Annotated in this window: 51 protein-coding genes (2 of these 51 only partly in view); 4 read left to right on the top strand and 47 right to left on the bottom strand. The window is 44.9% G+C overall.

Features of this window, described 5'->3' with window-relative positions:
• The 3 genes from N8M93_RS11380 to N8M93_RS11370 form a co-directional block, all read right to left on the bottom strand.
• Positions 1-147, bottom strand: partial view of a flavin reductase family protein gene (locus tag N8M93_RS11380; protein ID WP_261131879.1) — the beginning only. The gene continues 336 nt to the left of window position 1, outside the view; only the first 147 of its 483 coding nucleotides appear in the window; it begins with the start codon at positions 145-147; its stop codon lies beyond the left edge, outside the window.
• A gap of 268 nt (positions 148-415) precedes the next feature.
• The gene (locus N8M93_RS11375; RefSeq protein WP_261131877.1) at positions 416-763 is read right to left on the bottom strand and encodes a CsbA family protein; all 348 of its coding nucleotides are present in this window, start codon (positions 761-763) and stop codon (positions 416-418) included.
• Between the two features lie 3 nt (positions 764-766).
• Positions 767-1189, bottom strand: a complete 423-nt coding sequence (locus N8M93_RS11370; protein WP_261131875.1) for a hypothetical protein — start codon at positions 1187-1189, stop codon at positions 767-769.
• 145 nt (positions 1190-1334) lie between these two features.
• Here N8M93_RS11370 and N8M93_RS11365 point away from each other — a divergent pair, with 145 nt between their 5' ends.
• On the top strand, positions 1335-2141 hold the full coding sequence (locus N8M93_RS11365; protein WP_261131873.1) for a nuclease-related domain-containing protein: 807 nt from the start codon (positions 1335-1337) through the stop codon (positions 2139-2141).
• Positions 2142-2356: 215 nt separating this feature from the next.
• Here the strand turns inward: N8M93_RS11365 and N8M93_RS11360 are convergent, their stop codons facing one another.
• Positions 2357-2737 (bottom strand): hypothetical protein, encoded by a 381-nt coding sequence (locus N8M93_RS11360; RefSeq protein WP_261131872.1) that lies wholly within the window; start codon positions 2735-2737, stop codon positions 2357-2359.
• A 250-nt stretch (positions 2738-2987) separates the two neighbouring features.
• On the opposite strand from N8M93_RS11360, the gene tnpB reads away from it, so the two are divergent.
• Positions 2988-4106, top strand: coding sequence for an IS200/IS605 family element RNA-guided endonuclease TnpB (gene tnpB / locus N8M93_RS11355; RefSeq protein WP_261131870.1), 1119 nt, complete (start codon positions 2988-2990; stop codon positions 4104-4106).
• A gap of 80 nt (positions 4107-4186) precedes the next feature.
• Here the strand turns inward: tnpB and N8M93_RS11350 are convergent, their stop codons facing one another.
• The 23 genes from N8M93_RS11350 to N8M93_RS11240 all read right to left on the bottom strand — a co-directional run bounded on the left by N8M93_RS11350 (position 4187) and on the right by N8M93_RS11240 (position 34885).
• Positions 4187-4441, bottom strand: a complete 255-nt coding sequence (locus tag N8M93_RS11350) for a type B 50S ribosomal protein L31 (protein ID WP_261131868.1) — start codon at positions 4439-4441, stop codon at positions 4187-4189.
• 35 nt (positions 4442-4476) lie between these two features.
• Complete coding sequence (locus N8M93_RS11345) at positions 4477-5646, bottom strand: FAD/NAD(P)-binding protein (protein WP_261131866.1); 1170 nt, start codon at positions 5644-5646, stop codon at positions 4477-4479.
• A gap of 22 nt (positions 5647-5668) precedes the next feature.
• Complete coding sequence (gene rpsN / locus N8M93_RS11340) at positions 5669-5938, bottom strand: 30S ribosomal protein S14 (protein WP_261131865.1); 270 nt, start codon at positions 5936-5938, stop codon at positions 5669-5671.
• A 341-nt stretch (positions 5939-6279) separates the two neighbouring features.
• Positions 6280-7476, bottom strand: coding sequence for a PDZ domain-containing protein (locus N8M93_RS11335; protein WP_261131864.1), 1197 nt, complete (start codon positions 7474-7476; stop codon positions 6280-6282).
• A 422-nt stretch (positions 7477-7898) separates the two neighbouring features.
• Positions 7899-9359, bottom strand: coding sequence for a S41 family peptidase (locus tag N8M93_RS11330; protein WP_261132004.1), 1461 nt, complete (start codon positions 9357-9359; stop codon positions 7899-7901).
• A gap of 258 nt (positions 9360-9617) precedes the next feature.
• Positions 9618-10598: an LCP family protein gene (locus tag N8M93_RS11325; protein WP_261131863.1), complete on the bottom strand. Its 981-nt coding sequence runs from the start codon at positions 10596-10598 to the stop codon at positions 9618-9620.
• Positions 10599-10920: 322 nt separating this feature from the next.
• A complete protein-coding gene (locus N8M93_RS11320; protein WP_261131862.1) occupies positions 10921-11892 on the bottom strand; it encodes a cation diffusion facilitator family transporter in 972 nt (323 codons plus the stop codon).
• 57 nt (positions 11893-11949) lie between these two features.
• Positions 11950-13095, bottom strand: coding sequence for a mannitol-1-phosphate 5-dehydrogenase (locus N8M93_RS11315; protein WP_261131861.1), 1146 nt, complete (start codon positions 13093-13095; stop codon positions 11950-11952).
• 1 nt (position 13096) lies between these two features.
• Entirely contained in the window at positions 13097-13534 is a 438-nt protein-coding gene (locus tag N8M93_RS11310) for a PTS sugar transporter subunit IIA (RefSeq protein ID WP_261131859.1), read from the bottom strand.
• Entirely contained in the window at positions 13534-15645 is a 2112-nt protein-coding gene (locus tag N8M93_RS11305) for a BglG family transcription antiterminator (RefSeq protein ID WP_261131857.1), read from the bottom strand. Before N8M93_RS11305 ends, N8M93_RS11310 begins: the two co-directional genes overlap by 1 nt.
• A gap of 271 nt (positions 15646-15916) precedes the next feature.
• Complete coding sequence (locus N8M93_RS11300; protein ID WP_261131855.1) at positions 15917-17389, bottom strand: PTS mannitol transporter subunit IICB; 1473 nt, start codon at positions 17387-17389, stop codon at positions 15917-15919.
• Positions 17390-18066: 677 nt separating this feature from the next.
• A complete protein-coding gene (locus N8M93_RS11295) occupies positions 18067-19275 on the bottom strand; it encodes a murein hydrolase activator EnvC (protein ID WP_261131853.1) in 1209 nt (402 codons plus the stop codon).
• Between the two features lie 94 nt (positions 19276-19369).
• Positions 19370-20263 (bottom strand): permease-like cell division protein FtsX, encoded by an 894-nt coding sequence (gene ftsX / locus N8M93_RS11290; protein ID WP_261132002.1) that lies wholly within the window; start codon positions 20261-20263, stop codon positions 19370-19372.
• Positions 20232-20942 carry a cell division ATP-binding protein FtsE gene (gene ftsE / locus N8M93_RS11285; protein WP_261131852.1) on the bottom strand — a complete coding sequence of 237 codons (711 nt, stop codon included), beginning with the start codon at positions 20940-20942 and terminating at the stop codon, positions 20232-20234. Before ftsE ends, ftsX begins: the two co-directional genes overlap by 32 nt.
• 1482 nt (positions 20943-22424) lie before the next feature.
• Positions 22425-23141, bottom strand: coding sequence for a lactate utilization protein C (locus tag N8M93_RS11280; protein WP_261131850.1), 717 nt, complete (start codon positions 23139-23141; stop codon positions 22425-22427).
• Entirely contained in the window at positions 23098-24567 is a 1470-nt protein-coding gene (locus tag N8M93_RS11275) for a LutB/LldF family L-lactate oxidation iron-sulfur protein (protein ID WP_261131847.1), read from the bottom strand. The genes N8M93_RS11280 and N8M93_RS11275 overlap by 44 nt, the downstream gene beginning before the upstream one ends.
• Positions 24557-25300, bottom strand: a complete 744-nt coding sequence (locus N8M93_RS11270) for a (Fe-S)-binding protein (RefSeq protein WP_261131846.1) — start codon at positions 25298-25300, stop codon at positions 24557-24559. Before N8M93_RS11270 ends, N8M93_RS11275 begins: the two co-directional genes overlap by 11 nt.
• 267 nt (positions 25301-25567) lie before the next feature.
• On the bottom strand, positions 25568-27355 hold the full coding sequence (locus tag N8M93_RS11265; protein WP_261131844.1) for an L-lactate permease: 1788 nt from the start codon (positions 27353-27355) through the stop codon (positions 25568-25570).
• Between the two features lie 55 nt (positions 27356-27410).
• Positions 27411-28187, bottom strand: coding sequence for a fumarylacetoacetate hydrolase family protein (locus N8M93_RS11260; RefSeq protein WP_261131841.1), 777 nt, complete (start codon positions 28185-28187; stop codon positions 27411-27413).
• 22 nt (positions 28188-28209) lie between these two features.
• Positions 28210-29655, bottom strand: a complete 1446-nt coding sequence (locus N8M93_RS11255; RefSeq protein WP_261131839.1) for an FAD-binding oxidoreductase — start codon at positions 29653-29655, stop codon at positions 28210-28212.
• A 6-nt stretch (positions 29656-29661) separates the two neighbouring features.
• Entirely contained in the window at positions 29662-31065 is a 1404-nt protein-coding gene (locus N8M93_RS11250) for a (Fe-S)-binding protein (RefSeq protein WP_261131838.1), read from the bottom strand.
• A gap of 1 nt (position 31066) precedes the next feature.
• Complete coding sequence (locus N8M93_RS11245; RefSeq protein ID WP_261131837.1) at positions 31067-32359, bottom strand: FAD-binding oxidoreductase; 1293 nt, start codon at positions 32357-32359, stop codon at positions 31067-31069.
• 348 nt (positions 32360-32707) lie between these two features.
• The gene (locus N8M93_RS11240; protein WP_261131835.1) at positions 32708-34885 is read right to left on the bottom strand and encodes a malate synthase G; all 2178 of its coding nucleotides are present in this window, start codon (positions 34883-34885) and stop codon (positions 32708-32710) included.
• 274 nt (positions 34886-35159) lie between these two features.
• Here N8M93_RS11240 and N8M93_RS11235 point away from each other — a divergent pair, with 274 nt between their 5' ends.
• Positions 35160-36041: a LysR family transcriptional regulator gene (locus tag N8M93_RS11235; protein WP_261131834.1), complete on the top strand. Its 882-nt coding sequence runs from the start codon at positions 35160-35162 to the stop codon at positions 36039-36041.
• 2 nt (positions 36042-36043) lie between these two features.
• Here N8M93_RS11235 and N8M93_RS11230 read toward each other — a convergent pair whose 3' ends face one another.
• The 19 genes from N8M93_RS11230 to N8M93_RS11140 all read right to left on the bottom strand — a co-directional run bounded on the left by N8M93_RS11230 (position 36044) and on the right by N8M93_RS11140 (position 55988).
• Positions 36044-37711, bottom strand: coding sequence for a YndJ family protein (locus N8M93_RS11230; RefSeq protein WP_261131833.1), 1668 nt, complete (start codon positions 37709-37711; stop codon positions 36044-36046).
• A 9-nt stretch (positions 37712-37720) separates the two neighbouring features.
• A complete protein-coding gene (locus N8M93_RS11225) occupies positions 37721-38401 on the bottom strand; it encodes a DUF4166 domain-containing protein (RefSeq protein WP_261131832.1) in 681 nt (226 codons plus the stop codon).
• The gene (locus N8M93_RS11220; protein WP_261131831.1) at positions 38398-39318 is read right to left on the bottom strand and encodes a DoxX-like family protein; all 921 of its coding nucleotides are present in this window, start codon (positions 39316-39318) and stop codon (positions 38398-38400) included. Before N8M93_RS11220 ends, N8M93_RS11225 begins: the two co-directional genes overlap by 4 nt.
• A 21-nt stretch (positions 39319-39339) precedes the next feature.
• Positions 39340-39732, bottom strand: coding sequence for a thiol-disulfide oxidoreductase DCC family protein (locus N8M93_RS11215; RefSeq protein WP_261131830.1), 393 nt, complete (start codon positions 39730-39732; stop codon positions 39340-39342).
• Between the two features lie 261 nt (positions 39733-39993).
• A complete protein-coding gene (locus tag N8M93_RS11210; RefSeq protein ID WP_261132001.1) occupies positions 39994-40854 on the bottom strand; it encodes a YitT family protein in 861 nt (286 codons plus the stop codon).
• Between the two features lie 534 nt (positions 40855-41388).
• Positions 41389-42490, bottom strand: a protein-coding gene (gene prfB, locus N8M93_RS11205) for a peptide chain release factor 2 (protein WP_261131829.1) whose coding sequence is annotated in 2 segments (ribosomal slippage) — positions 41389-42417 and positions 42419-42490 — 1101 coding nt in all. Because the reading frame shifts where the segments join, the coding sequence is not laid out codon by codon here.
• A 260-nt stretch (positions 42491-42750) separates the two neighbouring features.
• On the bottom strand, positions 42751-45258 hold the full coding sequence (secA, locus tag N8M93_RS11200) for a preprotein translocase subunit SecA (RefSeq protein WP_261131826.1): 2508 nt from the start codon (positions 45256-45258) through the stop codon (positions 42751-42753).
• Positions 45259-45605: 347 nt separating this feature from the next.
• Positions 45606-46181 carry a ribosome hibernation-promoting factor, HPF/YfiA family gene (gene hpf / locus N8M93_RS11195; RefSeq protein ID WP_261131825.1) on the bottom strand — a complete coding sequence of 192 codons (576 nt, stop codon included), beginning with the start codon at positions 46179-46181 and terminating at the stop codon, positions 45606-45608.
• Between the two features lie 382 nt (positions 46182-46563).
• Positions 46564-46761: a cold-shock protein CspD gene (gene cspD / locus N8M93_RS11190; protein ID WP_221566951.1), complete on the bottom strand. Its 198-nt coding sequence runs from the start codon at positions 46759-46761 to the stop codon at positions 46564-46566.
• A gap of 178 nt (positions 46762-46939) precedes the next feature.
• Positions 46940-47542 carry a pyroglutamyl-peptidase I gene (gene pcp / locus N8M93_RS11185; RefSeq protein ID WP_261131822.1) on the bottom strand — a complete coding sequence of 201 codons (603 nt, stop codon included), beginning with the start codon at positions 47540-47542 and terminating at the stop codon, positions 46940-46942.
• Positions 47543-47570: 28 nt separating this feature from the next.
• Positions 47571-47939, bottom strand: a complete 369-nt coding sequence (locus N8M93_RS11180; RefSeq protein ID WP_261131820.1) for a DUF3899 domain-containing protein — start codon at positions 47937-47939, stop codon at positions 47571-47573.
• A gap of 89 nt (positions 47940-48028) precedes the next feature.
• Positions 48029-49633 (bottom strand): peptide ABC transporter substrate-binding protein, encoded by a 1605-nt coding sequence (locus N8M93_RS11175; RefSeq protein WP_261131819.1) that lies wholly within the window; start codon positions 49631-49633, stop codon positions 48029-48031.
• A 16-nt stretch (positions 49634-49649) separates the two neighbouring features.
• Positions 49650-50609 (bottom strand): ABC transporter ATP-binding protein, encoded by a 960-nt coding sequence (locus tag N8M93_RS11170; RefSeq protein WP_261131818.1) that lies wholly within the window; start codon positions 50607-50609, stop codon positions 49650-49652.
• Positions 50606-51625, bottom strand: coding sequence for an ABC transporter ATP-binding protein (locus N8M93_RS11165; RefSeq protein ID WP_261131817.1), 1020 nt, complete (start codon positions 51623-51625; stop codon positions 50606-50608). Before N8M93_RS11165 ends, N8M93_RS11170 begins: the two co-directional genes overlap by 4 nt.
• An 11-nt stretch (positions 51626-51636) precedes the next feature.
• Positions 51637-52578, bottom strand: coding sequence for an ABC transporter permease (locus tag N8M93_RS11160; RefSeq protein ID WP_261131815.1), 942 nt, complete (start codon positions 52576-52578; stop codon positions 51637-51639).
• A gap of 2 nt (positions 52579-52580) precedes the next feature.
• Complete coding sequence (locus N8M93_RS11155; protein ID WP_261131814.1) at positions 52581-53507, bottom strand: ABC transporter permease; 927 nt, start codon at positions 53505-53507, stop codon at positions 52581-52583.
• Between the two features lie 26 nt (positions 53508-53533).
• Entirely contained in the window at positions 53534-54382 is an 849-nt protein-coding gene (locus N8M93_RS11150; RefSeq protein WP_261131813.1) for a M55 family metallopeptidase, read from the bottom strand.
• Positions 54383-54397: 15 nt separating this feature from the next.
• Positions 54398-55459, bottom strand: coding sequence for a M42 family metallopeptidase (locus tag N8M93_RS11145; RefSeq protein ID WP_261131812.1), 1062 nt, complete (start codon positions 55457-55459; stop codon positions 54398-54400).
• 67 nt (positions 55460-55526) lie between these two features.
• Positions 55527-55988, bottom strand: a complete 462-nt coding sequence (locus N8M93_RS11140; RefSeq protein WP_261131811.1) for an Lrp/AsnC family transcriptional regulator — start codon at positions 55986-55988, stop codon at positions 55527-55529.
• Between the two features lie 200 nt (positions 55989-56188).
• On the opposite strand from N8M93_RS11140, the gene N8M93_RS11135 reads away from it, so the two are divergent.
• Entirely contained in the window at positions 56189-57334 is a 1146-nt protein-coding gene (locus N8M93_RS11135) for an amidohydrolase (protein WP_261131810.1), read from the top strand.
• A 102-nt stretch (positions 57335-57436) separates the two neighbouring features.
• Here N8M93_RS11135 and N8M93_RS11130 read toward each other — a convergent pair whose 3' ends face one another.
• Positions 57437-57671, bottom strand: partial view of a hypothetical protein gene (locus N8M93_RS11130; protein WP_261131809.1) — the 3' portion only. 281 nt of this gene lie beyond the right edge of the window; 235 of the gene's 516 nt are visible here — the last part of the coding sequence; its start codon lies beyond the right edge, outside the window — the gene reads right to left on this strand; its stop codon occupies positions 57437-57439.

Genomic DNA, 57671 nt, shown 5'->3' with positions numbered 1-57671 from the left:
AACGAGCACAAGCGGTGGATCCAATGAAACAGACGTAAAAGAATTGACGGTAATGCCATGCTTCACCTTATCTTCCCCCGCCCACGTCACAACCGTCACCCCGGTTGCAAATCGACCGAAACAATTCCGTAACTCACGTGTATCCACTCAGTCACCTCCATAAAAAGTAAAATCTGTCATTACTATAAAGGGAATGACAATATCGAACAATCGAGTTATTTCACATTATGAAATTTAATCAGATTTTTTCGAAAAATCTGATTAATTTTTGCAGGGAGATGTTTATTCGACAAAGAAAACCTGGCAAACCAAAATCTTGGCGTTGGCTTTGTATTAGTTCCCCTGATACTGAAGCTAAGTATTTTATTCTTTCTTTAGTGCAAAAAAGAGCGTCTATCCCATGATGAAATAGACGCTAGCTCCACTTTTTATCCACTTTTTTACCGACACGGAATGATAAATATCCGCCGATCAACGTGCCGATCACCCCAGTCACGATGGTCCAATAAGATTCGAACTCCATGAAAACGAAGATCATGATAACGATGCTGAGGCCGATCGCAACCCAGCGGTTATACGTAACCCGCACAAGAAATGGTATGAGTATGATAGGCAAAATAAGTGCCCCGAGAATTTCAATCATTATGTAATAAGACGCCTCCTTGAAACTCCTGACTTCGGCATATAATTCATTATACGCCTTAAGAGCTGTGCAATTCAATCTAATCAGATCAAAACCGCCCATCAGGACGGTTTTTGTCATATATTACGCGTTCCCGATCGCCATACCCGTATAGGTAACTGGACCGATTACAGCCCCCTGGTTCAGAAGCCCCAGAGAGTTGGTCAATTCAATCGTTATCGAATAGGCTTGTGGGCCCGCAGGTACGTTGAAATCTACTGCATTGAATGAAACAGTCCGATTGTTTTCTACAGAAATATCGATCTGGGATGTTGTGGTAAAGATGATCTGTGAACCACGGAAAAGTTTAATTAATACGATTGGGTTACCTAGAGTCGCTTCCCATCCTACTGATCCAGTCAGTTCAACATGATTTGTATTGGTGGGAATCGAAAGGCCGAATTCTGCCAGTTTAATCGTTGACGGAGATGCGGGGATGGCACGATTTAAAGCGCCGTTACTTGAAGCAGGTGCACTCACATTATAATCTTGTATTTGTTTAGCCATTTTTTCACCTCCTCTTATAATCTATGATTTTGATGGGGAAAGGTTTGGACAAGTGTTCAAGTCTTGTAAGTAAATACTAGATTAATAGAAGGAGGAGGAACGTTTTTAGCGAAAACATTCTTCATCAATAAAAGGAGTTGATGCAATGATCATGAAGGAACGAACAGAGCCGAGAAAGATCGATAAGTTAGAAGCCCAATTACGACGGCTCTCCTACCTACATCCGCAATACCCGCTGATCGAAAAAGAGCTGGCTATGTGTAAAGCAGGTTACCGAGGTGAACAGGCACTGGATTATCATTTAGAGTACCTCCCCGAAAAAGACTACTACATTTTCCACGACCTTCGACTCTTCGACACACGTTACTATTTTCAAATCGATACGTTGATCGTCACCCCTTATTTCATGCTGATTGTCGAGGTGAAAAATATCGCAGGGAAGATCCGATTCGACGAATTCAACCAGATGGTCCGTACAAGGGATGGAACGGAAGAAGGTTTGCCAGACCCATTTCTGCAGCTGCAATGGCTATCTAGAAAATTGGCCGAATGGCTGAAGATCAACAATCTCCCCTCTCTCCCGATCGATCACATCGTCGTCATCAGCCGATCATCCACTATCGTCGAAGTTTCAGAATATACTCCTGAAAAATTGACCCTAAGCGCAAATCTCCCTTTTAAGATCGAAGCACTCAGAAAAACCTTCCCAAGAGAGGTGTACAGTAAAAAACAACTCAGGAAGCTCTCCAAACTTTTAGTGAAAAAGCATACTCCGCAGGATCCAGATGTAATGAAGCAGTTCAAGATAGAGCCAGTAGAATTGCTGACAGGCGTCTATTGCGCGGAATGTAAAACAATGACGATGGAACGAAATCACGGCCGCTGGATTTGTTCGAACTGTTCACATATCTGTAATGACGCAAAAGGGAGACGGTACAAGATAACATTTTAGAAATCACCGATATATTTCGTGTTTGCACCGATATTTTTAAAATTTGCATCGATAAATCCAGAGTTTGCACCGATATCTCACATCAGGTACTTTCTTAGACCTTTCCCCGATATGGTTCCGCTGCTCTGCATAGTCCAATTCAATCAAAACTGCCTAATCCAGCTCCAAAATTCATTCTAAAAAGGAAAAACCGCCCTACTGGACGGTTTTCAACATCATTCATTTTTATATTGGATCTTTTGCGTATCCATGTACAGCAAATAAGCTGATTTTTTATCGTCATTCTTTCTTCTTCTCATCAAGTCACTGCAGTCTACCCAATTGATCAGTTGCAGCTTCAACGCCAGCTCTGCATCGATCTCCTTTTCGGTCTCTTTCATTAATCTATTGGTTTCTCTCACAGAACGTTTGAAATATGTTGCTGCCTGGTGAAGGGGAGAATGCTTTTTTAGTAGATCCAAAAACTGATCAGTTGTATCAGATTGCTCAGCTAAAGAATCTTCCAGAGCAACTATGAATTTATATAGATCCCGCTTATGATCGGGGAGAGCCTCAATGATTTCCCTCGCCAACATTTCAGACAAATAATCGTTCATCTAGATCTCTCCTTATGTGTGATGATTTTTATCAAGGAGGCGAGTAGACCCCACCCTCAAGGAATGGGAAGGGCATAGCCCAATGATTAGGGTGGGGATGAATCGCTTTCGGACAAGGGATGGATCTTACCATCTCAATTGTCCGACTCTTGATTTGTCTCATTTTATTGAAATCGTTCCTTTTTTCATGTCTAAAATGAAATCTTATGATATAATAAGAACAAACGTTTGGTTTTGGGAGGTGGAATCCATGTTGGTTCATAGAGCCTATAAATTTCGACTCTATCCAACCAAAGAACAAGAAATTCGAATCGCGAAGACAATCGGATGCAGTCGTTTTGTATTCAATCACTTTTTGGCACGATGGAATACCACCTACCAGGAAAAAGGGAAAGGATTGACCTATACGACTTGTTCGAAGCAATTAACGCAACTGAAAAAGGAATTACGATGGCTGAACGACGTAGACAGTGTTGCCCTTCAATCTTCATTGAGGAACCTTGCCGATTCCTTTTCACGATTCTTCAAGAAACAAAACAACCCCCCACGATTCAAGTCTAAAAAGAATAAGGTCCAATCCTATACCACCAAATATACAAACGGAAATATTGCGATTGTTGGAAACAAAATCAAATTGCCCAAACTGGGACTCGTCAAATTGGCCAAGAGTCGTGAGGTTGAAGGACGGATCCTCAATGCCACCATCAGACGAAACCCAAGTGGGAACTATTATGTGTCCATTTTGGTTGAAACAGAAGTAGGCGATAGGCCTAAAACCCACTCGTCAGTGGGGATTGATGTCGGACTAAAGGACTTTGCCATATTGTCAGACGGAACGGTGTATGGGAACCCTGCGTTTTTTCGAACCTTAGAAAAGAAACTGGTGAAAGCACAGCAAGTCCTGTCCAGACGTCAGAAAGGCTCTTCGAATTGGCATAAGCAACGGATTAAAATTGCCCGAATGCACGAGAAAATTGCAAATGCGCGAAACGATTACTTGCATAAAATCTCTACCCATATTGTCAAAAACCACGACCTTATTGGTATGGAAGATTTGCAGGTATCCCATATGCTTAAGAACCACAACCTCGCCAAAGCCATAAGTGAAGTGAGTTGGTCAACCTTCCGTTCTATGCTTGAATACAAAGCAAAGTGGTACGGCAAACAGATCGTGGTGGTATCCAAAACGTTTCCTTCCAGTCAACTTTGTTCCCATTGTGGCTACCGTCATAAAGACGTTAAGAATCTTGCATTACGTGAATGGGACTGCCCAAAATGCACGACACATCATGATCGAGATCTTAACGCAAGTAGGAATCTTCGTAAGGAAGCATTACGATTAACCGCAGGAACTGCGGGGATCGCCTAATCCATAACCGGCGGGTACGCTGGTGTTCTTAGGAATCCCCCACTTCAAGCCACTCGCAAGAGGGCTAAGTGGCGGGTAGTTCAATTGCCTGTCTTCATATTGTATTTTTTCAAGAACCGTTCTGCACGCCCTCCACGGTCAGAAAACTTCTGTCTTCCTGTATAAAATGGATGCGTATCTGAGCTGACTTCTACTTTGATCAGAGGATAGGTGTTCCCATCCTCCCATTCGATTGTTTCAGGTGAATCCATTGTGGAACCGCTCAGAAATTTAAAACCACTGTTCGTATCCATAAAAACCACTCGTCGATATTCTGGATGTATTTCTTTTTTCACTTGTACCTCTCCTTATCTTTATGATTTTTCACCCTTTAATGAAGAGCTGCTAGTCTTTCAGCAATTCTCCTGGCTCCGGAAATGTTTCTTGATACTGGACCTATTTCAAGTTCCGCTAAAGCTCCTGCAACATGTAATCCCTTGCCCCATTCAAGTTCTGGAGACACGATCGGGAACCCGCAATTTGAACATTTGAGTCCATGTTTTTCGATGGTTTCATCTAACCACTCTTTACCGGGCAGGGAACCTTCTACCCCCGTTGCAAGAATGATACGGGATGCTTCCAGACGATCTCCATTTTCCAACTGTAATTGGAGCCGGGAACATTCATCTAGTGAACACTTCATCACTTCTCCTATAATTGTTTTTAAATGACCTTTCCGTTCTAAATGTTTTTGCTTATGAAAGAGTTGCTGTGTGATCGAGCCTTTATGCCGGGCTTGTGTAATGATCTGTCTACGTTCTTCAAAATCTTCTATCCTATGAAATTTCCGCATGTTTTTTGGTCCCATCCAACCCGGATCGCTATCGAATTCATGAACGCGACATGGATGCCGTTTAACCTGTATAACCTGAAAGTTTCCATATCCACATAATTTATTTACCAGGTGAGCAGCAGTGATTCCACCACCGATTATAATCACTGGCAATGTTTCACTTTCCATAGAAGGGAGTTGGTTGTCAAAAATATGGAAGACCTTTTTAGGATGACGTTTATTTAATTCTTCGGCCCATTCTGGATACAAAGGCTGATCATTCACACCCATAGCCAAAACGACTCTCTTTGAGTAAAGAGATTCACCATCAGTAGTCCGGACCCTCCAATGATCATTCTGATAATCCAATCCATTCACATAAGGCGTCGTCCACGCGTTACGCAATTGAACTTCGTCAAACACGTGGTGACAATGATGGTTGAACAAGTCTAGATTGGGTTTCTGATAGTATCCATAAAACGCATCGTTGAAGTTGGTCTTTTTTGCGTATTGTTCAAGGCTGGATGGATGCGTATCAACATGATGGACAACTGGAGATCGAAGGTAGTGCATACCGATCCTCGAGGTAAGCTGTTTCCACCTATGCATCGGTACTGGTGATGGATCAATGATCTGAAGTTGATCAACCTCTACATTCCTGTTTTTCAGTAAAAACGTAGCTATCGTACAACCATGTATACCTCCACCGATAATCAACCACTCTTTCATCTAAGGCTCTCCTTTAGTGGTTTTACCAGCTTGATTTTTTGACGCCAGGAATTTGACCTTTGTACGCAAACTCTCTAAGTGCGATTCGAGACATCTTGAACTTTCTTAAGTATCCTCTAGGTCTACCAGTTACCTGGCATCTATTGTTCAAGCGCGTAGGCGAAGAATCCCTGGGCAGCTTTCTTAGTGCCTCGTAATCCCCTTCTTCCTTCAGCTTTTTTCGAATCTCCGCATATTTCTCAACAAGTTCTTGTCTTTTTCTTTCTTTTGCAACTTTAGATTTTTTAGCCATTTTCGAGTCTCCTTTCAATAAAAAACACTAATAGTAATCATTACGATTTAGAGTCGATAGCGCTGCCTTTTCTCTCGAAACTGTCATCCTATGTGAAATTATTAAAAATCAATAACACAAATCGTAACGGTTACGATTTGTGTTATCCCATTATATCTGCTTTTTATTGTATTGTAAACCCTCATGAATGCGTTAAAGAAAACTTGGCAAAGCCAAGCCTTTGGCAAATGCTGAGCTTTAGTTGTGCCTATATTGAAGAAAGTAGATAATACTTTCTTGAAATGTAAAAGCGCCCCCTTAATTGGAGACGCCATTATGTTGGTATTCAATTCTACTCAACCTCAGCCAACTACTTTCCTGCGTTTTGCATTTTCAGGCTGGGCGAACAACAAACCTAGTTCGTGGTGTTCATTTTCATAAAGAGAGCGCTGGACGAAGCGGACTTCACCATTGAAGTTCAGAACCTCCAGTTTTACGAAGGACGCACTGCTCTGCACCGCCCCATAAAAGTCTTCGACCCGCTCCATCTTTCTTCCGTTCACTTTGATGATTCGCTCCCCGATCGAGACATTCATTTTCGATGCCGGTGAGCCAGGGATGATTCCGAGGACCCGTAAACCCTCATTCATCGCACTGAAGTATGGTGCACGCTTGATCTCCAGCTTTCGGTAGTACAGAATCAGAGCGTTACGCCCGATAACTGCCAGCCCGACGATGACGATGCTGAGCATTTCCAGATCGAAGGTGATCAACAGTACCGCTCCAACAAGCAAGATAAGACCGAGCAAAAAGAAACGGCTGCCGATATTTTTCACGACTGGTTCTGGCATTGACTGTGATACGACGTGGTGGAAGCCGATCGCAAACGGCACAAGTGCAAACCCGACACTTGCCTCACCGATCTGAAGCAACGGGAACCAGTCTGACGTCGCCACGACCGATCCGGGTACGAGGACGAACAAAGGGACAAACCAGATTCGGCTGATAACGTGGGCACCGATTCCTTTGCCTCTTTTACCACGCAAAAGGATCGGCGACGTGTTTTTCCCACCGATCGATATGATCAGTATGCCTTCGGCGACAAGCAATGCGGCAACCAAAAGTGCGATCATACCAAGGGACGCGTCCTGCAGATCGACGAGCCATCCGTCCACGATCCGGACTCCTGTTTCAACCGGCGGCATGTAAGAAGCTGCTAAATAGGTCAACGTACCGGCAAACACCGGGTTGAAGTAGTTTTTACGCAACGTCAAACCGAGCACGATGTAAAAAACAGACATGACGGCGATCACACCGAATGACAGATACAACCCGGCGAACACGCTCAGTACTGAGATAATCAAACCGATCACGAGTCCAGGTACGATTCCGTTCACAAAGTCATCCATCGTGTCATATACCCTGACGCGGAAGTCACTTCGCTCCCGCTTCACACGAGTGACAGCATGGAATCCAATCAATAATAATATGACGTAAAAAAGAGGATTGAGAAAAAACCAACCCATCGCTTTAAGTATATTGAATAATATATCTTGCATATTTCAGCCCCCAACAATCTATCGTTTCTCTTGATCTATTCTGTTGCCCATATATGTAATCACAAAAATAGGCCCTGAGATCATCCCGATCAACATTAAAAACGCAAGCATCTATAAAGAAAACTTTGGAAATCTAAACCTTAGCGTAGCCTTTGCCTTAGTTCCCTTATATTGAAGAAAGTATTTCATACTTTCTTAAAATGGAACAAAACATCCCCTATGAACATCTCCAAAACCTTCCTCCTATAACATTCGAAAATGAATACATAAAGTAAACTTGGCAAAGCCAAGCCATAGCGCTGGCTGAGCCTTAGTTGCACTTATATTGAAGAAAGTATTTATACTTTCTTTAAATGAAATAAAATCCGTAGAAGGGCATCTTCTACGGATATATTCGACAGTCAAACCGTTTCATCCTGCTTTTACTTTTCGAATAAAACTTCGATGGCCGTCTGCAGCTGCTGATCATTTTTTCCGCTGTCGATCTTTTCAAGCAGCTTCTGTTCCATGAGTGAAGCAGTCTCTTCGTCCACTTTTCCGGTCGCCTTCACTTTATTAGCGTTCTGGAATGCACGTACCGCTGTTTCTGTTTTATTATCGTAATATCCATCATCGCGTCCAGGATTGAAGCCCAATCCTTTCAAGATCGTCTGGACATTTTTCACCTGTTCACCCGTCATGTCGTAGGTCAGCGGTTTTTCGATCGTAATCGGGTTTGCACGGTAGAAAGCAGGCTGCTCTTTTTCAATCGTTGGCTCGACACCTTTCTTATGGATCCAATTTCCATCCGGCGTCAACCATTTGAACATTGTCAATTTAAGACTGCTGCCATCTTCCATTTCAACTGCTTGCTGCACTGTTCCTTTACCGAACGATTTTTCACCGACTACTTCGTAACCGCCAGCTTCTTTCAGGGCTGCTGCCAAAATCTCAGATGCCGATGCACTTCCCTTGTCGATCAAGCCGACTATCGGGTAACTTTTTTTCTTGCTCGTGTCTGAGAAGAACCGTTGCTTGTCACCGTTCCGTGATTCAATCTGGACAATCGGATCATCCTTCGTGATGAAGAGCTGTGCGATATCCTGTACAGCATTCAAGAAACCACCCGGATTACCCCTGACGTCTATGACAAGTCCGTCGATTCCTTTGCCTTCAAGATCCTTCAGCTGCTTTTCAAAATCGGAAGCTGTGTCTTCAGAGAACGACGTGATCTTCATATGTCCGATTTTCTTTCCATCATTTTCAATGATATCGGAGTACACTGTTTCTATCGGAATTTCATCACGTTTCACATCGATCGTCAATGGATCACTGACGCCTGCACGTTTGATTTCAAGCTTTACGGTCGTGCCTTTTTTACCGCGGATCTTCAATACTGCATCGTATAGGTCAAGCCCTTTCGTACTTTTCCCGTCAATGGAAATGATCTGATCGTGCGGTTTCAAACCTGCCTTTTCAGCCGGTGAATCTTCGAAAGGAGCAACGATCGTCACATACCCATCCATCATCGTAACTTCTGCACCGATCCCTTCAAAAGAAGATTCGAGCGTGTCGTTGAATTGTTCAGCCGTTTTGGCATCCATATAGACGGAGTATGGATCATCAAGCGTATTGACCATCCCCTGGATGGCACCTTCCAGAAGTTTTTCCTGGTCGACATCATCAACATATTTTTCCGAAATCAATTCATATGTCTTTTCAATCTTCTCGAAGTCTTCCGCAGAACCAGAACTTCCTATTTTCCGTTCTGTACCGTTTTCAACTGCTTTTTCTAAAAGGGAAGGACTCTCATCATCAGAGAGCAACGTCATTCCGGCATATGTACCACCAGCTCCGACAGCAAGTGAGCCCGCCACTAATAATGCAACCACTTTACCTTTCACATTCATTTCATCATCACCCCATCGTGTTTGCAGGAAAAGGCACCACACCATCAAGATGCGATGCCTTCTCACATGAGTAAGGTCCCCCTAAGTCCGTGCCATTCACTTACTCGGTATTACTATATGAACAGCTTGTATCCTTTATGTGTGAAAAAAACCTATCTTGTATTCTTGTAAACGTTGAAGCTAGCTCCATACTACTACAGAAGCCAGAATCTAACAAGGAAATCGGATTATTTTTAACGAGAAAACGAGTATTCAGCTCGTAAACTGTCCATTCTCTCCTTCTTCCAACTCCAATTCCTTTTTCAGTTGAGACCGGATTTCATCCAATTGTTGCTCATCAAGTTGCAGATAATAAGTTGAGCCCGGTTGGTAATCGTACCCTGTCAATTGAAGTTTATCGATTTCTTTCACTTTCGTCATATAAGGAACATAAGAAAGGACTTCCTTGAAAGAAAGGTTCAAAGAAAGATTGCCTTCAAGGCTCTCTAGTAGTCCATCATACTTGGATACAGATGAAAAAGACTTCATTCTTCCAATACTTGATTGGATGATCTGCATCTGCCTTTCACCTCTCATCAAGTCAGAATCCGCTTTTCGCGTTCGGGCATAGGCCAAAGCTTCTTCCCCGTCCAACTGCTGCTTTCCTGTATCCAATACGACTTTTCCATGTGTTTCTTCCGCTATCTGATCAACGACATATTGATCTTCTATATCGATTTCAATGCCGCCTAATTCATCAATCGCTGTCTTAAAGGCTTGAAAATTGCCACGTACGACATAATCCAACGGGATATCAAGCAGTTCTTCAGTCGTCTGAACAGTCTTTTCCAAACCGCCTACTAGATGCGCATGGTTGATTTTATCCATCCCATGACCTGGAATATTCACATACGAATCCCTAGGAATGCTTAACAACGTCACCGTATCGTCGGTTTTGTTGAAAGTTGCGACCATCAACGCATCTGAAAGACTTCCCTTAGCCTCTCCATCCCTGCTGTCTATGCCGACAAACAGGATTGAGAAGTTATCTTTTTCCGGATCGATCGTTTCTTCCCTTTTATCCGATTTTTTTCCCCTGTCTAAGGAAACCTGTGCATTTTCCGTAACATCCGAGGCTTTTGTAAAGAGGTAAGCCGTATAAGAGATGGGTAAAAGCACCAATACAAGGAGGGTGATGATCGTATACCTGAGCCATTTTCGTTTCTTCTTCCGTCTGTCAAATCTTGATTCCATCAAAACCACCTTTCCGATACTATTACTGAGAATTGAGCGTATAGATTTGCAGCATCATTTCCCTCATTGACGCTTAGAGAACGATTCTTCACGCATAAAGAAAACTTGGCTAAGCCAATCTTCAGTACAGGCTGAGCCTTAGATCCTCGAAAAAGCAATCGCTTTTCCTTCGTGTGTGTATTGTTCGGAAGCTACTAACTTGTGCGCTTATATTGAAGAAAGTATTCATACTTTCTTAGAATGCAAAAACACTCTCTAACTATTGTATAAGAGAGTGTTCGTTCGCCTGAACCCTTTTTTGATAATAAATCTGAAAAGTTTGTTACTTTTGATCTTGAGAGGTAATTTCCCAGCTTTGCTTTTCATCCGCTTCAATGATTCCAAGTGTCACATCATCTACGTCTGGGTCAGCAAGAACTTGATCCCTTACACGGAACTTGATATCGTCAGCCTCAGCTAAAGAGAATCCCTTCTTCAATTCAATGTAGCTTTCCACATGATACTTTCTGCCCTCTTGTAAAATCCGCATTTTATAGATGTCGACCACATCCGGTTGTGAAAGGATCAGACGAGCAATCCGATCCTCTACCGTTTTCGGAGCAGCCACACCAATCAGACCGATTGTGTTCTCATAACCGATCTTTAATGCAATACCGATTAATAAGAGACCTATAAGCAGAGTGCCTATACCATCCAACAAATAGAAGCCTGTAAAATGGGAAAGCACTACGGCTGACAGCGCAAGCAACGCACCGAACGTAGCAATGATATCTTCGTAAAAAACCAGTCTTGTAGGCGGTGCTGCTAATGAGACATTCTTCAGCGCGGATGAGATGAGACCACCACCAGTTCCTTCAGCCCTTGTTTCTTTGAGAATTTCTTTCATCGCTTTAATTAAAACAATACCATCAATGATGACAGCTACCGCTAGAATTCCGATATTCAGCCATATATTTGTAGAGGGCTTAGGGTGCTGGATCAGCTCCCAACCCTTCCGGACGGTTTCGTATGCCATGATTGAAACAACCACCACTGCTATGAGGACAAATAGGTTGACCACTCTTCCGAACCCTGCAGGAAAACGTTTTGTCGGTTCTTTTTCAGCTAAAGCGCTGCCTATGAAAACGAACCCTTGATTGGTCGCATCAGCCACCGAATGAAGCGTGGTTGCCAACATCGTGCCGCTCCCACTTACAAAAGCAGCGATTCCTTTGATGATAGCCAGAAAAGCATTTCCAACTGCAGCTATACCCGATGATTTGTTCCCTTTTTTCAATAGATTGATAAATGCCATTGCTCGTCCACCTGCTTAGTTTGAAGTTACTTTCATTATCAACCTGGAGGTGAAACTCTATTCATCCTTTAATTGCTCCTGGACAATCGTAAGCAAGCGGCTGTTCTCATCCAATCCGGCAACATTTTTGAAAGTTTCCAAGAATCCATGCTCTCGTATGGACGCTTGAAGATCCATCGCTTCTTCGTCATCAGGATGATCGTAAGTCAAAGCCGCCGCAATGACTTTCCCAAGAGAAACCGGATCTTTCCCGAAGGTATCCAAGTAATCGACAGCAGGTGCGACCAGCCGATCTTTAGCTCCTAACTTACGTTTTGGGGCTCTGGCAACCCGCGTCACTTCATCAGAAATATGCGGGTTCAAGAAACGGCCGATGATTTTTTCAATATAAGCCTGATGTTCTTCAACACTAAATGGATATTTTTTGACTAAGACTTCTCCAGATTCCTGTAAAGCGGAACGAACATCATTCTGGAGTGCGTTGTCTTCCATCGCTTCTTTTATCGTATGATATCCCTTTTGATAACCTAAATAGGCCGCTGCAGCATGACCGGTATTCACAGTGAACAACTTCCGTCCGATATAGGGAGTCAAATCATCGACGAAAGTGACCCCGTTTATACACGGATTCTCACCCTTCATACCTTTCGTTTCCACTACCCACTCATAATATGGTTCTACTTTTACGAGCAATGGGTCCTCGTTGGATTGGAGCGGCACGATGCGATCGACAGCCGCATCAGGAAAACCGATCATATCGTCTAATGACAACTTCATATCCGGATCGATCTTGTTGTACACATAGTCTTTCAAAACGGTGCTGCCGCCGATCATATTTTCACAGGCGATCACATTCAACGGTCCGCCACCGCCCTGAGCCAACCGTTTTTGCAACCCCTTTGCCAACAGTTCAGATATGATAGGCAGGATGTTCGGCCCAACAGCTGTTGTGACGAGATCAGCTTCAGCAATTGAATCAATGACCGCTTCCGGATCCTCCAAACTATTGAGACCACTAACCCCGTGCACTTCAATCGTTTCATCACTTCCCACTAGTTCGATCGTGTAAAAACCCCGCCGGTTCAATTCATCGAGCAATTCAGCATTTACATCGACAAAGACCGTGCGGAAGCCTGATTCCTCTAATAATGCACCGATGAACCCACGTCCGATGTTACCTGCACCGAAATGGACCGCTAACATATCAGTTCACCTCATTGAAAATAGAAATGACTTCTTCGGCAGTTTCAGCTTGAAGGATATGATCGATATTCTCTTCTTCTGAGCAGACAATTGCGATTTTCGATAAGATTTCCAGGTGCTCATTCCCTTTTCCGGCAATACCGATCAACAATTTTACAGTATTCCCGTCACCGAAGTCCACTCCATCGGGAACGGTGACAATACTCAAACCCGTTTCCTTCACAGACTTTTTCGCGTCATCTGTTCCGTGTGGGATTGCCACAGAGTTTCCCATAAAAGTAGATGTGATCTCTTCCCTTTTCAACATTTCCTCAATATATTCACGTTCTACATATCCTTGATCATAAAGGATTCCGCCGACAAAACGAATGGCTTCTTCCTTGTTCGATAGTTTTGTATTTAAAACGATATTATCAGCCGTTAAAATAGCATCGGACATTATTCATTTCCCCTTTTTGTTAATTTTCCTTCTAAAAAGCGATGCAGCTGATTCGCTACATAATGATCAATTTTTCCAGCATTTTTTGATTGCAGGATCTCGACACATTCAGAACTCTCTACAATCAACGAACTAAGAAAACTTAATACTTCCAAACCTTCTCTATGGATATCTACAGGTGCAAGCATGAGTAAAATCGTATGGATTTCCATAGGGGTCTGATCCATCCCTTGAATGGTAATGGGCTCAGGCAGTATTTGTACAGTAAAGATCGGTTGTCTGATTTGTCCATGTCTCGCGTGAAAAAGAGCAAGATTCGTCCCAGTGATTCCAAGTCCGCCTAGTTTTTCACGTTTCACGAGGGCTTCCATGACAGAATGTGCATCACCGATATATCCATCCGTTTCAAAACACTGACACGTTTGCGTCAAGACTTCTTCATAGGTCCCCTTTTCATGATGGGTGACCTTCATGGTGGTCAACAATTGATCGACAACTTCCACATATTTATGGATAGCCTCAACAGAGACACGGATTTCCTTCAGTGATCGATTGGATAGTGATCTTTCTACTTGATTGAGAGAATTTACTTTAATCGATTCAGATATCCGCTTTTTCCGCAATACATGCTCAATTTTATGGACATCTGAAGTAGGAAGCATCGGATTGACCTGAATGTACTGGTCAACTTCTGACAAAGCAATCGTTGAAACAATCAAATCGTATTGAGTAGGATCCAACTCCTCCAGCTCGAAAAAAGAGCGATGTTCGATTTTCTCAATTTCTTTGAATTGCCGGGCTAGTTTTGCCGCTAATATTTTTGAAGTACCGATCCCGCTTGAACAAATGACTAGTACTTTAAGTCCTCGTGTGCCTTCCATATTCAAAAGAGCAGAGGCGAAATGCATGACAAGGAAGGCAGTTTCCGTCTTTGGAAAACGATATGGAAAAACCTCCTGAGCGGATCCCTCTACAATTTGAAAAAGCTCTCGATAATCACGTTCAATTTGGTCTGTTAACGGATTCTTGATTTCCTTGTTTTCTTGAAGCCGATATATACTTGGTTTCAAATGGCTGACCAGATCATTCAGAAGGTGATCGGACTGATGGAAGTCTATCTTGATTCTCTCGGAAACAAGCTCGATCAGCTGTTTTACTTTGAAGCCCAACATCAAATCAGTCTCTTCTGAAAAATCCTCACCATTCCGGACTTTCGCTCCTAACAGATGGGTCGTGATATACCCCGTTTCTGCCTCAGGAATCATGATTTCAAAAACATCCTCCAACTGCTTGATCAACTTTTCTGCAACAGCAAACTCTTTAGTAGCCTTGAGTTTTTCCAGCTGTTCAGATGGCATACTGATCGTCTCTCCTTGTTGGATCCGTTCCATTGCCAATGAAAGGTGGATGACTAAACCAATATATTCACTATCCACTAGTTGATTTTGTAAGGAATGACGGATGTCGTCGACACTCTGTTCAATAGCCTTCAATTTTTCTTTATTGATAAGGTCCAACAGCTGTTCAGACAGTGTGTTGGCAGAAGACGGAGCTGGCTTCACGATTTTTTCACGTAAAATCGATAACAAAGCCGTCTCATCCGTGTGCTGTAAGATCAATTGACCTATCGCTTCCCTGATATGTGTTTCATCTCCTTGTATTTCGACGCCATATCCACGCTTGCGAACCAAAGATAAATGAAAACTTTCCAACGAATCTTCAATTTTGTCCAAATCATGACTGATCGTCGCAACCGTCACACCCAGTTCATCAGCAAGAGCGAATAATTTAACAGGTTCACGGGCTTCCAATAATCTTGAAAGAATCAATGTCTGCCTCTCCTCAGGTGTATAATCTGACTGTACTTGTTGATGGATGACAGATAAAAGAGAATTTCGATCACTTACCGAAGCTTTCAATTTCAACCCGGTTCCGGCTTTTTTATCAATTGAGATTCCATGCGGCTTCAATAAACGTTCCAATTCTTTGATGTCCCTGTGGATGGTTCTTGAACTGACACCTATCTGATCGGCAATCTCCTTTATTGGAATTTCACTTTTTGTGCGCAATAATACATCCAATATTTTTCGTTCCCTGGCTGTAATATACATCAGTCAATCACCTCCTTCAGTTGACAAAATTCAAGTTATTCAAGCATTACTCAATTCAAATTTTACGCAGTAAACCCTTCATCTATCAACAAAAACTAAATATAATCTCGTCTGTCCTAATGTTGACAAAATTTAATTGGTGTATGTGGCAAAAGATTTGTCATCCTTCATTTTCAAACGAATTCCACTCCCTTTCCAGAGCCATTTTTCCAAACTGTAAAAACAGCTAAAGAAAAAGAGTCTGATCATGCAGACCCTTTTCTTGTATTCTTCAATCTTTTTTCAATTCTTCGACTAACTCATCGTACTTAGGGCTGTTCAAGAAATTATCGACAGAGATATGATGGGCATCAGGAACCTTTTGGATCGCTCTTTCTGTCAGGTCCTTATGAGTGATGACAATATCCACATCTGATGGGAGATCATTGATCGCCATATTGGTTACATTGATCTCAATTCCTGCTTTTTTGAACTTGTTTTTCAATAATGATGATCCCATCGCACTGGACCCCATTCCAGCATCACAAGCGAAGATGATTTTATCGATATTATCCTGATTGACACTCGGCACTTCACTTGTATCCCTATCGATAGCTGTATCTGTATCGGCTTCTTCCCCATCCATCTTGGAAACCAATTGATCAGAAACCTGGCTCTTCTTTCCTTTCATTGTTTCCATCCGTGTAGTCGCCTCTGTCAGACCCTCTTCGTTCTGCTTACTCGTTTTTAAAATGACAGAAGCAACGATGAAAGATACTGATGCGGCAACCAGTACACCTAAAATGACGCCAGCAAAGTTCCCTTTCGGTGTCAAAGCCAACAGCGCAAAAATACTTCCAGGAGAAGGAGTTGACGTAAGACCTGCCCCAAAAGCCGCAAATGTTGCTGTTCCACTTACGCCTCCAGCTATGACAGCAAGGATCAATGTCGGCTTTGATAAGATGTAAGGAAAATAGATTTCATGTATTCCACCAAGGAAGTGGATGACTGCGGCACCAGGTGCTGTTTGTTTGGATATTCCTTTACCAAAGACCATGAAAGCAATCAGGACACCTAACCCTGGTCCTGGGTTTGTTTCAAGCAAGAATAAGATCGACTTACCGACTTGCTGTGCCTGATCGACTGCAAGCGGACTTAAGATTCCATGGTTGATTGCGTTATTTAAAAACAAGATTTTTGCTGGTTCGATGAAAAGGTTGACCAATGGAAGCAGTCCAGCATTGATCATCGCTTCAACACCAGCACCTAGTGCTTTAGTGATCCCACTTACCACTGGACCGATACCGAGATAAGCGATGATTGTCAAAATAGCCCCTGTAATACCTGCTGAGAAATTGTTGACAAGCATTTCGAATCCAGAACGGATACGGTTTTCAAACAATTTGTCGACTTGTTTGATCGCATAACCACCAAGCGGTCCCATAATCATCGCACCAAGGAACATTGGAATGTCAGCACCAACAATGACACCCATCGTTGCAGTTGCCCCCACGACACCACCGCGCAGATCATAGACAATACGCCCACCACTGAATCCGATCAATAATGGAAGTAAATACGTGATCATCGGTCCCACGAGTTCTGCAAGGCTTTCGTTCGGCAGCCAGCCTGTTTCGATGAATAGGGCCGTTATGATCCCCCAAGCGATGAAGGCTGCTATGTTCGGCATGATCATTCCGCTTAAGAAGCTTCCAAATCGTTGGATTTTCGCTCTTATGCCAGATTGCTGTTTATTTTCAACCATATTTAATCCCCCTCATTTTAACAACTTTACGATTACCTTAATCATAAAGCGTTTACAAGAGCGCTATCAATACAATGAAAATGCATCTTTGGCAAAGGTAATGTTGACAATATTTAAATAGGATAAAGGTTTGTTGTTATTGGAGGATGGAAAGGAAGATGCTGAATGCTTATGGCAGTGGAAATATGCAAGACCCTGCGGGAGAATTAAGAACCCTCGACTACACAACCCCCACATCTCTGCCTGCGGTTACTCAGCGCCACACGACAAGGATGAAATGGAAATCTTGGTCTTGTGGTGGACGTCGAAACCAGCACACCCTATGCAAGTGAGCTTAGGAGCTTGTGTTGACCCATCGGCTCCTTTTTCTCTCCAAAAATCGATACTTTCATCTGATTATGGATGAAAACTTTTAAGCCCCCTTATTCATTTAGACACCATAATGAGTTCAAAGTAAACTTGAGATCGACTATAAATAAGGGAAATTCTTGGTCAACTTATAGGAATATCTGATTTATCTACAAAAAACAGATGGTTAATTACAAAAATTTGAAATTATCTACAAAAGTGGGGATTTAACTACAAAAATCCAAATTTATCTACAAAAACAAGATTTTATCTACAAAAAACACACCCCGGTCCGGTTCGGTTACCAGGGTGTGATCTGTATCCATCGTTTAGAAGTAATTATTCGGGTTGACTGCATTGGACTTGCTTTGGTTCCAATCACCTTTGTGGATTTCAAAGTGTAAGTGCTGACCAGTCGATCTACCAGTGCTTCCCATATTACCGATCTGTTGGCCTTTCTTAACAGAAGCCCCATTACCGACCAAACGATTTCTCATATGTGCATAGACTGTTGTATATTTTTGACCATTGATATAATGTGCGATGAACACAACATTTCCGTAACTGCTTGAATAGTAAGACTTGATGACTGTACCTGAAGCTGATGCAACAATAGGTACTGTGCCGCCTTTGGCCAGGTCTATTCCAGCGTGCTGTTCACCCCAACGCGATCCAAACCCTGAAGTTTGCGGCGCGTTAGCAGGTTTCATGAACATACCGCCTCCGACCGCTGGCGTTGATGACGATCCACTGTTCTTAGCCTTCTTAGCCGCTTGTTGACGCTTCATCTCTTTTTCAAACGCTGCTTGCTGCTTATTCAACAGATCAGATTCGTCTTCTAATTTACCCATTTCGGCATGCTTGTGTTCCTCTTCCTTTTGAAGCTCGCTCAACAATTCATTTTTAAGTTTGGCCTGGGCTTTCAAATCAGACTTCAAAGCTTCTAGCTCTTTCATTTGATCTTTTAGCTCTTTAAGTTGTTGTTCAACTTCTGCCATCATTTCTTCAAGCGCTTTTTTATCAGCTTTGTGTGCCTCAAGAATTTCTTTATCCTGCTTCGAAATTTCGTTCAAAGCAAATACGCGGTCAAGGAAATCTCCAAAGCTTTTCGATCCAAGCAATACCTCTAAGTATTGAACAGAACCACCATTTTCGTACATTGCTGTTACACGATCTTTCAACATTTCATCACGTTCAGCGATACGTTCTTTCGTCTCAGCGATTTCCGCTTTAAGCTTCTCGATTTCTTCTTTCGTATTTGCAATTTCTTTTTCTTTACCAGCAATTTCATTTTCCGTATCAGCGACCTGCTTATCTAGCTTTTTGATTTCAGCATCTAACAGGTCTTGATTATGCTTGATCTTTTCGATCTCTTTTTCAATTTCTTTTTGTTTTGAAGAGTTCGTGCTCTGCTTTTCTTTTACACTTTTGATCTTATCTTTCAGAGACTCGGCATGAGCCTCATTCCCACCGACAAAATTGAATCCACTGAATATTAAACTGATCGAGGCTGCGACTGCTATGAACTTCCTTTTCAATCTCTTATCCCCCATTCAAGTTTTAAGTATGTAAGTAGTTGGTGACCGCCTGAACGGCAGCCCCAACCTATTTTTTTAGCTTCATTTTGCGAAATCAGACTTTCAAGAACTTGCGGACTGATGTCATGCTTCCCCATACGCCTATGAACGCACCGATGACGATAAGTAATCCAGCTAGCTGGAACATCAGCGGATAGACTGGAAGCAGTTGAATGAAAACAGTCTTCAAATCTACACTTACAGCTTCATAGATGAATTGATAAGCAAGGATCAATAACCCGATTGGTACAAGCGCTCCAAGGACACCTAACAGGAATCCTTCTACGAAGAACGGCCATCGGATGAATCCGTTCGTTGCACCTACCAACTTCATGATTTCGATTTCTCTACCACGTGAAACGATCGTGATCTTGATCGTATTGGCAATCAAGAACATCGCTGTAAACAAGAGTCCGACAATAAGGACCAAGCCAACGTTGCGAGCCGTGTCTGTCACCTTGAAGAGCTTTTCGACGGTACCTTTGCCGTATTCGACTTTGGTCACGTTCTCAATCCCTTCGATTTTCTTGGCGACAACAGGTGTATCCTGTGGCTTTTCCGTTTTTACAGCAAACGCATCAGGCAGCGGATTTTCATTTTCAAGAGATGCGAATACTTCACCCTCATCTCCCAAACTATCAATCAACTCTTTCAAACCTTGTTCTTTCGGGACGAATCGTACATCATTGACCCGATCGATTCCATTCAGATCTTTTTCAATCTGTTCCTGTCTATCAGTTTTTATCGTTTTATCCAGATACACACGGATTTCAACATCATCTTCTATTTGAGATGCTATTGCATTGATGTTAAGCAATAGAATCAGAAATACACCGACAAGTAAAAGGGTCACGGTTACGGCACTGACAGATGCGAATGACATCCACCCGTTCCGTCCCAGGTTTTTAAATCCTTCTTTAATGTGTCGAGAGAGGGTCCGGGGTTTCATCATAACCGTATACACCTCTTTTCTCGTCACGTACGATACGACCACCTTCGATGGCGATCACCCGTTTTTTGATCGTGTTTACAATCTCTTTGTTGTGGGTAGCCATAACTACAGTGGTCCCTCTATTCGAAATTTCTTCAAACACTTCCATAATGCCCCAGGCTGTTTCGGGGTCCAGGTTTCCTGTAGGCTCGTCCGCAATCACGACATGCGGTCTATTGACGATGGATCGAGCAATCGATACACGCTGCTGTTCACCGCCAGAGAGCTCATCAGGTAAAAACCGCGCTTTGTTCTTGAGACCTACGAGTTCAAGTGTTTCCATCACTTGTTTACGTATGACCTTTGGTGACTCCTCGATGACCTCGAGAGCAAACGCGACATTTTCGTATACCGTCAATTTCGGCAGGAGCTTAAAGTCCTGGAAGACGATACCGATTTGTCTTCTTAAGTATGGGATATGACGCTCTTTCACCTTTGTGAGGCTTTTCCCGTTTATTATGATATTGCCTTTCGTCGGTTTTTCCTGGCGGTACATACATTTGATGAATGTTGACTTCCCTGCACCACTCGAACCAACGACGTAGACAAATTCCCCTTTATCTATATGGACATCTATCCCGTTCAGTGCCATTACACCGTTAGGATAGGTTTTCCAGACATCGATCATTTCGATCAATTTTCATCACACCTTGTATTTTCTCTTGTTGTCAATTCTAATCGAAGTAAATATCTTGTTATTTTATAACAGAGTATAATAGTAGATTTAGTTTGAAATTGACTTTTAGCAACAACTATTATAACATCTCGATTCGCCAAAATAACCCAAAATAGTATTACATTTTTGTTTCATTTTCTTTTTAAATATGACGAAACCTAGGTATAATGCCACTTTTCAGCTTCGATAAGATTCGACAAGATTTTTATTTTCGCGAGTACCCTACTACATTAACCCATTTATTCCTGCTACGAAATAGTATATTCGTATAAAAATTCTAATTCTAGGTCCTGATTAGAATGTACCAAGTATCTCTTCAACGCGTTGCAGTGATAGCGTGGGTCGTGGGAAATTCTATCATTCCTCTTATCGGCTGCAGATAACGGATATTTAATCGGTTAGTAGTAATAGTACTTCGAACTTGTTATGATTCTCTGTCCTTAGATAAAGAAAACTTGGCTAAGCCAAGCGCAGGCTCTTAGCCTTAGTTGCATTTATATAGAAGAAAGTATTTATACTTTCTTTAAATGTGCAAAGAAAAAAGCCGGTCCTATAGGAAGTCGGCTCATTTTTGAACAATGTTTGAATGTCTATTTTTTGTTGTTCCATTTTGTGTAACTTTCCCGCCGACGATCTGGTGCCCCTTCTCTTTCGGCTCACTGAGGGGATCGCATAGTTTGCTGTGATTGGGTGTTGTGAAGATCTGAATTCGGACAGTTTTACGCTTTATCTCCGGTTCCTGTCCAAAGTTGCCTCAGGTTAGAACAGCTCCGCTGCCTTTTCTTGTTGCTGTCCCAATACGCGTTGTTTCGGGACAGCTCCTCGGTTTTTTCTCCGCCTCCTGTCTCGTAACGCCCCGTTTCGGGACAGCTCCTCGGTTGTTTCTCCGCCTCCTGTCCCGTAACGCCTCGTCTCGGGACAGCTCCTCGGTTTTTTCTCCGCCTCCTGTCTCGTAACGCCTCGTTTCGGGACAAATCTTCGGTTTTTTCTCCGCCTCCTGTCCCGTAACGCCTCGTCTCGGGACAGCTCCTCGGTTTTTTCTCCGCCTCCTGTCCCGTAACGCCTCGTCTCGGGACAGCTCTTCGCTTTTTTCTCCGGCTCCTGTCCCGTAACGCCTTGTTTCGGGACAAATCTTCGGTTTTTTCTCCGCCTCCTGTCCCGTAACGCCTCGTCTCGGGACAGCTCCTCGGTTTTTTCTCCGCCTCCTGTCTCGTAACGCCCCGTTTCGGGACAGCTCCTCGGTTGTTTCTCCGCCTCCTGTCCCGTAACGCCTCGTCTCGGGACAGCTCTTCGCTTTTTTCTCCGGCTCCTGTCTCGTAACGCCCCGTTTCGGGACAGCTCCTCGGTTTATTCTCCGCCTCCTGTCCCGTAACGCCTCGTCTTGGGACAGTTTGCTGCTCAAAACTACTGCTCCTGGCCAAATCAAGACCCGCTTTCCACCGCTTACCGGTCCGTCACAACGATATACGTCGCTTTGATCGGGCCGTGGACGCCAACAACGAGGCTCATTTCGATATCGGCACTATTGCTCGGTCCAGAAATGAAGTTAATACAAGTGGGGAAGCGCTCTCCGCTCTCCGCTTTTTCATGAATCAGGCGTGTGGCCTGCGACATCCGTGGAACGATGGTACTTTTCGGTACAATCGCGATATAGGCGGTTGGGAGCAGACTCACTGCCCTTCCTTTCCCTTCGTCACTGAACAGGACGACTGTACCGGATTCAGCGAGGGTCACATCGCTGAACGTGATTCCGAGATCTGCTTGCTCAGCCAGATCGATGTTTTTCCGCCCCGCTTCGGTATTCCACTCATGAAAACTGAAAGGAACATCCTCCCGATTCAAATAGCCATCCAAACCGTATTCCTTGAAACGGGGATCATCCCACGAAATGATCGATTTACTTCCGTATTGTTCGACGACATCGGCAAGCGCAGTTGATAGATTGGCAATAGTGGTTTCGACAAGGTCTGTATGGATCTTCGTGCATTGGACCTTCATCACCTCAAGAAGGTCATCCTGATTAAAGGAGTCCATCACCCTCCACTGGGGCCGGTGTTGCCACTCAGGCTTCGCAACATCACCGTTTATCCGCCCCCTGCCTAGGTTTTTCGCTACATTATTGAGAAAGGTTTCGCGATTTTGGATCGATCCTGCTGTCATTTGATGCACCATCCTTCCCACGCTTCTTGTACCAGTCCCGGAAGCGTTCCTTTTTCAGAGCAGGAAAATCCCTGCTTGCCGTCCATCCTTTCAAGGCACCTGGACCGGTAGCGATCTTTCCGCCGGTTACAAAAGGCGTCATGAACATCGGTGCTGCTTTCGTCCCGATTTTATACAAAGCTGTTGAAGTCGTCCCTGCTTTAAACACTTTCATCGCCGTCCGTTCTGACCATGGAACGGATCCTTCTTCTTCAACAATCTTTTTCCGGTGTTTGTTCAATAGATCGTGAAGCGGGATATTGACAGGACATGCTTCTGTACACGCTGCGCATAGTGTCGAGGCGTATGGCAATTCTTTATGATCCTCATAGCCATCCAGAAGCGGTGTCAGGACCGCGCCGATCGGGCCCGGGTAGATGGAACCATACGAATGTCCGCCTATATGCCGATAAACCGGACAAACATTGATACAAGCAGCGCATCGGATGCAATGCAACGCTTCCTGAAATTCAGTCCCGAGGATCTTCGAACGGCCATTGTCGATAATGACGAGATGCAGCTCCTCTGGTCCATCAACTTCATTCTCGCCTCTTACTCCCGTCAAACCTGTGACATAGCTTGTCAGCTTCTGTCCGACCGCACTCCTGCACAACAGACTGACGAGTACATCAAGCTCTTCCCAGGTCGGCACGATCCGTTCCATGCCCATCACCGTTATCTGGGTTTTCGGAAGCGCTGAGACCAATCGCGCATTCCCTTCATTCGTAACCAAACTGACCGATCCAGACTCTGCAACCGCAAAATTACAACCGGTGATGCCGACATCCGCTGACAGAAATTCCTTCCGTAGCTGCTCACGTGCAAACAGGGCGAGCTCCTCCGGTTTTTCCGTCTTCAAATAACCTTTTCTATCCCTGAAAACATCGCGGATCTGCTCCTTGTTTTTATGAAGGGCGGGCGCAACGATATGAGACGGCGGATCCCAGTCATCCACCTGCAGGATGTACTCGCCGAGATCCGACTCGACAATCTCACAACCCGCTTCTTCCAACGCCTCGTTCATACCGATTTCTTCGGTTACCATCGATTTGGACTTGATCGCCTTTTTAGCGTTTTTCTTTTGGATCACCTCTTTTATGTACCGGTTGGCGTCTTCAGCCGTTTCGGCAAAATAGACATGCCCACCCTGTCTGGCCACATTTTCACTCAACTGCTCAAGATAATAATCGAGGTTTTCGAGTGTATGCTTCCGAATCTCTTCACCGAGGTTCCGCCATTCTTCCCAGTCACCAAGCTCTTCAGCAGCATTCAATCGTCCATCCCGCAGCCTGCCCTGGGCCGATTGGACAGCACCGCGCATAAAAGTATTCCCCAATCCTGTGTTCACACGCTCCGGAAATTTCCGGTCTCCAATCTTAATGCCCATCCGATTCACCTCGATCCACAGATTTCCCGTTCAACACTTGTGCGATATGAAGCACTTTTACAGGGGATTCTTCTCTCGACAACCTGCCGCTGATATTCATCAAACAGCCACAATCCGATCCTATTAAGATGTCCGCGCCGCTCTTCTTGATATTTTCAACCTTGTCATCGACCATTTCTTTTGAGATTTCCGGCATTTTTACTGAAAACGTCCCACCGAAGCCACAGCAATCATGACAGTTCGGCAACGGTAGCATCTCCAGTCCTTCCACCTGACTTAATAGTTTTCCAGGCGCATCGGAAACCCCTAGCAATCTCGTCATATGACAGGACGTATGGTAGGTGGCCTTTGCTGGTAGTTTTGCACCGACATCCTCAACATCAAGGACCTCTATCAAAAATTGGGCCAGCTCAAACGTTTTATCCGCTAGTTTCGAAGCGTGTGATGCCCATAGATCATCATCAAAAAGATGGACATATTCCTTGAACATCGTTGCACATGAGCCCGAAGGCGTGACCACATAGTCGGCATTCTGGAATACCCGGATCATATGCTTGGCCGATTGTTTCGCCTCCTGGTGATAACCGCTGTTGAAGGCCGGCTGGCCACAGCATGTCTGTCGTTCAGGAAAATCAACGTCACAACCGGACTTTTCAAGCAGTTCGACGGTATCCATCCCGACCTCCGGATAAAACAAATCTGCTAAACAAGTGATGAATAAGGAAACTTTCATATAGTGTCCCCTCCTACCTATCTTTCTTATATAAAACTTCTGTTAAACTTACTTCGACATCAGACTCTCGTTTAAAAAGCGATTGAATAGACTTGGTTGTATTATAGTAGAAGCATGTTCTTCCCACAACAATATGTGCGAATTTTCTGTAAAGTGTAGTCTTAGGCGTAGGCTGAGCAATCATTTGCCCTTATAACGAAGAATGTATTTACACTTTTTTTAATTGAATTGAAAACCCCTCCGTCTGCACTCGAAGGGGTTTTGCAATTATTTCACTGACTTGATCTGTTTCTGATCGACCTGGACAAGATCCATCTTATTTTTATTCGTGGCAATCGTGTAAATGGCAAGTGCAGCGATGACGGTAACGATGACTGTCCCGATATTCACCACACCCTTTTCAGCCGTCCAGACGATCGAATATCCGAGCGCTCCAGCCGCAGTCGCATAATAGAAGAACGGAATGAGTGTTTTCCGGATGACATCCCCTTCCTTTCCGACCAGTCCGACGACAGCAGAAGCTGCAACGACATTATGCACACAGATCATATTCCCGGCAGCACCCCCGACCGCTTGCAATGCAACGATCCAGGAAGCATCAACACCGATTTGCGTCCCTACATCATACTGGAACAAAGAAAACATCATATTACTGACCGTATTACTCCCTGCAATGAACGCCCCAAGCCCACCGATGAAAGGTGCAAACAACGGCCAGATGTCTCCAGTGAGTGAAGCTACTCCATCGGCCAGTACAATCGGCATCCTTTCATAACCAGCCGCACCACCGCCGGAATTGAGGAAGACTTGAACCATAGGCACTGTAAAAACGAGTGCAGTCGAGGCAGCAATCATCGTTTTACCTGAATGAGCCCATGCCCTTCTATAGGCACCAAAATCCATCTGATGGATGAAAAAGGTGATCAATGAGACAAGGACAAAAATCGTGCCCGGCAGATAAAGCGGCTGGAAGCTTGCAGTGATCTCCGTTCCGAACATATTCTCGAACGTAACCGTCCACGCTTGTAGCCATTCTAAAAATGGTAGCGCTTTCAATCTGGTCAAGACGAGGAATAACCCGATGAGAATGTAAGGCATCCATGCCCGGACCATAGACATCCGACCGTTTCGATGCTCGATATCCCCGATTTCTATTTTTCCAGTCCAGGAAGGATCCCACTTCGATTTTTCTTCAAAATCCCAATGCTCTTCCTTCGGTGGCATGAGGAAACCTTTTTTAGCAGCGAAAACGACTATTGCAAGACCGACAAGACCACCAATCAGGGCAGGAAATTCAGGACCAAGCACATTCGCGACGATCACATATGGAACTGTCATTGCAAATGCAGCAAACAACGCAAACTTCCAGACCTTGATCCCTTCTCTGAATGATTTGTTTTTTCCGAAAAAGCGGGTCATAAGCGCAACGACGAACAATGGAACAAGTGTCCCTACTATTGCATGGACGATAGCGACCTTACCGCCGATCATCGTTACGAGAGAAAGGAAGTTATCCGTGATGCTCGCATCCGCGACTAAACCTGTTTGCACCCCGACAAGGATCGGCGTTCCAACAGCACCGAAGGAGACCGGTGTACTTTGGATGACCATCCCCGCTACGACCGCAGCCATTGCCGGGAACCCGAGTCCGACAAGGAGCGGGACAGCTACCGCAGCAGGCGTCCCGAAGCCAGCGGACCCTTCAATGAAAGAACCGAAAAGCCAGGCGACGATGATCACCTGGATCCGCCTGTCCGGGGAGATATCGATGAAACCTTCACGGATGGTTTTGATCCCACCACTTTCCTGTAACGTGTTCAACAATAGAATGGCACCGAAAATAATATAAAGGAGTGTAGCAGCAACGACCAATCCGTTGACAGAGGCAGCAGCGACCGTTGCACCAGGAATTTTCCAGACAAATAAAGCCAAAGCCACCGCCACTAAGTACGAAATCGGCATCGCTTTACTTGCCGGCCATCTGAGCCCTACGAGGAAAATTCCGACGGCAGCAATCGGTAATAACGACAATAATGCCAAAGTACCAGTACTCATAATTACCTCCTATAACCCTATTATTTTTCATCCCCTCCCTGTTCAACGATCACAATCAAGACTTGATGGGAACAGGGGCTTTCACGAACGTGTTCTTCAATGATCCGATTTCATCAATTTTACATTCGACGACATCACCATCCTTAACAAAGTGGGCGCCTAATGGGCTTCCCGTCAAAATCACATCTCCCGGCTGCAACGTCATGACGTTTGAGAGATAAGCGACCATCTCTCTCAACGGCACAATCATAAGATTTGTCGGACTGTTCTGTTTTTCCTCTCCATTCACTACCGCCTTGACATGAATCTTGTCTGGATCGAGCTCTGTTTCAATGACAGGACCAATCGGTGTGAACGTATCAAAAGCCTTTCCGAGCGTCCAATGCCCGTTATCATGGAAAAATTGAGGAGCCGTTACATCATTTCCGATCGTATAACCGAAAATATAGTCGAGCACTTCCCCTTTCGGAACGTTTTTCATTTGTTTTCCGATGACGACGGCCAATTCCGATTCGAATTTGATTTCATCAATGGACTCAGGTACGATCACTTCAGTATCTGCCCCTGTGACAGATGAATCCGGTTTGAAAAAGAACACCGGCATGTCCGGCGGTGAAGAAGGCAGCTCATCCTTCCTGCCGACATAGTTAGCGCCGATTCCGATAATCTTATTCGGGGTCACTGGTGCCAGGAACTCAACATCTGCCTTTCCCACTGTTTCTCCGGTATAATCCCAGCTATCAAAAACGTCTCCCTCTATTAATTTGATTCTGTCCTCGATTACAACACCAAAGTGCACTTGTTGTTTATAGTTGAATCTAGCAAACTTCATTTTCTTCACTCCTAAGCTGTATTTACATCACTTTTTTGACATCCATACACCGGCTCGGCGTCGGGAACAGCTTCCCACTGTTCAACAAACCATCCGGATTGAAGACGTCACGGACATTGGTCTGTGCTTCCAATTCTTCATCGGTAAAAATGAACCGCATCTCCTCGATTTTTTCGATGCCGACACCATGTTCACCGGTGATAGAGCCGCCGACATCAGCACAAGCCTTCAAACAGGCGGATCCTGCTTGAAGTGCTTTCTCTGTTTCTCCTGGAATCCTTGAATCGAATAGGATCAACGGATGGAGATTCCCATCTCCAGCATGAAAGATGTTTGCGATTCTCAGTCCTGATTCCTCACTGATTTTAGTGATATTACGGAGAACTTCCGGAAGCCTGCTACGCGGGATCACTCCATCTTGCACAAGGTAATCAGGAGAAATCGCACCCATCGCACCGAATCCGGTCTTCCGGTTCGCCCACCATCTTCCCCTTTCCTCTTCACTTTCTGCAACCTTCACTTCGCGAACATTCCATTTCCTGCACACGCTCATGATCTCTTCAATCTGCTCGGCGATTCCCGCAGTGATGCCATCAACTTCAATGAGCAGCAATGCTTCAATGTCATCCGGATGACCGACTGGATACGTCCCAGCCTCAACACCTTCAATCGCCGTCTTGTCCATCATTTCAAGCGCAGCCGGCACAATTCCGGCAGAGATGATATCCGACACAGCCTGACTGCCTTCTTCCACATTATCAAAATAGGCGAGGACCGTCTGTTTCCCTTCCGGATTTTTCAGGATCCGAACCGTGATTTTCGTGACGATGCCGAGCGTCCCTTCCGAACCCGTAAGAAGTCCGAGCAGATCATACCCGGGAGCATCCGCGATACCGTTCTCACTGATTTCGATGATCTCGCCATTCGGTAACACCACCTCAAGCCCCAAAATGTGATTCGTCGTCACCCCGTATTTGAGGCAATGGGCTCCGCCTGCATTCTCCGCCACATTTCCTCCGATTGTACACACATACTGACTCGAAGGATCGGGCGCATAATAATATCCTTTGTCCGCAATCGAATGCGTCAGCTTCAAATTGACGAACCCTGGTTGGACGACGGCTTGCCGATTCTCATAATCGACACTCAACAAATGTTTCATTTTCACGAGACTGATGATCACTTCTCCATTGAGCGGGATGGAACCCCCACTGAGGCCGGTACCCGCTCCTCGTGCAAGGAACGGCAGTTGATTTTCCGCACAATACTTCACGACGCCTGCTACCTCAGCTGTATCCTTCGGAAAAACGACCGCTTTCGGCATCGCCTTATGGATCGTGAACCCATCACAATCATAGGAGAGGAGATCTTCCTTTTTATAAAGGACCGATTTTTCACCGACTATCCCTGCGAGACTTTCAATCGCTGGATCTCGTGGGGGATTCTTCTTCTTTTTTGTAAAAAACATGAGCGATCACTCCTTCCTCGCAGTAATAGCAAGATCAGCTTCGGATGGAGCAAGCCTATCCTTGAGGTCCTGCTGATAAGCCCAGTCGAGCAGCTGCACCGTGTGGACGATTTCCGCCCGTCTTCCGTATTTTTGTACACCGAGCGCCATCTGCAGCATGCAACCAGGGTTCCCCATCGAAATCATCTCGATGTCTTGCGGGACATTCTCCATCTTCCGCTCCAGGACCGCTCCCGCCATTTCAGGATTCGTGATGTTATAAATTCCCGCGCTGCCGCAGCACGTATCCGCATTCGGCTGTTCGACATATTCGACGCCGTTGATATCATTGAGGAGTTGGCGTGGTTCATGCCGAATCCCCTGTCCATGGGCAAGATGACACGCATCGTGATAAGTGATCCTCTTATTCACCTCACTGTGCGGTTTTTCATAACCGGTATCATACAGATATTTGGATATGTCCTCGACTTTATCCGCAAAGTCCTCTGCTCTCGTTTTCCATTCCGGATCATTCCGCAGCAACTCAGGATACTCTTTCAACGCACAACCGCAACCAGCCGCATTGATGATGACTTTATCAGCATCCTGGAAAGCCTCGATGTTCTGTTTTGCGAGTCTTTTTCCGGTCTCACGGTCACCCGCATGAACGTGAAGCGCGCCACAGCACGTCTGGTTTTTCGGTAAAACCACTTCATTGCCGTTGTAGGTCAACACATTGATCGTTGACTGGTTGATATCCGCGAACATGACATCCATGATGCAACCGGTCAACATCGCGACCCTCGCTTTCGGCTCACCATTAGCAGGGATGACATCGACATCCTTGTACTTCTTCTGAACTGAAGGTTGGATTTCCGGCATGATCGATTCCATCTCGGCCAGATGTTTCGGCATAACCTTCAAGGCACCGGTTTTCCGAATGACCTGCTGCAGCCCGCTCTTCTGGTAAAAATTCAAGAGACCTCCAACAGCGTTCAAGCGGTTTTTATGTGGAAAAAGCCCCTTCAAAAACAGGTTGCTTACTGCTCCTTTCCATCCTGTCAGTGGCATCGCCTGACGAATCTGTCCCCGAGCTTCCTCAATCAAGCCCCCGACATCGACGTCAGCCGGGCAAGCAGTTGTACAAGCACGGCAATCGAGGCACTGGAATACAGGGTCCATGAATTGTTCATTCACTTCGAGCTTTCCTTCCGCCACCGATTTGATCAGATGGACGCGTCCACGGGGTGAATGCTGCTCCTGCCCGGTTTCAAGATACGTCGGACACGATTCAAGACACATCCCGCAATGGACACAGTCCGCCCACTTTTCCTCGTCCGGATGATCATTCCACAAATAGTTGCTTAAACTGTTGGAAGAACTGCAAGGCGGGTCAACTTGCTGATGCTGCTCCTTCACTTCTACAGCCATTTCATATCCCTCCTATAAAACGCATGTGATTCAAGGTGTTTTCGGGATCGATTTTCCGTTTGATACCTTCGAATAGGAAGAAGTACGATGGCTTATCGCCCCAGATATCAATTGCCTTTCGAAGTTCGAGAGGCAGATGCTTCACGACTGCATAGCCATTTTTCGTGCTGACGAAGTCTCGCAGCTGATTGATTGTATCTTTGATCTCGTCGGCTGAACCGCTGAGCATCACAAAACTCAATCCGTGGCCGAGGCCGCCATGTGCTTCTACTTCTATGCCGTTGTTTTGATGCAATTTCTGGCATTCCTTGAGGATATCGAATACCTCCATGTTTTTGCTGCTGATTTTCACAACAGCCTTCACCCGGTCTTCCCGGTGATCAACTCTGAGGGCATTCGGCTGGAGGTTCGAAAATCTGTTCCAAAACTCTCTCGACTCCTTTTGTGATAATACGGATTGGATCGCCGCTTCGGGTTTGTTCGTCGCCACCCATTCCTCCTGATAATGAACCGCTTTTTCCACATCTTCAAACGTGATCAGCAGGGTATACTCCTTGCGATCGAGCAATTTTTCCGCCAGGGAGGGTACCACAAGTTCAAGGGATACCGGTTCGATCATCGAGTCCTGCAGCTTCACAATGAACGTTTTCAGTTCGTCCAAACGATCTTCTTCCATTGATAAAAGGACAAGGCTTTCGTGCTTCGGAACCGGCCGCAATTTCATAGTGATTTCCGAGATGACACCCAAAGTCCCCATCGCACCGATGAACAGTTTGTTCATATCGTAACCGGCGACATTTTTCACGACCTTCCCGCCTGTACGGATGACGCTCCCGTCAGCATAAACGACCCTCATACCGATGACCAGATCCCTTGCTGAACCATACTTGAGACGCTTGGGACCGCTTTCATTTGCCGAAATCACACCACCGATCGTTGCCTGTTCGGGCCAACTCGGATCGATCGCAGCCATCTGATCATGCTTATGGAGGTAATCCTGAAGTTCTGCAATCGTCGTACCCGGTCGTACCGTCACTGTCATATCGCCAACAGTATGTTCGACGATTCCTTTATAATACGCCAGTGAGAGGACGAAATCGTATTCTTCCTTCACGCCGCCATAACCGCGTTTCGTCCCGTTTCCCATCACCGCGACATTTTTTCCTTCTTTATTGGCAGTACGCAGCACCTGTTGGATTTCTTCTTCACTTTGTGGGCTGACGACTGATAAACCTGTATTACCGTATTTTTTCGATAAAACCAGTTGGTCACCACTGACCTCTTTCAATTCCACACGATCCACCCCTTTTAGAGTGATTTTCTGGATTTTCCATCTTTAACGGACACCAGAGACCTTATTCGCTTCAATTTCCGATGTTTTTAAGATCTAACGGACACCAGGACCTTATTTAGTAAAAACCGGCCGAAAATCACGGTGAAAGAGACAAATAGCGTCTCTCATGTCCGTTAATTTTCCGAATCATACCGTTTTGGCACAAATAGCGTCCCTCATGTCCGTTAGTTTTCCAGAGCTCATCATTTTGCGCCTTTCATGTCCGTTAATGTCCTCAAACATACTGTCCTTTATAGAAAAGACCACTAACTGCACGTGAGTTAATGGTCTTATGCTTTCTGAAGATGACTATTTCTGAGCCAGCATCCGCTGTTTCGCTTCGATTCGACGGCGATGAAGGATCGGTTCAGTATAGCCGCTCGGCTGTTCATATCCTTTGAAGACAAGGTCACACGCAGCCTGGAACCCGACAGACTTGTCATAGTCCTCAGACATCGGCTTATAATCCGGATCACCAGCATTCTGTTCATCAACGACCTTCGCCATCCGCTTCAACGTCTCCAAAACCTGTTCCTCTGTACAAATCCCATGGTGGAGCCAGTTCGCCATATGCTGGCTGGAAATCCGCAATGTCGCACGGTCTTCCATCAGATCAACATTGTTGATATCAGGTACCTTCGAGCAGCCGATGCCATACTCCACCCAGCGTACAACATACCCAAGGATCCCTTGCGCATTGTTGTCCAATTCTGCCTGGATTTCCTCTGCACTCCAATCCGGATTTGCGGCTACAGGAATCTGCAGAATGTCATCTTGATATTCATTTTTCAATTCAAGTAATTGGTCTTGCACTTTTTTCACATCGATCTGGTGATAATGAAGCGCATGGAGCGTCGCAGCCGTCGGCGACGGTACCCAGGCGGTATTCGCACCAGCCTTTAACTGACCGCCCTTTTGCTCGATCATATCCACCATCAAGTCCGGCATCGCCCACATTCCTTTACCGATCTGCGCTTTACCCTGGAATCCTGTTGCCAGACCGACCTGGACATTCGATTTTTCATACCCTTGCAACCATTTCGATGACTTCATCTCATGTTTACGGATCATTGGCCCCGCTTCCATGGACGTATGCATTTCATCGCCCGTTCGGTCCAAGAAACCAGTATTGATGAAAACGATCCGCTCTTTCACCTTCTCGATACAAGCCTTCAAGTTCAACGTCGTACGTCGTTCTTCATCCATCACACCGATCTTCAACGTGTTTCGTTTTACGCCGACAAGATCTTCTGTCCGATCAAAAAGTTCATTGGCAAAAGCGACTTCCTCGGATCCGTGCATTTTCGGTTTGACGATATAGATCGAGCCTTTCTTGGAATTCTGATAGCGTGAATTTCCAAGTACATCATGTTTTGCGATGAGACCAGTCACCACGGTGTCCAAAATCCCTTCTGGCACCTCCTGGCCATCCTTATCCAAAACCGCCTGGCTCGTCATCAAATGCCCGACATTACGCGCAAACATGAGTGACCGTCCTGGCAAAGTGAACGTCTTTCCATCAGGCGACGTATATTCACGGTCAGGATTCAATGTTCGGTCGACCGTTTTCAGCCCTTTCGTAAAGGAGCTGGATAGATCCCCTTTGATAAGACCTAGATAGTTTTTATAGACGAGTACTTTGTCTTCCGCATCTACTGCCGTCACAGAGTCTTCGAAGTCCATGATCGTCGTCAACGCGGATTCGACGAAAACATCCTTCACACCAGCTCTGTCCGTCCGGCCGATTGCATGATCCCGATCGATTTGGATTTCAAAGTGAATGCCGTTATTTTTCAAAAGAATCGCTTCCGGTTCATTTTCATTGCCCTGATAGCCGACAAACTGAGCATCATCCTTCAAACCGGTCGTTTCCCCACTCGTTAAAGATGCAGCCAGTTTACCACCGACGATGGCATAACCCGTTACGTCATTATGACCTCCTTTTGCGAGCGGAACCGTTTTATCGAGGAATTCTCGTGCGTAGGCAATGACTTTTTCACCACGTACAGGGTTGTAGGATCCCTTTTTATCCGCCCCTCCTTCCTCACTGATCGCATCCGTCCCGTAAAGTGCATCGTACAGACTCCCCCACCGTGCGTTAGCCGCGTTGATTGCATAGCGCGCATTGTTGACAGGCACCACGAGCTGAGGTCCAGGCTGTGTGGCGATTTCATCATCGACATCTTCAGTTGTGACCTTGAAGTCTACGGCTTCAGGTTCGAGGTAATTCAATTCTTTCAAGAAAGATTTATAAGTTTCGAGATCGAAATCATTGTTCGATTTATGCCATTCATTGATTTTCTCTTGCAGTTCTTCCCGTTTCTCCAGCAGTGCTTTATTTTTAGGGGCAAGCTCTTCGACGATCTTTTCGAGACCTGACCAAAATGCATCAGCTGACACCTCACTGTCCGGTATCGCTTCGGAATTGATAAAATCGTATAAGACCTGGGCAACTTGAAGGTTTCCCACTTTTACATAGTCCGACATATGAATTCCTCCTATTGAATGGTTGACTGCGCATGTAAGTTTTTTCTTTTTAATGTTCAGAATTTATAAACTATTCACACATACTATCTTATAATAAAATGATTCATATCCATAATATATATTTAGAATGTTGATTATGCATTTTAGTTATAATAGACTTTTTATAAGCTGTAAATTAAAAGTTTCGTTGGTAATAGAACGTATTTGATAGAGGGATTGATAACACTTTCATAGTAATGATCGAAAACTATTAAAGAGTAAGGAGTGGATCCTGATGGACATCCGCCATCTCGAATATTTTTCAGAGGTTGCTAGACATTTAAGTTTCACGAAGGCTGCAGCCACTTTACACGTTTCCCAGCCCTCGATCAGTAAAGCTATCAAACAACTAGAGGAAGAATTAGGCGTGTCTTTATTTTACCGGTCCAAAGAATTGGAATTGACGGACGCAGGTAAAGCTGTACTCATCAATACGAAGAATGTTCTCCAGGCCTTCAACAACCTGACTTCAGAGCTCACAGATATCATGGATCTGAAAAAAGGGGAAATCAGGATCGGAATTCCTCCGATCATCGGTGCTGCCTTTTTTTCCAAGCTGATCAGTCAATTTAAAGAAACGTATGCCCATGTTGATCTTTCATTGAATGAAGTCGGTTCGAAAAGTATCAAACAAGGGGTTGAAGAAGGTTCACTCGATATTGGATTAGTCTGTAATCTGCCGGAGAATAAAGCGAATTTCGAAATGGTGAGATTGATCAATGATCCGTTGATGCTCATTGTACATAACGATCATCCATTAGCCATGGAAAATGAGGTCGAAATTACAGCGCTTAAAGGCGAACCCTTCATCCTATACCGTCAGGACTTCACTCTTCATGACCGTATTCTTGAGGAATGTTCCAGAAACGGCTTCACCCCAAACGTCGTGTGCCAAAGCTCGCAAAAGGATTTCATGATAGAAATGGTGGAGGCAAAATTGGGTGTAGCCCTGTTACCGAGTAAAATCGGAAACTCTAACCTTCACCCAGAGATCCGCGCCATACCGTTGGCGAATTCCAGCCTAAGTCTCGAGCTAGGACTTTTGTGGAAAACGAACAAATACCTCCCTTTCGCTGTCAGGGAATTCATCGAAATGTCCAAAGGATTTCTGCCTTGAATTCAGTGTATTTTAGAGATTTCATACTCGATTTTCAAAAACGGTTTTCCAAAGAAACTCATGTGATGATTCGCCCTCAACGTATTTGCTCCCTCATCAAACCAGACGTGGAAATGCTCATCGATCGGCAGTTTTAGCGTGAACCACGGGCAATGATAATAAATACCTTCGTTGCCTGTTCGACGCTTTGTAAAACTGGCAAGCCTCAAGCCTGCTTCTCCAATAAGATCCATCTTCAAAATACCCGTCATGTTCCCGAATAAAAGCGGCATCCCAATATTCATATACCGCTCCCCTTCATGCATATGGGAAGAGTACGCCGCTGCAAAAATCGGTTCACCATCCTCTGTCGTCCGAATCCACGCCCGTACATTTTCTCGTCCATCACTGTTTGATTGAACAGGGATGATTTTACCCGTCATCCGAATATGATCTGTCCCGTTAAGCGGGAGGTTGATCTGGCCGATCCGTCTGCTGATCGCTTTATAGAGCTTGGAAATCGTGATGAATCCCGGCTGCCATTCCGTATGGGAATCGAGATCGTAGTTAAGCGTATTTTCATAAAATGACACAATCTCAGGATGAAGCTTTTCTGTGCTGAAACCTGTGCGGTCATAGTCGCTCATCGTGTCAATCAAGCTGTTGCGGTTACGGGTCGGATCGACCAGGTTGTTCCGCTCGAAAAAATCAGCTCCCGTATAAAAACCGCTATGGATTTTACTGAATGGGATTCCGTAATGATCGTGCTGCGGTTTAGGCGTGTTAAGGAACCAACCGACAATGCCACAAAACACAACGATGAACGCATTTCCGATCCCATGAAAGAAGACCATATCCGGAATCGGAATGATCACCTTACCCAATGCTCTGCTGAAACCATAAATAAAAGAGAATGCCAACGTCAGAATCAATGCAAAGGTAGATAGGAAAAGCAAAATCCGCGGCAACCAGCTGATTTTAGGGATGACATGAGTAAAAATCAGAATGCAATACAAAATAAGTGCGATGACGAAAATTCCGACTGAAAGAAATTCAAAAATCCTTGAGTATGTAATGCCGATCGCGATCAGAATCGGACCAGCGAGGATACCGTAAGTCGCTAGTTTGTAAGTTTTAGAGAGCTCGTGTTGTTCTCCGGCAATAAAACGTCCAAGCATCCCGTTGAAAATCGGCAGGACAAAAGCTGAAAAATGAAAGTGGATTGCCGTCAGTTGGATGATCGTCATGCTGAAATCCATGACTTCAAGCCCGAAACGGCTGATGGTGAACCAAACACCGCCAAGGAGGAAGTAGATCAAGCCGATATCGACGGAAAGTTCCTCCAGCGGTTGGGTCCCTCTTGCGCTGAAACGTGCAGCACCATACAAGAATACAAGAATCGAAAAAAGAAGCCAACCAATAGAAAGAAACCCTGCAGTGACGCCAGGGTCCAGACTGAATGATAACCCCGCTAGTACCGCCATCGGTAGCTGGAGATGGAATGCGGCTCGATACGTTTTAAAAAGCGTGCCATCACGTTTCACAGTTTCGGTCAGGGCGAACGTCAGCGGAACAGTCACATAAATTGCAAACAATAGAAGCTGTTCAATCAAGTTGAGCTCGATTGTAAACAGGGATACAATCCAAAGGATGAAACCGATCCCCACGTTCATCATGGATTTCTTTTTCACATTAAAAACCTACTCTCTTGCATCATACTTTTGCGGAAATGCATACCCCGGGAGTTGTCCAGGAGGCATCGGGACAACCTCCATGCGGAAGTTCCCTTTGTACCTGAAAATTGTCCCGAACATAACGTTTTTCACGGAAACATCAATTGAAAACCAATCGTTTTTTTCATCAAACTCTTCGTTAACGGTCGCCTGGCCAATCAATCGGGACGGGATAGTAATCCTTTTTCCGCCAAGGTGGAAAAATTGGTAGGTCGATTTCATCTTTATTCCGCCTGCTTCTGAAACAGTGATGTCGATTCCGACTGGAGAAGCCTGCCGATTCCCGAGATAATCGATGATCCCCCTGGTCTTTTCGCTATAAACCATTGTCGCATCAAAGCGCCGATCTGCATTTTTAAAATGAAACGTCCTGATCCAGGCGACCGTTTCGCGCCCATAAGGGTCTTTATATGCGTATTTTTCAAGTTTAAAAGGAATCCCGGTGCCTCGTTCAGGGAAGGTGATGTTTTCCTTGATCCCGTACTTGATGAATGGACGCATGAACCAGCGCCCGCCTGAAATCTCCTCCATCGTTCCGGTGCAGATGAGTGCTCGATCCTCGTCACTCGAAAGGCGGAATTTTTCCTGGAGCTTTGGATGAAGCCGTTGAAAGTCCACTCCCAGCGCTTTTTCATAGATTGAACTCAAGATTCGTCACCACGCATTTTCCGTTTGCAGTTTGTCGCTGATGGAATTCCTCGGCTGTTGAGAATTCCAATGATCGATAAGCCTGCCATGGCAAGTGTCAGCGATATCGGATTGAAGGGCGCTACAAGGATTTCCGGGTTGCTGAAAATCGCACCAACCAACAACCCTAGCAACACGACAACATTTATGTAGAATAATTTTTTCTTTTTGACAGGAAGTAAGAAGATGAATCCGAAGGCGATTTCCGTGATCCCGATCGCCAGCAGTACCGTTTCCTCAAAACCGACGAACAAGCCGGACTTTTGAAGAATCGCCAATTCACCTGAATCCGGGAACAGAAGCTTCGGGACAAGCCCCTGATAAATCCAGACGACAGCCAGTACAGCGCAGATCATCCAGTGCATCATACTCCGTAACAGGGACGTCTTTGGATGGATGTTTTCCTCCAGCCAAAGCTTCAGACAGTCAAAGCTCCAGGCAGTCGCCCACCCCATCAACGGTCTGAAGACGAAACGATCCAACAACTGACCAGGCACGCCAAACCGGGTTGTGTAATCATACAAGGTGACGAACTGGATCCCGTCATTTGTCGGCGTGTATTTCCAATAGCCTCCACCCTTTTTAATGAGTGAAATCGGCATGTCTGTCCAAAACTTCAGAGAAGAGGTACGCGCGCCATCTTCATCCTCTTTCGTCCCGACGCTTTCCCCTTCCCCAGCGATACTCAGCCCGAAGCCGATGTTCGTTTTGTACTCGAATCGCTGAGGTTCATCCTCATGCTTTTTCGGTAGATATGTAATGTCAGTGAAGCGCAAGTCCCATTGTTCATGCTGTTTCGGATCCTGGGTTGCCTGCCAGATCCGCTCCATACCGGTGTTGATGGTCGACTCCACATAGATCGGTTTATTTTTGTTCAATAGATCACACCCTTTTGACTGCTAATCAAGGAACCGGTTTTTGATATCCGGTGTTGGCATCATGCACGAATCCCGTTTGCCGAACCAATTGTACCGGTTCCGCGCGGTGAAATTGTAGACGACATCCCGTACAGGGGTCGGAATAATTTTAAAAATGGTGAAAACACGCCATGCTCCGCTCAGGTGCCTCGTGACACGGAGTCCCGCGCTTGATTTTTGATACGCTTTTCCGTCTTCGATCAAGATGAAGCTATCGAACGTGTGCGGTAAGTTGTATTCGTTTAAAAGCCTCTGGCCCGTTTCACTTTGCAATGCAGCGAATTTGAAGTGTGCTTTCGGATCTCGTTTGATCACGAATTGGACGATCCCGTTGCACAAATTGCACTCGCCATCGAATAAGAGGATTTTGCTCATGAAAATCACCCTCCTTATAGGGTAATTATACCATTTAACGGGGTGTAGAGGGTAAGACTCAGGGGTGTTCCTCCGCTAACGGACACAGGAGACCTTATTTCGTTCGAAACGGGGAATTTCAGCTGATTTGTTCACAGATAACGGCTCTGGTGTCCGCTAACAATCCTAATTCGCGTTTTTGAACACAAATAACGGCTCTCATGTCCGTTAAATCTTTAATAGAAAAGAGTTTGCCTCATTAAATGAAGCAAACCCTCCCGTTTATGATTGGCTGAATCCTTCGCCCAGCACCTCGTTCGCATTGACGATGATCACGAAGGCCGATGGATCCACCTTTTTCACGTGTTGTTTCAATCGTGTCACTTCAAACTGTTCAACGACACACATGAGCATCGGACGTTCTGAATCTGTGAATCCACCTGTCGCAGAAATCCTTGTCACACCACGGTCGATCTCTCTAAAAATCTCGTCCCGGACATCATCTTCCCGTTCCGTGATGATGTAAGCCATTTTCGAATATCCAAGACCCATCTGCACGACATCGATTGTTTTTGCCGTCAAGAACATCCCGATCATCGCATAAAGCGCTTGTTCAATGGAAAAAACAAGTGCGGATGATGTTACAATGGCTCCGTCAATGGCCAGCAGACAAAGACCTAAAGAAACGCCGGTATATTTATGGACGATCTGAGCTGCAAGGTCGATTCCGCCTGTTGAAGCTTTCCCCCGAAAAACGATTCCGAGTCCCAAACCTACACCAAGCCCTCCGAATAGAGCGCCAAGCAACGGGTCATTGGTAACCGGTTCTGCACCTTCTGACAAATAGACCACGAACGGTAAAAACAACGTTCCCACAAGGGTTTTGACTCCGAAGTTCTTTCCGAGAATGAGAACCCCGGCGATGAATAACGGAATGTTCAGCGACCACTGGACGATCGAAGGCATCCAGCCGAACAAGCTTTTTAAAATCAGACTGATTCCGACAACGCCTCCGGACGCGATGTTGTTCGGGGCTAGAAACAGGTTGAACGCTAGTGCCACAAAGGCTGAACCAATTAGGACGAAAATAAAATCTAATGCTATTAAAATTTTTGGATTGATACGATTCCGACGAACTGCCATCATCATTTTCATTCACTCACTTTTATCTATAGAAGTAAAAATTAGTAGACTAATAACCTAAAAAAGTATATCACTACCTTTTGTTTTAGTAAATTTTCCGATTATTGCAACGAATGGAAGGATTTTTGTGAAATTCACTTCCTTTCCGCGGACTGAAGTTAAAAGCGGAAGCGACCTGCTTAGTTAGGTGGGTCACTTTGAAAACTGACTAGGAGCCTCGAACCAAACAGAGACATGGCTCTTCGTGGACTTACTCATAAGGATGTCAATCAATGTGTCGACCACGTATGAATGCGCTATACGACCATTCATGAAGGGGTTTGTTTGTCCGTATGAAGGTGCAGGAGTGTCGCTTATTTCACAAATCAGCATTGAAATTTTAAAAAACATACATTTAGGAGGAAAGTTGATGCAGAGGGATTCGACAAGGTTTTGAGGGGTTCAAACAAACGTTTGATTGATACTGCACAGCTGCGGTATGTGTCCTGCAAATGTTAAAGGGACGGCGTTTCCAGCCATCCCTGTTTTTGTTTATCATTTGATTTTTGATCGCAGGTACGCGTCGATGAACGGATCGATTTCGCCGTCCATGACCGCATTGATGTTTCCGATTTCCACATTCGTGCGGTGATCCTTAGCCATGCTATATGGATGGAAAACGTAAGAACGGATCTGACTGCCCCATCCGATTTCTTTTTGCTCGCCACGGATTTCATTGAGCTCTGCTTGCTGCTCTTCAATCCGCTTTTGATAGAGCTTCGCTTTCAACATTTTCATCGCGCGTTCACGATTCTTGATTTGTGAACGTTCGGTCTGGCACGACACGATCGTATTCGTTGGAATATGCGTCATACGTACAGCCGAATCAGTCGTGTTGACGTGCTGGCCGCCAGCCCCGCTTGCACGATACGTATCTACTTTGATTTCATCCGGTTTGAGTTCGATTTCAACATCATCACTCAGTTCGGGCATTACTTCACATGAAACGAAGGAAGTGTGACGACGTCCAGATGAATCGAACGGTGAAATCCTGACGAGACGATGGACGCCTTTTTCTGCCTTCAAATAGCCGTAAGCGTTGTGCCCCTTGATGTTGAGCGTGACACTTTTCACGCCTGCCTCATCACCAGGAAGGTAGTCGACCGTTTCGACCTTGAAGCCTTTGTTCTCTGCCCAACGCGTGTACATTCTGAGGAGCATGGACGCCCAGTCCTGAGACTCTGTTCCACCCGCTCCCGGATGCAATTCGAGCAACGCATTGTTTTTATCATGCGGTTCACTTAAAAGCAACGTCAATTCGAAGTCGGAAAGTTGCTTGGAAAGCTCTTTCAGCTCCTGCTCCAATTCTGTGCGAAGATCTTCATCCTCTTCCTCTTTCACGAGTTCATAGGAAACTTCGAGATTTTCATAAGTTTCATTCAGCTCATTGAACTCATTCACAACACTCTTCAAACCGTTCGCCTCATTGATGACCGTCTGAGCATTGTTCTGGTCGTCCCAGAAATCACCCGCCGTCATCTGTTCCTCAAGCTCCGCAATACGAGCCTCTTTCTGATCTAAGTCAAAGAGACCCCCTAAAGTCTTGAATTCGTTTCTCCATTGCTGACAACTCTTGCTTAATTTCAACTAATTCCATAACACATGATCTCCCTTATATAAATGAAATGTCTTTATTAGACGGTGCCAGGCACCGATTCAGAACCCTTGGTACCACTGCATTCCTGATCGGTGCCTGGCACCATTTTGAAAGTCTTGCTGTGACTGGCTTCTCCGAGTGTACCTGGCACCATCTCAAATCCCTTGGGGCGCAAGGGCTAAATTGTCGTGCCAGGTACACATGTTTACGCAAAAGAAAACTTGGCTGTTGCCAAGCCTTCTTTTGGTTTAAGTTTATGATCAGGCACCGTGGCAGTGCTTGTATTTCTTACCGCTGCCGCATGGGCATGGTGCGTTACGGCCCACATCCGTGCTTTTGCGTACTGGCTTTTTCTTTTGTTGTTCTTGCGCTTTCGGGTCGACGGCTTTTCCTTCTGCGACTTTTTCACGCTTAAGGTTTTGCTCGACTTGCGCTTTCATGATGTACGTAGATACTTCTTCTTCGATTTCGGCCACCATCGTTTCGAACATTTGGAAGCCTTCGAACTGGTATTCACGCAACGGATCGTTCTGACCGTATGCACGTAAATGGATTCCCTGACGGAGTTGATCCATCGCATCGATGTGATCCATCCACTTGCGGTCTACAGAGCGAAGTACGATGACTTTTTCAAACTCACGCATCTGCTCCGGCTCAAGCTGAGATTCCTTGCGATCATACTCCTCTTTCACTTTTTCCATGAACACGTCGATGATCTCTTCGCGTTCTTTTCCTTTGATGTCTTTTTCAGTAACAGCACCTTCATGCAGGAACGTACCATTCGCATAGTCGATGATCGCCTTCAAGTCCCAATCTTCAGGAACTTCTTCCTCTGGCGTATGGGCTTCGACGATACGATCTACCGTCGATTTGATCATACGTTCAACGATTTCACGAAGGTTTTCCGAGTCAAGTACTTCAGCACGCTGCGCGTAAATGATTTCACGCTGCTGCCTCATCACATCATCATATTGCAGCAATTGCTTACGAGCATCGAAGTTATGGCCTTCAACACGTTTTTGTGCCGTCTCAACTGCTTTTGTAACCATTTTACTTTCTAATGGCTGATCCTCTTCCATACCAAGACGATCCATCATCGCAAGCATATTATCAGAAGCGAATCGACGCATCAATTCATCTTCCATCGAGATATAAAATTGAGATGAACCTGGATCACCTTGACGACCGGAACGACCACGCAACTGGTTATCGATACGACGTGATTCATGACGCTCCGTACCGATGATATGAAGACCACCAAGATCAATGACACCTTCGCCAAGCTTGATGTCTGTACCACGACCGGCCATGTTCGTAGCAATCGTTACGGCACCTTGTTGACCAGCATCTTCAATGATTTGTGCCTCTCGTCCGTGGTTCTTCGCGTTCAACACGTTGTGCGGCACGCCTTTTTTCTTCAGCAATTGTGCGATCAACTCAGAAGTTTCAACCGCAACCGTACCTACCAGGACAGGCTGGCCTTTTTTATGACGTTCCGCGATTTCATTGACAACGGCGCGGAACTTTCCTTCTTGCGTTTTATAAATATAATCTGCGTTATCGATACGTGCGATCGGCTTGTTCGTCGGAATCACAACAACGTTCATATTGTAAATATTGCGGAATTCCTCTTCTTCCGTCTTCGCAGTACCAGTCATACCGGCAAGCTTGTTGTACATACGGAAGTAGTTCTGGAACGTGATCGTTGCAAGCGTCATCGACTCGCGCTGGATTTGAAGACCTTCCTTCGCTTCAATCGCCTGATGCAAACCATCGCTGTAACGACGTCCCGCCATCAAACGTCCTGTAAAAGGATCGACGATGACGACTTCATCATCCTGCACGACATAATCCGTATCACGATGCATGATGACGTGCGCCTTTAACGCCTGATTGATGTGGTGGTTGATCGAAACATTGGAGATATCAAACAAGTTCTCAACCCGGAAGAAGCTTTCTGCCTTGGACATCCCTTCTTCAGTAAGCTGGACGTTCTTCGTCTTGATATCCAACGTGTAATCTTCATCCTTCTTCAACTGGTGGATGAATTGGTTCGCGATGCGATAAAGCTCAGTCGATTTAGCTGCGTTACCCGAAATGATCAAGGGTGTACGCGCTTCGTCGATCAAAATCGAGTCAACCTCATCGACGATGGCAAAGTTCAACGGACGCTGAACCATTTCTTCCCTATATAAAACCATGTTATCACGTAAGTAGTCGAATCCGAGCTCATTGTTCGTCGCATATGTGATGTCAGCGTTGTAAGCTTCCTTCTTCTCTTCCTTCGAAAGGCCAGTGACGTTAAGACCTACCGAAAGTCCGAGATAGTTATAAAGCTGACCCATTTCCTCAGCGTCACGTGCTGCCAGGTATTCGTTGACGGTGACGACGTGAACACCTTTACCGGTAAGCGCGTTCAGATAAACAGGCATCGTCGCGACAAGCGTTTTACCTTCACCGGTTTTCATCTCTGAAATATTACCTTCATGCAGAGAAACCGCACCCATGATCTGCACTGGATATGGGCGCAAACCAAGTACGCGTGTTGCCGCTTCACGAACGACAGCGAATGCTTCGATCAATATATCATCTAGTGTCTCGCCTTTTTCCAGGCGGGATTTGAATTCATCTGTCTTAGCTTTCAACTGTTCATGCGATAGCTTTTCCATTTCTGGACCAAGCACATCAACCTCGTCAGCAAATTTCTGAAGACGGCCAATCTGACGCTCGTTTCCAGTAGAAAACATCTTTTTTAACAATCCCATCATGAAGTAAGCACCTCTATTTACACATCTATATTTTGAAAAATCTTCTAACTATAGTCCATGCTTTATTTTAACAGTTTGAAGGAGGAAGGACAAGAATTCAAGGCATGACCATTGAAGGGTTTAAGCCATATGATGGAACGCATGATAAGGAATTCATGTTTGTGTACCAGGCACCATTTTGAAACCCTTACTACGCCTGACTTCTGATTGTGTACCTGGCACCGTTTCAAACCCCCTGGTATCACTGGATTTCTGAACGGTGCCTGGCACCGAAAAAAATTTGCACTTAAAAAGACGTGGTCCGCGGACCACGTCTTTCCTTACATTTCAATATGATTTTATAATTGTTATTCGATATCAGGGGCGATCAGCCCGTATTTTCCATCTTTACGTTTGTAGACGACGTTTGTTTCTCCGCTTTCTGCGTGTGAGAATACGAAGAAGTTGTGGCCTAACATATCCATTTGAAGGATGGCTTCCTGCGTATCCATCGGTTTCAGATCGAAACGCTTGTTACGGACAACCGGGAATTCGTCCTCGTCTTCTTCCTCCTCAAGAAGTGTGGTTGTAGTTAGAGCTGCATTGCCATTTCCATTGGCGAAAGCGAATTTGATCGCACCGCCTTGACGGAATTTTCGGTTCACTTTCGTTTTATGCTTACGGATCTGTCTTTCCAATTTTTCAACTACTAAATCAATGGCAGCATACATGTCATCGTGAGATTCTTCAGCACGTAATAGCAAACCTGGCATCGGAATCGTCACTTCCACTAGCTGCTCGTTATTGAACACCTTTAGGTTGATGTAAACATCTGAGTTTGGAGTTCCATCAAAATAACGCTCGAGCTTACTAACCTTTTTTTCCGAGTAGTTCCTCAACGCTGGTGTTACCTCAATATTATCTCCACGAATATTAAAGTTCATGAGAGACTCCTCCTTTCGGTGTTTATATATATTTCGCTATACCCCTTAACAATTCCTTCATAAACACGAAAAGAAAATAAAAATTATGACAAAATTTTTAAAATTCAGTCTATTTATGAGAAAATAAGAGAAATAGCGGAATATAAAGGAAAAAACGCATTATCCATGTCAAGCATCTGACATGTTAAAAACAATTTTCGACATCTTTCCCGAAGAAGTGTAGAGACCTTTAGAATCAATATGAAGGAATTATTAAGAAGGTAGAAAGTTGGTTATATGAGGTTGACGCTATGATCTGAACCGGAAGCAAAAATAAAACCCGTTCCTCGCAGTGAGAAACGGGGAATTGCTTTTAATTCAAACCCTAAAAAAGGAATGTGAATTAAAGCTTTGTTACGTTTGAAGCTTGAGGTCCACGGTTACCTTCAACTACTTCAAACTCAACGTCCTGACCTTCTTCAAGTGTTTTGAAGCCGTCAGAATTGATTGCAGAGTAGTGTACAAATACGTCGTCTTGACCTTCAACTTCGATGAATCCGAAGCCCTTCTCTGCGTTGAACCATTTAACTTTTCCTTGCATGTAATTCACATTCCTTTCGTATTCAAAAAATCATGTGGAATTTCCACACCTAGAGTATACAACGTGACAACCTTTAGAGTCAAGATTCCGAAAATGTTTAGTAAAAATAGACCAGTTATCGGACGACTATCTTTAGTACTCCTTTACTGCCCCTAGGGTTCAAAAGTTTTCTAAATAATCATACTAATTCCCCAATCGCAATTTCCAGAGCCCTCTGGATCGTCTCGAGCGGCCACCCAGGCAGCCTTCCATTTTCCAATACAAGTTCGAATGACGCAGGCACATGTATGAAACCAGCTGGGATGGTTTCTCCTCTCTTTTCATACTCATGCAGCACCGAGTACATGACATTGTTGCATAAGTAGGTGCCGGCTGTATTCGAAATCGAGGCTGGAATCCCGCTTTCCCGCATGGCATTGACCATTTTCCGAATCGGTAAGGTTGAAAAATAGGCTGCTGGTCCGTCTTCGTCGATGGCTTCGTCAACAGGTGTACGCCCGCTGTTATCAGGTACCCCGTCATTGATGTTGATCGCGATCCGCTCCGGCGTGATCTTGTCTCTCCCTGCCGCCAGTCCAAGACAAACGACCGCATCAGGCTCGAGCTCCCTTACAAGACCCAACAGCACTTCAGCAGAGCGATCAAATTCAACGGGAAGGACACGCCCCACGACCTCGTAGCTCCCAATCGTCTTACCGTCAAGATTATCCACGATGATTTCAGTGGGATTGACCCCATGATCCAAAAAAGGCTCAAAACCCGTCAACAATACTTTCTTCATTATATATGACCTCCTCCCTCACAATTTTTCAAATGAAAAGCAGGGATAAGAATGAAAAAGACATCATTCCTGAACCGATCCCTAAAAATAAGCTTTTACCTTGCAAAAATACAGACTGCTTCCAAGCCCTTAGTGAAGGATCTTTTTTCAAATGTTCATCCGTTTCAATTAAAGAACGTGATTTCGGCACAGCTACGGTACTTAACTTTTTAAACCCTTCAAAAAACAAATCGAGAAAACCTGTCTGTAAGATATAAAAACAAGCCCCGACGGTCATACATATAAGCCCCCAGAAAAAAGCAAAATCGACAATCATCAACTTGTCAGTTCCCAGGAAGAAGGTTCCGACGGTCAAAACTGCTATAGATGTCATGCCAGAAAGTATATAGCTCATCATCTTGCCTCTTCCTTTCCTTTTATAAGTAACTGAATGGGAAGATACATTATGCACCTTCCCATCATGAATTCAACCTCTATCTTCTGTCATCAATTCGATACTTTTTCTGCCCAGCGTAAATCAGGCATACGGTTGACCGGATATACGACACCTTTATATTTATCAGAAGTCAGGAAGTTTTGAGAGTAGAAGTATACTGGCATGAATGGGAGATCTTCCATCAGGACACTTTCCGCTTGATGAAGGACTTCCATCCGTTCAGCTTCATCCTGGATCCCTTTCGACTTTTCGATCAATTCATCATACTTCTCATTCACCCAATTTGTCCGGTTATTGGGACTATCACCTAGATAGTAATCAAGAATCGGAGTAGGATCCACATAGATACCGATCCAGCCCATCCGTGCCATCTGGAAGTTCCCTTGCTTCGTCGTATCAAGGTATGTTTTCCACTCCTGATTATTAAGAGACACTTCGACACCCAAATTCTGTTTCAACATCTCTTGAATACCTTCTGCGATTTTCTTATGGTTCTCGGAAGTGTTATACACCATTTCAACCTGAGGAAGCTCGTCCCATCCTTCCTCTTGTTTCGCTTCTTCAAGCAACTGTTTCGCCTTTTCTACATTTTCCTCAAAATATTTTTCTTTTTGTTTACGGAAATCACCATTCGGCCCTTCCACTCCATATGGTACGAATGCATACGCAGGCTGTTCGCCAGCTTGTGAAATGTTTTCTGTGATCCCCTTACGATCGATTGCCAACGCGAAAGCTCTTCTCACTTTCGGATTGGTAAATGGTTCTTTATCTACATTGAACATATACATGTACGTTCCAAAGTAAGGCTTGATTTTGAAGTCTTCACTATCTTTTTCTTGCGCAATGACATCTGTAGGCAAAGTATCGATCAGGTCAAGTTCTCCTGATTTGTACATTTGATAATAGGTGGTTGCATCGTTGACCATTGCCCATGTGATTTTTTCCATTGAAATCGACTTTTCATTCCAATATTCATCGTTCTTTTCCGCCACAAGTTCACTGTCATGTTTCCAGCTTTTCAATGTGTAAGCCCCATTGCTTACATATCCATCAGCAGAGGATGCCCAGTTTTCATTCTCTTCCACAACCTTTTGATTGAGCGGATAATATGGCCAGAAGGTCAATAATTTTTCAAAGAATCCCGTTGGAGATTTCAGTTCGACCTTCAACGTCTTTTCATCGACGGCAGTCACGCCGACATCTTCAGCAGATCCTTCCCCTTTGTTATAGGCTTCTGCACCTTTCAAGTAATAAAGGTAAAAAGCGAATGAGCTTCCTGTGTCAGGATTAAGAACCCGTTTCCAGGCATACTCGAAGTCTCCTGCAGTGACAGGGTCGCCGTTCGACCACTTAGCGTCCCGGATCGTGAACGTATACACCTTTTTGTCTTCTGAAACTTGTACATCCTCCGCAAGTGCAGCAACCGGTTCCCCTTCCTTACTTTTCGTATAAAGCCCTTCAAACAAATGATCGAGCACCCAGCCTGAAGTAGTATCTGTAGCCAAAGCCGGATCCAATGAAGGCGGTTCACTCTTCGCATTCACGGTTATCTCTTGTTCAATTTCTCCTCCGGACCCGCTGTTTCCTTTACACGCTGTAAGGAATGGTACAACGACCAACACCATCAATAAAGTGAACAATACGCTTTTTTTCATGATTATCCTCCCAGTTTTAAGTATTATACAAATGACAAGCGACCCAGTGATTTTCTTTTTCTTCCTTCCATTCAGGCGTCAGTTCACCACAAACATCCATTACATGCGGACAACGTGTACGGAACCTGCATCCTGACGGAGGAGTGATCGGACTTGGCGGATCCCCTTCTAAGACGATCCGTTCTCTCCGTTCGGCAGTCGGACTCGGTATCGGAATCGCCGACAATAGCGCCTGAGTATACGGATGAAGCGGTTCATCGAATAGTGCATCACTTTCAGCAAGCTCCATCATATTGCCGAGATACATCACACCGATCCTGTCACTGATATGCTTCACCATACCCAGGTCATGAGCAATAAAGAGATACGTCAGGCCCTCCTCTTCTTTCAAATCCTCCATCAGATTGACGATTTGTGCCTGAATGGAGACGTCCAAAGCAGATATCGGCTCGTCCGCAACGATGAAATCCGGTTCAACAGCAAGTGCTCTTGCAATTCCGATCCTTTGACGTTGGCCGCCACTGAATTCGTGAGGATAACGTTTCGCATGATCTTGACTCAACCCCACTTTTTCAAGAAGTTCAAACACTCGCTCTTTCCTCTGCTTTCCTTTTAAAAGTCCGTGTGCATCAATACCTTCAGCGATGATATCAATGATTCGCATTCTCGGATTCAATGAGGCATGGGGATCTTGAAAGATCATTTGCATATCCCTGTTGAATTTCCTCGCTTCTTTCCCTTTCAACTGGCTTGTGTCTTTCCCTTTGAAAATGATGTTCCCGTCAGTCGCTTTATGGAGACCGACGACAGTCCTTCCAAGTGTCGATTTACCGCTGCCGCTCTCACCAACAAGACCCAGTGTTTCACCTTTTTTGATTGAAAAAGAAATGTCATCGACGGCTTTCAAGGATTGATTCCTTCCCACATTAAAGTGTTTCTTGACGTTCCTCACTTCTAAAAGTTGTTCTCCTGTCATTGCTCATTCCTCCCAGCTGATACCAACTCTTCCACTGATGGAGCCCTCGGGTCATTCAGCCAACATCTCGCATAATGGGATTCAGAAGCTTTTGTCGGTTCAGGCATTTCCTGGACACAAATTTCCATAGCATACTCACACCTGGCAGCAAATGGACAGCCCTTTGGGGGAGCGAACAGATCCGGCGGAGTCCCTTCTATCGGAATGAGCCGTTCTTTTTGTCCCTGATCGTATTTTGGAATGGAATTGAGAAGCCCCCATGTATAGGGATGTTTCGGATTTTCAAAAATTTCTTCCACAGTCCCGCTCTCGACAACCACCCCCGCATACATGACCGCCACCCGCTGCGCAACCTCTGCTACCACGCCAAGATCGTGGGTGATGATCAAGATGGATGTTTGAAGACGTTTTTGCAGATCCTTCAACAGATCCAAAATTTGAGCCTGAATGGTTACATCCAATGCCGTAGTCGGCTCATCAGCAATGATCAACTGAGGATCACAAGAAATCGCCATCGCAATCAATACCCGCTGCCTCATTCCCCCGCTCAACTCGTGAGGATATTGGCTGTATCGCCTTTCAGGGTTGGGTATACCGACAAGACTCAGCAATTCAATGACACGGTTCTTCACCTGGTTTTTTTCCAAATCCGTATGTTTCTTGATCGTTTCTGCGATTTGGTTACCGATTTTCATTGTTGGATTCAGTGAGGTCATTGGATCCTGTGAGATCAATCCGATTTTGGAGCCTTTGATCTTTTGCATTTGTTTTTTCGACAAACCAAGGATTTCATTACTTTCAAACTTGATGCTGCCATTTCGGATCCGGCTCACTTTTTTGGGTAAAAGGCCCATGACCGACTGTGCCGTAACGCTTTTCCCGCAGCCACTTTCCCCGACAACCGCAAGCACTTCCCCTTGATTGATATGAAAATTCACACCACGTACGGCCTTCACTTCACCACCGTAGGTTTTAAAAGAGACCTGTAAATCCTGGACCTCTAGTAAACGTTCCATCGTATCCCTCCTTAGTCCCGTGATTGCGGATCAAGGGCATCCTGCAATCCATCGCCAAAAACATTGAATGCAAACATCGTCAGTGAGATCAAGAAACCGGGGAAGAACAATCTCCACCATTGCCCTGTCAAAATGACACCGAGTGCATCATTCGCCATCGTACCCCAGCTTGCAATCGGAGCCTGTACACCTAAACCGATGAAGCTAAGGAAAGATTCAGCGAATATCGCCTGTGGGATCGTAAACGTCAGATTGACGATGATGATCCCGATCATATTCGGAAAGAGATGACGCCAGATGATCTTTCGATGCGGTGTACCGAGCTTTTGAGCCGCTGCGACATATTCCTGTTCCTTCAACTGGAGAATCTGCCCCCTCACGATCCGGGCCATTCCTACCCAGCCTGTGATCGACAGCGCTATGATGATCGTCCATAACCCTGGCTTCATGACGACAAGCAGCAATATGACAACAAGGAGATATGGAATTCCATATAAAATTTCAACGATCCGCATCAAAATGCTGTCGACACGGTCACCGAATTTTCCTCTGCCAGCCATATAACCGGATATTCCACCGACTAGAAGGCCTAAGATCAAATCGATAAGAGCAGCCGCGATTCCGATCGTCAACGAGATCCGTGCTCCATACCAAGTCCTTGTCCACATATCCCTTCCGAGTGAATCCGTCCCGAACCAGTGATCTCCATTAGGGGCAAGGTTTCTTCCCGTCAAGCTCTGATCGGAGTAATTATATGGATTCATTTGCGGACCGAATATCGCGAAAAAGGTGATGACCACGAGTAAAGCCAACCCTAAGACAGCAAGCTTGTTTTTCAAGATCTTAAGGGCGGTATCCTTCCACTGGCTTATACTAGGACGGACGATTTCATCAGGTTGGAACCTGCTCCGATCAATGGGGCGGAAAACATCTTCATTTCTCTGTTCAATCATGTTCAATCCCCCTTGCTCGTTAACTTGATTCTCGGGTCGACAATACGGTAAGAAATATCAACCAGAAATAACGTAATGATCAGGATCGTACTGAAAAAAATCGTCGTCCCTAAAATCACAGGGAAGTCCCGATTGAAAATGCTGTCGACAAAATATTTGCCGATCCCTGGGATCGCAAAGATTTTTTCAATGACAAAGGTACCAGTCAATAAGAAGGCGGCTAACGGTCCAATAAACGAAATGACCGGAATCAAAGCATTACGGACGCCGTGCTTGATGACGATACCCGTGGTACTCAACCCTTTTGCGTCAGCCGTTTTGATATAGTTCTGATTCATGACCTCCAGCATGCTCGATCGCATGAATCTTGCAATGATCGCTAAAGGGGCGGTAGCTAGTGCGAACGAAGGCAAAATCGTATGGAACCAGGTCCCCCAGGAAGCTACCGGTAACAACCCCCAATCGACAGCGAAATATTTGATCAAGAGAGGAGCAAGGATGAAACTTGGGATCGAGATGCCGATGATCGCAAATGTCATCGTCAAATAATCGATGATTCCGTTATGATTCAACGCTGCGATGATCCCTAAGATCAATCCAAAAATAAGGGCGATCACAAGTGATTGGATCCCCAGTAAAGCAGAAGCAGGAAAACCATCTGCGATCAATGTGTTGACATCTCTTGTTTCGGATTGGATAGACGGCCCCAGATCAAACATCGCTAAATTTTTCAAATATAAAAGGTACTGGACAGGCAATGGCTCGTCCAGATTGAACTTCGCCCTCATGTTCTCTAGAACATCTGCAGGTAGTACGTCTGCATCAGATGCGAAAGGATCACCTGGAATCGAATGCATGATGATGAATGTGATCGTCGTGATGACCCAGATGGTTACGAGCATGGTGAAAATCCGTTTGATAATATACAAGTCCCTACTCCCTCCCTGGTGAAAAGTTAGGCATTTGCTTGACCGAGCACTCCATTCGTTGCCGCCATCCCAATGATGACAACACCCCACATATGTTTATAGGCAGTAACGAAATCATCACATGTGAAGCGGATCGATTTTGGTCCGGTAAGTTCCACTGAAGGAATCGTCGTTGTCATCAAAGCCTGTTGGGAACCTTTGAATTCAATATCGAAGGTAATCGGACCTTCAACTTTATAAGCCTTGAAGTCGTTGATCCGTCTTACAGCAGCTTCCGCTTTCTCTTCAATGATCTTGCGTGCCCGTTTCGGCGGGATCAGCTCTGCCGCAAAGCGATCAATTCCATATTTGACAACTGCCGCCTCGACTTCAGGTAAGGTCTCCTTTACCTCAGCGACATACGCATCGTCACCGGAAATAAAAATCGTCGGAACATCGAAATCACCTGCAACTCCTGCATTCATCTCTGTTTCCCCGACGACCTTTCCGTTGATCTTCATCTCCCCGACACAAATCCCAGCGAGTGTATGACTGATCGTCGTCCGTTCGGAACCCGCTTCCCGGCCGTGATGACCGATGAACATGATTCCATCGAATGTCTCATCCAATCCTTGCAGCTGACACATCACACGATTGTTACCGGATACAAGACGTGCCCTTTCATCCAGATCCTCGATAAAAATGTTGGACATATTGCCGTGCCCGTCAGCGACCACGACTTCTGTTGCTCCTCCCTTGAATGCCCCTTCAATCGCAGCGTTGACTTCTTGCGTCATCAGCTTTCTGAATCGCTGATACTCATCGTTTTTCTTGAGTTGAACGTTGGTGGCGACTCCAGAAATCCCTTCAATATCGGCTGAAATGAAAATTTTCATAGCTTTCTCCCCTTTTTAAAATTGGAATGTTGTTTCCTCAGAACAATCCTGGATAAATTCCACTAGAATGTGTTTGACTGCTTCAAGGTCATTCAAATCGATCACTTCAACAGGTGAATGAGCGTTTCTTGAGGGAACAGATAATACCCCTGTCGGAACGCCTTTATTCGCCAAGGTGACAGCCCCAGCATCCGTCCCGATTCCTGTAAAAATCTCAAGTTGATGAGGGATCGAGTGCTCTTTTGCCAATTCGACAAGCTTGTCTTTGACTGCCGGGTGAGCGATCAAGCTGGCATCCATGATCTTTATTCCGGCTCCTTCTCCAAGCTTGAGGCTGTCATCCATTACATCTTCAGGTGTATCACTGACAGCAGTCGTATCAAGTGCAATCGCGATATCGAAATCCAAATGGGATAACGCCACTTTTGCTCCTCTCAAACCAACTTCCTCTTGAACGGTGAAGAGCAAGATCAATTCCCCAGCAAAATCACGAGTTTGCAAGTCTTCTAGCAATTCAATCATCACTGCACATCCTGCCCGGTCATCGAAACCCTTTCCTACGATTTTCCCAGTCTTTTCAGAACCAAGATGTTCAAGTGAAGATGCCCATGTAATCGGATCTCCTATTTCAATTCCAAGCTCAGAGACTTCCTGTGGTGATCTTGCCCCGACATCTATGTATAGCTGACGGAAGTCTCTTACTCTATCAGGGTTATCAAACTTTTTATAATGGGCGGAAATCGTCCCGATCACCCCAAGACGCGGACCGCTTTTTGTCCTCACTGTGACTTTTTGCGCCAATAGGATCCGGTCATCATGTCCGCCAAGCTTCTCGAATCGTATCAGTCCATTCGGCTCAATCTTTTTAACGATGAATCCCACTTCATCCATATGGGCGGTCACCAACACTCTCGGTCCAGGCTTCTTACCTTTGAATCTCGCAGTTACATTTCCTATTGGGTCTACATCGACTTGATCGGAAAATTCAGCCACTTTTTCGTGGATGAACGACGTCAAAGGCTGTTCATAGCCACAGGGGCCTGAAAGTTCTGTCAATCTTCTCAACGTCTCTAACATGATCCACCTTCCTTTCGTATTCAGATTCTTCAGAATATTAATGGTATAAGAAGCCACCTATTGGCTCCTAAATGTACTCGAATGTGTTTTTATGGACATCCATCTGGATCAAAACATTCGTCGATGTAATGCTAGGAATCCGATGGACTTTCTTGATCGTCTCAGTCAGTTCTTCATAATCCCGCACATTCATTTGCGCAAGCAACTGATAATCTCCTGAAGTGGTCGTGATATAGCGCATCACCCGGATGTCTTGAAGTTCTTTGATGACCTCATCAATAGATTGCGGGACCACTTTTATTTGTACGATCGCGGCCATTTTGATACCCAGCGAAATCGGATTGACGACCCCGACAACCTCGATGATATCGTTGTCAATCATATTGTTATATCGTGTACGGACTGTTTTCTCTGTCACATCAAGGTTATTTGCAATCTCAGCGAATGACATACGTCCGTTTTTTGAGAGAAATTTAATGATCTTTTTATCTAGATCATCTATCAACTCTTTCTCAGGGATTGAAACCATTAACCATTACTCCTTTCAGTACAATATTCATATTTTAATTGCTTAATTAGGACTAAAGTTCAGTGTATATTACTGTTTACATTACATATTTTATGAATTACTATTAAAAAAAGTAATTTTTAAACAGTATAAATTTTCAGTTTTCTTTTCGCAAGGGTTTTTTCAAATATTTATCAAAAAAGAATGGAAGGTGTAGAAAAGTGTTACTTATTGAAAACGCAACCATCATTATTTGTACAGGCGAAGTAATCGAAAAAGGAAAACTATTGATAAAAGGAAAGAAAATTGAAAAGGTCGGTCATTTCACATATGAAAATGACGATGTAAAAATCATGGACGCGAAAGATAAGGTCATAAGTCCCGGGCTGATAGATGTACATACACACTTAGGCGTCCATGAAGAAGGGATCGGAAACATCGGGCATGATTTCAATGAAACGAGTGATCCGATCACTCCGGAGGTTCGGGCGATCGACGGAATCAATCCGAGGGAAAAGGGGTTTGAAGACGCAAGAAAAGCCGGTGTCACCACTGTTCAGGTATTACCAGGAAGCGCCAACGTCATAGGTGGAGAAATGGTCACGATGAAAACCGTGGGAACGATTGTCGATGAGATGGTGATCCGTAACCCATCAGGTATGAAAGCCGCTTTCGGAGAAAATCCCAAGCGCTTGCATGGAACCAAAGGTAAAGTCCCCGTCACACGGATGGGCATCGCGGCCTTATTCCGTAAAGAGATGCGGAAAGCCCAGCAATACTTGGAGAAAAAAGAGAACGGAAAAGATCCCGACTTTGATCTAGGACTCGAAAATCTATGCAAAGTACTTCAAAAAGAAATCCCGTTACGCGCGCATGCCCATCGTGCAGATGACATCGTCACCTTGCTCAGGCTCGCCAAAGAATTCGATATCGAGATCACGATCGAACATTGTACAGAAGGCCATCATATTGCAGAATATGTCGCTTCGCACGGATTCCATGTATCAGTTGGCCCGACAATGTCAACGCGGTCTAAAATCGAACTTTCCGAAAAAGGATGGCACACTCCGAAAGTCCTAGCTGAAGCCGGTGTCCCTGTTTCGATAACAACTGATCACCCCGTAGTCGGAATCGAATACCTTCTTTCCAGTGTGGCGAACGCGATAAGGTTCGGACTTAGCGAAACCGAAGCATGGAAGTCGATCACCCTTACAGCTGCAAAACATCTGGGAGTAGAAGATCAAGTCGGTTCGTTGGAGGAAGGAAAAGACGCAGATTTAGTGATCTGGAATGGTGATCCATTCGATTTAAGAAACAGCGTGGAAACCACAATCATCAATGGGGAAATTGTGTATAACAAAGATTAGCAGATAAGGGCTGTAAAGAAAGTGTCTGAGTCTATACAACATTTTAAGGAAGATCGTGTTGTTGGAGATGTCGGACACTTTTCTTTGTGTTCCCCCTGAATTCTAATTGATCGGAACCTTTGTTTCAGTGCCTCCCTGGACAATGATGGCATCCTCTACGTTTTTGAATTTTTCTTTAGCTAAACCTATTAGAAATGTTCTAGGCGTTGCGTCATCTGTACAAGCTTCGACATCGCTTGGTCCAATCAATTGTACTTTTATAGCTCCATCATCTGAGAGTAATTCCATTTTTTCGATCTCGTATGGGCAGCTGCCAGACTCATGAACACCAAGAAAA

The sequence above is a fragment of the Bacillus sp. Marseille-Q3570 genome (genome assembly GCF_946151055.1).
Classification (GTDB): Bacteria; Bacillota; Bacilli; order Bacillales; family Fictibacillaceae; genus Pseudalkalibacillus.
Note: the sequence above shows the minus strand (reverse complement) of the source record. Positions and strands in the feature narration are given on the sequence as shown.

Excerpts from the sequence above, each read along its gene's own strand:
- N8M93_RS11375 (WP_261131877.1), bottom strand. The coding sequence starts at position 763 with ATGACAAAAACCGTCCTGATGGGCGGTTTTGATCTGATTAGATTGAAT.
- N8M93_RS11370 (WP_261131875.1), bottom strand. The coding sequence starts at position 1,189 with ATGGCTAAACAAATACAAGATTATAATGTGAGTGCACCTGCTTCAAGT.
- N8M93_RS11365 (WP_261131873.1), top strand. The coding sequence starts at position 1,335 with ATGATCATGAAGGAACGAACAGAGCCGAGAAAGATCGATAAGTTAGAA.
- N8M93_RS11360 (WP_261131872.1), bottom strand. The coding sequence starts at position 2,737 with ATGAACGATTATTTGTCTGAAATGTTGGCGAGGGAAATCATTGAGGCT.
- tnpB (WP_261131870.1), top strand. The coding sequence starts at position 2,988 with ATGTTGGTTCATAGAGCCTATAAATTTCGACTCTATCCAACCAAAGAA.
- N8M93_RS11345 (WP_261131866.1), bottom strand. The coding sequence starts at position 5,646 with ATGAAAGAGTGGTTGATTATCGGTGGAGGTATACATGGTTGTACGATA.
- rpsN (WP_261131865.1), bottom strand. The coding sequence starts at position 5,938 with ATGGCTAAAAAATCTAAAGTTGCAAAAGAAAGAAAAAGACAAGAACTT.
- N8M93_RS11335 (WP_261131864.1), bottom strand. The coding sequence starts at position 7,476 with ATGCAAGATATATTATTCAATATACTTAAAGCGATGGGTTGGTTTTTT.
- N8M93_RS11325 (WP_261131863.1), bottom strand. The coding sequence starts at position 10,598 with ATGGAATCAAGATTTGACAGACGGAAGAAGAAACGAAAATGGCTCAGG.
- N8M93_RS11320 (WP_261131862.1), bottom strand. The coding sequence starts at position 11,892 with ATGGCATTTATCAATCTATTGAAAAAAGGGAACAAATCATCGGGTATA.
- N8M93_RS11315 (WP_261131861.1), bottom strand. The coding sequence starts at position 13,095 with ATGTTAGCGGTCCATTTCGGTGCAGGTAACATCGGACGTGGGTTCATC.
- N8M93_RS11310 (WP_261131859.1), bottom strand. The coding sequence starts at position 13,534 with ATGTCCGATGCTATTTTAACGGCTGATAATATCGTTTTAAATACAAAA.
- N8M93_RS11305 (WP_261131857.1), bottom strand. The coding sequence starts at position 15,645 with ATGTATATTACAGCCAGGGAACGAAAAATATTGGATGTATTATTGCGC.
- N8M93_RS11300 (WP_261131855.1), bottom strand. The coding sequence starts at position 17,389 with ATGGTTGAAAATAAACAGCAATCTGGCATAAGAGCGAAAATCCAACGA.
- ftsX (WP_261132002.1), bottom strand. The coding sequence starts at position 20,263 with ATGAAACCCCGGACCCTCTCTCGACACATTAAAGAAGGATTTAAAAAC.
- N8M93_RS11280 (WP_261131850.1), bottom strand. The coding sequence starts at position 23,141 with ATGACAGCAGGATCGATCCAAAATCGCGAAACCTTTCTCAATAATGTA.
- N8M93_RS11275 (WP_261131847.1), bottom strand. The coding sequence starts at position 24,567 with ATGGGCATTAAGATTGGAGACCGGAAATTTCCGGAGCGTGTGAACACA.
- N8M93_RS11270 (WP_261131846.1), bottom strand. The coding sequence starts at position 25,300 with ATGAAAGTTTCCTTATTCATCACTTGTTTAGCAGATTTGTTTTATCCG.
- N8M93_RS11265 (WP_261131844.1), bottom strand. The coding sequence starts at position 27,355 with ATGAGTACTGGTACTTTGGCATTATTGTCGTTATTACCGATTGCTGCC.
- N8M93_RS11260 (WP_261131841.1), bottom strand. The coding sequence starts at position 28,187 with ATGAAGTTTGCTAGATTCAACTATAAACAACAAGTGCACTTTGGTGTT.
- N8M93_RS11255 (WP_261131839.1), bottom strand. The coding sequence starts at position 29,655 with ATGTTTTTTACAAAAAAGAAGAAGAATCCCCCACGAGATCCAGCGATT.
- N8M93_RS11250 (WP_261131838.1), bottom strand. The coding sequence starts at position 31,065 with ATGGCTGTAGAAGTGAAGGAGCAGCATCAGCAAGTTGACCCGCCTTGC.
- N8M93_RS11240 (WP_261131835.1), bottom strand. The coding sequence starts at position 34,885 with ATGTCGGACTATGTAAAAGTGGGAAACCTTCAAGTTGCCCAGGTCTTA.
- N8M93_RS11235 (WP_261131834.1), top strand. The coding sequence starts at position 35,160 with ATGGACATCCGCCATCTCGAATATTTTTCAGAGGTTGCTAGACATTTA.
- N8M93_RS11215 (WP_261131830.1), bottom strand. The coding sequence starts at position 39,732 with ATGAGCAAAATCCTCTTATTCGATGGCGAGTGCAATTTGTGCAACGGG.
- N8M93_RS11210 (WP_261132001.1), bottom strand. The coding sequence starts at position 40,854 with ATGGCAGTTCGTCGGAATCGTATCAATCCAAAAATTTTAATAGCATTA.
- secA (WP_261131826.1), bottom strand. The coding sequence starts at position 45,258 with ATGATGGGATTGTTAAAAAAGATGTTTTCTACTGGAAACGAGCGTCAG.
- hpf (WP_261131825.1), bottom strand. The coding sequence starts at position 46,181 with ATGAACTTTAATATTCGTGGAGATAATATTGAGGTAACACCAGCGTTG.
- cspD (WP_221566951.1), bottom strand. The coding sequence starts at position 46,761 with ATGCAAGGAAAAGTTAAATGGTTCAACGCAGAGAAGGGCTTCGGATTC.
- pcp (WP_261131822.1), bottom strand. The coding sequence starts at position 47,542 with ATGAAGAAAGTATTGTTGACGGGTTTTGAGCCTTTTTTGGATCATGGG.
- N8M93_RS11180 (WP_261131820.1), bottom strand. The coding sequence starts at position 47,939 with ATGATGAGCTATATACTTTCTGGCATGACATCTATAGCAGTTTTGACC.
- N8M93_RS11175 (WP_261131819.1), bottom strand. The coding sequence starts at position 49,633 with ATGAAAAAAAGCGTATTGTTCACTTTATTGATGGTGTTGGTCGTTGTA.
- N8M93_RS11170 (WP_261131818.1), bottom strand. The coding sequence starts at position 50,609 with ATGACAGGAGAACAACTTTTAGAAGTGAGGAACGTCAAGAAACACTTT.
- N8M93_RS11165 (WP_261131817.1), bottom strand. The coding sequence starts at position 51,625 with ATGGAACGTTTACTAGAGGTCCAGGATTTACAGGTCTCTTTTAAAACC.
- N8M93_RS11160 (WP_261131815.1), bottom strand. The coding sequence starts at position 52,578 with ATGATTGAACAGAGAAATGAAGATGTTTTCCGCCCCATTGATCGGAGC.
- N8M93_RS11150 (WP_261131813.1), bottom strand. The coding sequence starts at position 54,382 with ATGAAAATTTTCATTTCAGCCGATATTGAAGGGATTTCTGGAGTCGCC.
- N8M93_RS11145 (WP_261131812.1), bottom strand. The coding sequence starts at position 55,459 with ATGTTAGAGACGTTGAGAAGATTGACAGAACTTTCAGGCCCCTGTGGC.
- N8M93_RS11140 (WP_261131811.1), bottom strand. The coding sequence starts at position 55,988 with ATGGTTTCAATCCCTGAGAAAGAGTTGATAGATGATCTAGATAAAAAG.